Origin of the sequence: Methylobacterium sp. W2, assembly GCF_020662345.1 — a bacterium.
Lineage (GTDB): Bacteria > Pseudomonadota > Alphaproteobacteria > Rhizobiales > Beijerinckiaceae > Methylobacterium.
Genome location: NZ_VMOA01000014.1, coordinates 54,886 through 110,056, shown reverse-complemented (window position 1 = coordinate 110,056; position 55,171 = coordinate 54,886). Strand labels below are relative to the sequence as shown.

Here is a 55,171-nt window from a genome sequence, read left to right as displayed (position 1 = left end):
CCTGTCTCATCGGCCCCTCGGGCGCCGGCAAGACCACGACCCTGCGCATCCTGCTCGGGCTCGACGACGCCTATGACGGCGCGGTGACCCCGGATCCGCGCGAGGCCGGCATCGCCATGGTCTTCCAGGAGCCGCGCCTTCTCCCCTGGCGCAGCGTCGAACAGAATGTCCGCCTTGGCCTGCCCCGGCCCGAGCGGGGGCGCGATCTCGACGCCCTGTTCGAGTCCCTCGGGCTGACACCATGGCGTGGTCGCTATCCCGGGAAGCTCTCCCTCGGGATGGCACGCCGCGTCGCGCTCGCCCGTGCCCTGGCCCTCCGTCCCCGCATCCTGGTGCTCGACGAACCCTTCGTGTCCCTGGACGACCGGGCCGCGGCGTCCCTGCGGGAGATCGTGGTGGCGACCGTGGCGCGCGAGGGAATGAGCGTGCTTATGGTCACGCATAACGTGGCCGAGGCCATCGAGATCGCGGACCGGCTCCTGCTCGTCTCGGCGCGCCCGGCGAGCCTGCTCGCCGCAGTCGCCCTCGACCGGCCCCGAAGCGAGCGCGACCGGGCCTGGGCAGAGGCGATGCGGGAGGATCTCGCGAATCGCTTTCCGGGTGTCATCGCCGCCTGAAAGCTCGTTCCCGGTCGCGGGAGAGCGGCACGATATCGCCGACGCGGCATTATGCACATGTGCTCAGCGCTTAGGCCCGCCTCAAGGACGGCTACGCAGTCATGCGGCGAGACAACGCAGCGCTCGATCGAATGGTGCCCAACCGATCCCGCGGCGTGAACTGTCGATGCAAGATCCATTACGCGAAGCTGCATGATAATTCATCTCGGCGCAGTTTTGATTTGTTCGGGCATCGAACGAAGCGACCGTTTTATCGAACATTACCTGCCGGTCCGAGGGAGGACTGGCATACCAGGGCGCCTGCATGCGCGTGACGCATAAGAAGCGTATGGGTGTTCTAAATGCTTTTGTCTTGGAAGATATCGATTTTGCAATGCAACATTTTAGGGTGCGACCGCTCAGATTACGGTTAATGAAGACGTTCGTTCACCAGGTCTTGATGCAGCCTGAGCTCAAGCTTGCTCAATCGAGTTGACGCCGCCGCGATTTTTCTTAGAGTTCATTCAAGCTTCGGTTCGAAGGGGCGCCGCAAAGGGGTAGCGGCGACCGGGAGAGCAGGCGGTGGTTGAGGCGAAAATCTCGCGGAAACAGCCGCTTAGGAGACTCTATCGAAGTGAACTATCCCTGTCGCAAATAACAGGTCGCACAAATGGGGGCAGTTTTTGCTGATCTCCAGGCGTGTCAAAGACTTGTCGGAGGAATGCATGAGAGCGGTCCATCTTCTCGCACTCGGCGCTGGTCTGGTGGCTTCGGCCCCCGCCTTCGCCAATGACGACGTCCTGAAGCGCTCGGCCGATCCGGCCCAGCAGGTTCTGCAGACGGTCGATTACGCCAACACGCGCTATTCGAAGCTCGACCAGATCAACGCCAGCAACGTGAAGCAGCTGCAGGTGGCCTGGACGTTCTCGACGGGCGTCCTGCGCGGTCACGAGGGTTCGCCTCTCGTCATCGGCAACATGATGTACGTCCACACCCCCTTCCCGAACATCGTCTACGCCCTCGACCTCGACAAGGACGGCGTGATCGTTTGGAAGTACGAGCCCAAGCAGGACCCGTCGGTCATCCCGGTGATGTGCTGTGACACGGTCAACCGTGGTCTGGCCTATGCCGACGGCGCCATCATCCTGCACCAGGCCGACACCACCGTCGTCTCGCTCGACGCCAAGTCCGGCAAGGTGAACTGGTCCGTCGTCAACGGCGACCCCAAGAAGGGCGAGACCAACACCGCCACCGTTCTTCCCGTGAAGGACAAGATCATCGTCGGCATCTCCGGCGGCGAGTTCGGCGTGAACTGCCACGTCACCGCCTACGATTCCAAGTCGGGCAAGAAGGTGTGGCGCGGCTACTCCCAGGGCCCCGATGCCGACATGATCATGGACCCGGAGAAGACGACGTCTCTCGGCAAGCCGGTCGGCAAGGATTCCTCGCTGAAGACCTGGGAAGGCGATCAGTGGAAGACGGGCGGCGGCTGCACCTGGGGCTGGTTCTCCTACGATCCCAAGCTCGACCTGATGTATTACGGCTCGGGCAACCCCTCGACCTGGAACCCCAAGCAGCGTCCGGGCGACAACAAGTGGTCGATGACCATCTGGGCACGTAACCCCGACACGGGTGCGGCCAAGTGGGTCTACCAGATGACCCCGCACGACGAGTGGGACTACGACGGCATCAACGAGATGATCCTCACGGATCAGAAGGTTGACGGCAAGGATCGTCCGCTCCTCACCCACTTCGATCGTAACGGCTTCGGCTACACCCTCGATCGCGCCACTGGCGAGCTCCTGGTCGCCGAGAAGTTCGATCCGGTGGTGAACTGGGCCTCCAAGGTCGACATGGACAAGGGTTCGAAGACCTACGGTCGTCCGCTCGTCCAGGCCAAGTACTCCACCGAGCAGAACGGTGAAGATACCAACTCCAAGGGTATCTGCCCCGCGGCCCTCGGCACCAAGGATCAGCAGCCTGCTGCGTTCTCGCCGAAGACCAACTTGTTCTACGTGCCCACCAACCACGTCTGCATGGACTACGAGCCGTTCCGGGTGTCCTACACCCCCGGTCAACCCTATGTCGGTGCGACCCTGGCCATGTACCCGGCCCCCAACAGCCACGGCGGCATGGGTAACTTCATCGCCTGGGACGGCGTCGCTGGTAAGATCAAGTGGTCGAACCAGGAGCAGTTCTCGGTGTGGTCCGGTGCTCTCGCCACCGCCGGTGACGTGGTGTTCTACGGCACCCTCGAAGGCTACCTGAAGGCCGTCGACTCGAAGACCGGTAAGGAACTCTACAAGTTCAAGACCCCGTCGGGCATCATCGGCAACGTGATGACCTACCAGCACAAGGGCAAGCAGTTCGTCGGCATCCTGTCGGGTGTCGGTGGCTGGGCTGGCATCGGCCTCGCGGCCGGCCTGACCGACCCGAATGCCGGTCTCGGCGCGGTGGGTGGCTATGCCGCTCTCTCGAACTACACCAACCTCGGTGGTCAGCTGACCGTCTTCGCGCTCCCGAACTAATCGGTCGCACGAAGTCTGAGACGATAGGGTGCCGGCGCGGGTTTCCGCGCCGGCACCTTTATGATTAGATCGTTATTAAGAACACTTTGAACGTCGGCCGAACGGGTCGACGGTTGCTCCTGGGAGAAACGTCGTTGCAGTACCAAAGCAAAGCCGCCATCCGTCCGCTCGTGGCCGCCCTCGTTTTCGCATTCGCCTCCGCCGGCGCCGTTCAGGCCCAGGATGCCAAGCCCGCCGCCGATCCTGCCGTGGCCAATCAGCTCGATCCCAATTCGTCTGAGAAGGATGCAAAGCTGATCGACAAGTATCAGGCCGTAAAGGTCGAAGACGGCAAGTACACGGATGGTGACGGCGCCCCGACCTATCACATCACCAACGATGGCAAGAAGTTCGACTGGTATGCCTATTCCGGCTACCGCCGCTATCATGCCGAGTGCCACGTGTGTCACGGCCCCGACGCCATGGGCTCGACCTACGCGCCCGCCCTCAAGGATTCGCTCAAGCGCCTGTCCTACGAGGAGTTCGTCGGCATCATCGCTGGCGGCAAGCAGGACATCAGCTCGAGCGGCACCAACGTGATGCCTGCCTTCGGCGATAACAAGAACGTGATGTGCTACGCTGACGACCTCTACGTCTACCTGAAGGCCCGTGCCTCCGGCGCCATGCCGCGCGTGCGTCCAGGCGACAAGGAAGACAAGCCGGAATCGGCCAAGAAGGCCGAGAAGGAGTGCCTGGGCGGCTGATGGCTCGCTTTGGCTCCCTGACCACGACGGTTTGCGCGCTCCTGCTGATTTCGGCAGGGGCGTACCCCGCTTCGGCTCAGTCGCTTCCCGATCTCGTCACGACCGACGTCCTGCGCGTCTGCGGAGACCCCGGCAATATGCCGTTCTCCCAGCGTAAGGAGGACGGGTTCGAGAACAAGATCGCGGCGATCCTCGCCGACGAACTGAAGGTCAAGCTCCGCTATTACTGGCTGACGCAAGGGCCCGGATTCGTCCGCAATACGCTGGGGACCGGCCTGTGCGACCTGATCATCGGTTCGGCCGCCGGTGGAGAACTCGTCCAGCACACCAACCCTTATTATCGCTCGAGTTACGCCCTGGTCACCCGCAGCGGTGAGTTTGAGGGTGTGACCAAGCTCGACGACCCGAAGCTCAAGGGCAAGGCCATCGGCGTCATCGGCGGCACCCCGCCCGTGAACCGGATGGGCGAGGTCGGCCTCATCGCGTCGATGAAGGCTTACGCACCCTACCAGCTCGATCCCTCGCGCAAGTACCAGACGGTCTCCGCCGAGGTCATCGGCGATCTTGCCGAGAAGAGGATCGACGCGGCAATCCTGTGGGGGCCGGCCGCCGGCTGGCTCGCCAAGCAGAGCGGCGTCGCCATGAAGGTCGTGCCACTCCTCCAAGAGCCGGATCGTCCCGCTCTGACCTTCCGTATCGCCATGGGCGTGCGGATGGAGGAGAACGACTGGAAGCGTAGCCTCAATACGATCCTGCGCAAACGCCGCGCCGATATCGAGAAGGTCCTGCGCGAATACGACGTTCCGTTGCTGGAAGACGAAGGCAACAAGCTCCTCGAGCCGGCAGCGCCCTGAGACAGGGCCTTGCCGGTCGTCACGATCGGCGGGGTTTGGTATGAGCCTCCCGGATAAACGGGGGAGGGCGGCGATGGGACGAATGCGGATCGGTCTTGCGGTCGGGGCTCTCGTCGCCGTCGTCGCGGTGAGCATCGTCGCAGTCGATCGCGCGCAGATCGGCCGTGTCGCTCCGGATCTCGTCGCCGAGACCGAGCGCGCCGACCGCGTCCTCGTGGAGAAATCCGCCCGTCGACTGACCCTGTTTCGAGAAGGGCGTGTGCTCGCGACCTATCCCGTCTCCCTTGGCTTCTCCCCCATCGGCCACAAGCAGAGGGAAGGTGACGGGCGCACGCCGGAGGGGCTCTATTCCATCGCCTATCGCAACCCGCTCAGCGTCGCCCATCTCTCCCTGAAAGTGTCCTATCCGAACGAGGCCGATACGCGGGCTGCCCATGACGGCGGCTACGAGCCGGGTGGCGACATCATGATCCACGGGATCATGAACGGCTTCTCCTGGCTCGGCCGGCTGCACCGGCTCACGGACTGGACCAGCGGCTGCGTCGGCGTGGCCAATGACGAGATGGCAGCCATCTATGCACGGGTGGATGTGGGCACGCCGGTGGAGCTTCGACCCTAAGCGACGGGCTTTGGGTCCCGCACGATGCCGGCGGTGTCGAGTTTCGACAGGGCTTGGCTCACGGTTTCGGGGCCGATCACCAAGTCCGGCGCGATCTCGGCGAGGGGAACGAGGACGAAGGCGCGCTCGCGCACGAAACGATGCGGCAGGACAAGACGCTCGTCGGAGATCGCCGCCCCTTCATAGGACAGCACATCGATGTCGATGACGCGCGGCCCCCAGCGCCGCTCGCGCACCCGGCCCATGGCGGTCTCGATGGCGAGGCCCGTCTCCAGCAGGTCGTGCGGCGTCAGGTCGGTCTCGACGGCGACCGCGGCGTTGAGGAACCAGTCCTGGTCCGTATCGCCCCAGGGAGGCGTGCGGTAGTCGCTGGAACGGGCCATGACGCGGATGCCTGGGCTGGCTTCCAGCCGCCGGATCGCCTCGGCGATCGTCGCGGCCTTGTCGCCGATATTGCTGCCGAGACCGAGATAGGCGGCCGTCATCGCGCGAGTCCCGTGCGGCTGCGCAGGATCGAGATGGCGACGCCGTCAATCACCGCCGGGACCGGCGCGCTCGGCTTGTCGACGCGCACGATGATGCTGTCCACGCCCTCGAACCGGTCGAGGATCTCGTCGGCAATGGCCTCGGCCAGCGCCTCAATGAGGGCGAAGCGCCGGGTGGTGGCGATGCGCACGACGATCTCGGTGAGGTCGGCATAGCTCACTGTCTTCGCCATGTCGTCCGACAGGCCGGCCGGCCGGAGGTCCATCCGGCAGTCGAGGGAGATGTAGAAGCGCTGGCCGATCCGCGCTTCCTCTTCGAGGAGGCCGTGATAGGCGAAGACGGCGATGCGTTCGACGAGGATGCGGTCGGTCATGAGGCTGTCCGCATCACGGCGTCGACCACGCGAAGGGCGTCGACATGGGGCGCCACGTCGTGGACGCGGACGATGTCGGCTCCCAAGGTCGCGGCGAGGACATGGCTCGACAGCGAGCCGATTAGGCGGTCCACGGGCTTCGTCTCGGCATCGTGCAGGCGTCCGAGCATCGATTTGCGTGAGACGCCGACGAGGATCGGAAAGCCCAGCGCCTTGAGTTCGGGCAGGCGCCGCAGGGCTTCGAGATGTTGAGCCCAGCTCTTGCCGAAACCGATTCCCGGATCGAGCACGATGTCCCTGTCCGGGATTCCGGCGCGGCGGGCGATGTCGAGGGAGCGCTCGAAGAAGCGCAGCATGTCGGCGACGATGTCGATGGCGGGATCGATGCTCTCGCGATTGTGCATCACCATGACCGGCGCACCATGAGCGGCGGCCACGCGGGCGATGTCGGGCTCGCGCTGCAGGCCCCAGACATCGTTGACGATGCGCGCACCCGCGGCCAGTGCCACGTCGGCGGTGGAGGCCTTGTAGGTGTCCACCGAGATCGGGACGGGAAGACGCGGAGCGAGATCGCGGATGACGGGCAGGATGCGGGCCTGCTCCTCCTCGGCCGATACGGGCGTATGGCCCGGCCGCGTCGATTCCCCGCCGATATCGACGAGGGCCGCCCCCTCCGCCACGAGGGTATCGGCCTGTGAGCGCGCCGCCTCGACACCCTCGAAACGGCCCCCGTCCGAGAAGGAATCCGGGGTGACGTTGAGGATGCCCATTACGAGCACGCGCTCTCCGAGACCGGGCAGCAGGGCTTTCAGGGCAGAGGCGGGAGAGGACGTCACGGGAATCTCATCACGGGGTTTATGGCGCATCGATGTATGTGCATCCCCTCGCCCCGCTTGCGGGGAGAGGGACGTGCTCCCCCTCGTCGGGGAGCGCGTCGAGGCGACAGCCGAAGGTGAGGGGACGGTTCCAGAGGAGCCTCGTCCGAAATGGCCCCCTCACCGTTGCTTCGGCTTTGCCTACGCTCATCGCGGCCACGACAAAGTATCTACGATCCTCTCCCCGCAAGCGGGAAGAGGAGGAGCCCTCACCGGCGCTCGAACAAGGCGCCTTCTGTCATCGCCTTATCATAAGGGAGCAGGGAACGCGTCAGATCCGAGACGACGTCGATGTGAGAATTGCGCTGGCTCGCACATCAAGGCCGCCTCGGTCACACCCCACCGCGATAGCAGCGGATCTCGGCCTCGGCCTGGGCGCGGCGGAGATCGGCGACCTTGTCGTCGAACACCTTGGTCGAGCGGAACTCGTTCGAGCGGGCGCCGATGCCCTGGCGCATGGACAGGACGGTGCTCGCCTGGACGTACTTGTCATAGGTGAGGATCGACGCGAGGGCGTCAATGGAGCAGGAGCAGCGCGAGAGTGATTCCCGTGACTGCCCGTTGGCCGCCATGCAGCCGAACACGTAATCCGCCCGCGCCTCGGTGGGGTAGTCGTTCTCGCTGTCGTCCGCACGGGCGGGAGCGCCGGCAAGGCCGAGCATGAGGGCGAGAAGGCCGCCTTTAGCCAGCGTTCGGATCATAGGTCAGGTTCTCCTGGAGAAGTTCGCCGCCATCCGCCGTCTTCGACTGGGCCTCGATGGAGAGCAGCTCGCCGGGCACGGCGGGCGACGTCACGAAGGTGTATTTCAGGTTCTCGAGGCCGCGCATGCGGTCCTTCATCTTGTCGTCGAGGAAGGGTTGCACCTCCACGCGCCAGGCACCCACGGTCTGCCCCTTCACGGTGGCCGTCGTTGCGGTCACCGTCGCATTGTCGCGCAGGGCCTTGCGGATGCCGTTCTTGATGTAGCGAGGATTGGCCGAGAGCACCTTGGCGAGGTCGATGAGGTGATGTTCGAGGAAGAGCGTCATCACCGGGTTGCCGGGCATGTCGTTGAACGGGCCGGCGGGGAAGCGGTTCGCGCCCGAGAACATCTGCACGCGGATCGTCCGGTTCTCCGGCGCCCCACCCGGCTCGATATTCAGCTTGATCTGGTCGTCCATGGTCGGGCCGAACGGACCCTTGGAGATGCCGCTGCGCCGGAGATAGGAATAGGTCAGCGTCGAGCCCGGCGCCACGTTCTTCATCTGCGGCTCTTCGAACAGCAGGTCCGAGGCATTGGGCGGGGTGGCGGTGTTGGCCTTGGTCACGGCGGGGGCATCGGCCGGAGGCGTGCCCTGCGCCAGAGCGGGCAGGCTGGCAAACGACAGGGCGAACGCGACGAGAACGGGCTTCACAGGGGAGCATCCTCTTTCAGGGGCGGCGGCGCAACACGGTCCACGTTGCTGCCGATCGTCCGGTAGACATAGTCGGGCGGCGTCTCGGCCGCCTCTTCCTCGGCGAGTTCCCGCACCTTCGCATGGAGCGGGGAGAGCGAGCAGGCCGGGTCGGTGGCCGCGGCGTCGCCGGCCAGAGCCAGCGCCTGGCAGCGGCAGCCGCCCCAATCCTTCTCGCGCCGGTCGCAGGAGCGGCAGGGCTCCTTCATCCAGTCCGTGCCGCGATAGGCGGTGAAGGCCGGTGAGTTCGCCCAGATGTCGGCGAGCGAATGGTCGGAGACGTACCAGAATTCGAGGTGCTTGATGGTCTCGGCGGCGTGGCAGGGCAGCACCTTGCCGGCCGGCGTGACGTTCATCAGCTTGCGGCCCCAGCCGCCGGCGCAGGCCTTGGGGTATTTCGCGTAGTAATCGGGCACCACGAGATCGATGACGAGCTGGCCCTTCAGCCGCTCGCGCGCCGCCTCGACGATGCGGATCGACTGATCGACCTGAGCCTTGTCCGGCATCAAGGCGGCGCGGTTCACATAGGCCCAGCCGTAATATTGAGTGTGGGCGACTTCCAGCCGCTTGGCGCCGAGCTTCACCGCCAAGTCGATGAAGCCCTCGACCTCGTGGATGTTGCCCCGGTGGATCACGGAATTCAGGGTCAGCGGCAGGCCAAGTTGCGTCACCCGCTCGGCGAAAGCGAGTTTTTGCGGCTGAGCATTCTTTAGCCCGCCGATTTTTTCCGCGTTGGCCGCGTCGACGCCCTGCACCGAGAGCTGCACGTGATCGAGGCCCGCGTCGTAGAGGGCGTCAAGCTTGGCCAGGGCGCCGCCGACGCCCGAGGTGATGAGGTTGGAATACAGGCCCAGCCTGGCGCAGGTCTGGGTGATCTCGACGATGTCGTTGCGGGCGGTGGGCTCGCCGCCGGAGAGGTGGACATGCAGCACGCCGAGGCCCGCCGCCTCCGTCAGCACCCTCTGCCACGTGGCCGTGTCGAGCTCGCCCGAGCGCCGGTCGAGTTCGAGCGGGTTCGAGCAATAGGGACAGCGCAGGGGGCAGCGATGGGTCAGCTCCGCGAGGAGCCCGACCGGCGCCGGCAGGGAAGGGGTGTTCGGCGTGATGGCGTTCATCGCTCCAGAACCCGTTTGGTGGCGAGGTCGTTGAGCATCACCAAGACGTCGGCCTCGATCACGTCTGGGTCGGCCACGAAGGTCTCCGCGAGTTTCACCGCAATGTCGCGCACGCTGCGCTGGCCGTCGACCAGCGACAGGACCGCTACGGCGTTGGCGTCGAGGTCGAAAGTGCGCTCCGGCGCCAGCAGCACATGCTGGCCACGGACCTCGTCGTGGCGCAGGCGCACGCCGCGGGGCAGGCGTGGCACGTCAGACGACCGGACCGTGCCGGTGCCGGCCGCCTGCGCCACCTCAGCCACGAGGCCGGTTCCCGGAACCCAGGCATCCGGCGGGGTCATGCCGGGCGCCACATAGGAGAAATAGAGGGCGTCGAGCTGCGTCCAGAGCACCGTGCACTTGAAGGTCAGCGCGGCCATGGCCTGCCGCTGCAGCTCCGGCGTAGTGGCGTGCTGCTTGACATAGTCGATGGCGAATTCGGCGTCGCGTGGGGCCTGGGTCAGGCGCTTGTCGAAATAGGCGAGCGTGTCCTTGGTGATGAAATCGTAGTTCTTCAGCATCCCGGCCACACGCTCGGAGATGATCGTCGGCGAGAACATCTCGGTGAGCGAGGAGGCGATGGCCTCCAGCAGCGAGCGCTCCTTCACGAAATGCACGTAGGCATCCACCGAGAAGCGGGTCGCCGACAGGATTCCTTGCGTCGATTCCACGTAGTCGCGACGGAAACCGACACCCTCGGCGAGCTTCAGCCAGCGCTCGATGCCGCCGTCTCCGGGGGCGTCGCCGTCATGATCGACGATGCGCTGGCGCCAGACGCGGCGCAGGCTCGCATCCTCCATCCGGGCGAGTACGGCGGCGTCCTTCACTGGGATCATCGCCTGATAATAGTAGCGGTTGAGCGCCCAGGCTCGGACCTGATCCTTGTTCAGCTTGCCGTCGTGCAGCAGGCGGTGGAACGGATGCAGGTTGTGATAGCGCCGGGCGCCGATGTCGCGCAGCGCCGCCTCGAGTTCCTCGGGGCCGAGCAGGCGCTGGGACGCGTCGGTCTTAGGGGTAGGGAAGGGCGCGGTCATGGCGTGGCTCGGCGTTTCGGCGATGGGCAGCGGTCGGAACTTTTCTTACAGATGGCGCCGACAGCCGTGAAAACCACGGACGACAAGCGCGCAATCCCATTGGACGCAATATAAGTCGGCGGCACTAAAATGCCAGCCGGGCATCCGGCTAGAGTGACAGCGTCAACCCGTCATGGGCCACTGTCCAGCCCTCGGCTTCCACGGATATCCGTTCGGCCGAGCCCTCCACCAGCACCGGATTGGTGTTGTTGATATGGACGAAGACCCGACGGCCGATCTCCACGTCGGCCAGCGCCGCGATCGATCCCCCCTCGCCGGTCATCGGAACGTGGCCCATGCGCCATCCGGTCTTCACACCGACCCCGGCGCGAATCATGTCGTCGTCGAGAAGCACCGTTCCATCGAACAGAAGCGCGTCGACGTCCGAGATGCGCTGCTTCAGCCCATCGGTCACGCGGGCGCAGCCGGGGATGTAGGCGAGGCGGCGCCCGCCGGCCTCGATCATCGCTCCCACCGTGGTCTCTGTCTCTGCGCCGATCTCCATGGTCTCGTCCTCGAGCCAGAGCGGCACCTTGCCGGGCACCGCAAACAGCGTGACGGTGAGGCCGGGAACCGGTTCGAAAGCGTGGTCGAGGGCGATCTTCTCGCGCCGAACCACGTCGGCCGCCATCACGTCGAAGACGCGGTTGGCATTGACGGAATCGAGGATGCCGGAGGTGGCGTAGAGCGTGTAGGGCTGGCCCTCACGCAGGGTCAGCAGCCCCGCCACGTGGTCGACATCGCCATTGGTGAGAAGCACGGCATGGATCGGCGAGTGGCGCAGGCCTTCCTGCGGATGCATCGCCGGATTGTCGAAGAGTTGCTGACGGATATCCGGGGAGGCGTTCACCAGGAGCCAGCGCTCGCCATCGGGCGACACGGCGATGCTCGACTGGGTTCGTGGCCGCACCTTCGAGGAATCCTCGCGGGCGAGGGAGCAGATGGGGCAGCGGCAATTCCACTGGGGAAGGCCGCCGCCCGCGGCCGAGCCGAGGATCACGACATGCATGGCTGAACCGGCGCTGCCTCGATCCTCACGCGCGACGCGATATCTCAGTTGAAGGTGTCGATCTCAGCCGACTCGTAGCTGGTGACTTCCATGCCGACACAGATCTCGGAAACGACGGGGGCAGCCCAGGTCATGGTGTTTCTCCTCGGTATGTTTCTTGGACGTCAGCAGCATCCGGATCTCGTATTAAGGAGATCCTAAGACACTGACGGCGCAGTCATTTCTGTCGCGGGAGCTATATCGACAATTCCGCCGGACTCTTCAAGCGATAAATTGCCGGATCGTCCCAGGACGTGCCGAGAATGCGCATCGCACTCAATGGCGGAAATCTTGACCCCGTAGGTCGAGCATGAAGCCCCGGCCCCTCACGGTGACGATGACCGGGCCGCCGAAGCGGACGAAATCCGACAGCTTGGTGCGCAGGTAACCCACGTAGACATCGACGACATTCAGCGACAGGCCGCCCTGGCCGGCCCAGAGCTTGTCGAAGATGTCGCCGCGCGACACCGGCTGGTTGGCCTTGTCCATCAGCAGGGCGAGCAGTTCCGATTCGCGGGGCGTGAGGCGCGCCGTCGCATCCCCCAGGGAGACCTGCCGGATGTTGAGATCGAGGACGAGTTTGCCGGCGGTGACGATGGTGCGCGGCTGGTCGGATTCCTTGCGCCGCAGCAGATGGGTCTGCAGGCGGGCCAGCAGCTCGTCGAAGACGAAGGGCTTCACGATGTAGTCGTCGGCCCCAAGCGCCAGCCCTTCGGCCCGATCGCGGACTTCGTCGCGGGCGGAGAGGAATAGGATCGGGCCGGGATAGCCGCCCTCGCGCAGGGAGCGACAGACGTCGTGGCCGGACCCGTCGGGCAGGGTGATGTCGAGGACGACGGCACCGGGCGCGTCCTCGCGGGCGGAGGTCAGCGCGTCGTCGACGCAGCCGGCCACCCCCACCGAAAATCCTTCCGCTTCGAGGCCCCGGGCCAGCATGGCCTGGATGTCGCTGTCGTCCTCGACGATGAGCACTCGCGTCATGCGACGCCTTCCTTCCGCTTGGTCTCGTCCTGGTCCCCGGAAACGAGGTCGAGGACGGGCAGCACCAGGGTCACGCATGCCCCTTTGCCGTCCGCGCCCGTCCCGAGGCCGATCGTGCCATCATGGCGCTCCGTGACCCAGCGCGCCAGTGCCAGGCCGATGCCGAAGCCGGTTTCACCCGAACCGCCCTCGCGCCGGAACCGCTCGAACAGGTCCCCGGCGGTATCGGGAAAGCCCGGCCCGTCATCGGTGATGGTGATCGTGGCCGACCGCCCGTCGTCGAGGCGAAGGGCGACCACGACCCTGGTCAGCCCCGTGGCGTGCCGCAGGGCGTTGTCGATCAGGCTCTCCACCACCTGCCGCAGCCATTCCCGGTCGGCGAGAAGCGTCGCGTCGCGGGGGGCGGGGGCGAGGGTGAGGCTCACCCGCCGGCGCGCCGCCTCGGAAGCGGCGCTGTCCACGGCGTCGGTGAGGATGGCCACGGCGCTGGCAGCACGCCGGTCGAGCTCGATCTGGCCGGATTCGGAGCGGGCGACCCGCAGCAGATCCTCGACGCGGCGCTGCAGGCGCAGGGCCCGCTTGCGGATGGTGGCGAAGACCGGGGCGTAATCGATTCCCGGCCGCCCGGCCGAGCGGGCGGCGATGTCGCATTCGCCGAGGATCACGGTGAGCGGCGTGCGCAGCTCGTGGCTGACATCGGCGAAGAAGCGACGGCGCGAGCGGTCCACCGCCTCCAGGCGCTCGTTGGCAGCGCGCAGGTCGGTGGTCCTCGCCTCCACCGTGTCCTCGAGGGCGGCGCGGTCGGCGGCGAGCCGTCCTTCGCGCCGGGCGAGGCGGGCGGCCATGCGGTTGAAGTTCGCCACCAGCAGACCGAGCTCGTCCCGCGTCGCCACGGAGAGGCGCGTGTCGAGTTCACCGCGCCCGACGGCACCCGCTGCCCGGCGCACCGCCTCAATCCGCGCCAATGTCGGCCGGGTCACCGCCCGGTACAGGACGAAGACGAGGGCCAGCGCCAGGATAACGGCGGCGAGCGACGCGATCCGCAGGGTCGATGAGAGCTCGCGCGCCTCGTCCGAGCCCGCGATCATCGAGCGGCGCTCCACCTCGATGAGGAAGGAGAGCGGCTGGCCGGTCATGGCGCCGAACCCGTTCAGGGCGCCGCGGATGGTGTTGCGCCGCTGATCCTCTTCGGATTGACGCAGGACCTGGGAGACCTGCCGGTCGAGGATGGCGCGGGCCGAGCGGAGCTGCGCCAGCGGCCGCGTGCGCGCGGCGTAATGCATCCGGTCGAGAGGATTGTCGCTGACGGCGATGCTCTTGCCCAGCGCCTCGTCCACGGCGACGAGCGCCCGGTCGACATTGGTGCGGGCGATGGACAGCCCTTCGGGTTGGGCGTCCGGGTTGCTCACCGTCTCCAGCGCGGCGAGGCCGTACTGGGTCATGCGGCCGGACAGTTCCACCAGGAGTTCGAGCCGCGCCTGCGCCGCGAGCGTCCGGTCGATGGTGCGCTCGGCTGCGCCGATGGAGCCCAGCACCCCGAGCGCCGCCAGGATCACCAGCAACGCGGCGCCGCCGAGCAGCAGCGCGAACCGGACCTTCAGAGAGCGCATCGCGTATGGCCGCCCGTGTCTCGCCGTTCCCTCAACGGCGAGCGATAGCGCAATCCGCCCCGGCGTCCAGGGCCATGACGCTCAACGGTCCTTGTCCCGGCCGCTTGCAGAAGCCGCCGCGCTTGGAGCGCATCCTCTCTCCCCGCGTGCGGGGAGAGAGCCGCGACGACCCCGTCCTCGACGGGCCGACGGATCAGGCCTTCTTGCGTGCGGCCGTCTTTGCCGCCGGCTTCTTCGCCGTGGTGGTCTTGGGAGCGGTCGCCGTGCTCTTCGCCGCCGTCCCGGCTGCCGCCTTGGTCCCCGCCGGCTTCTTGGCGGGAGCCTTCGCCGCCCCCGCCTTGGCGGTCGTCTTCGTCGCGGTCTTGGTAGCCGTCTTGCGGGCCGGGGCCTTCTTCTTGCCGCCGCCCGCCGCCTCTCGCGCGGCGATCAGTTCGAGGGCCTGGGGCAGGGCGATGTCGTCGGCGGCCAGGGTCTTGGGCAACGTCGCGTTGGTGGTGCCGTCGGTGACGTAGGGGCCGTACTTGCCCGACTTCACCACGATGGCCTTGCCGGTCTCGGGATGGTTGCCGAGCGACCGTCCGGGATCGGAGGCCGGGCCGCGGCGCCCGCCCCCCTGCTCCTTGGCGACGATGAGGTCGATGGCGCGGTTGGCGCCGATCTCCAGTACGTCGTCGTCGCGGCCGAGATTGGCGTACATCTTCCCATGCTGCACGTAAGGACCGAACCGGCCGAGATTGGCCAAGATCGGCTCGCCGCTCTCAGGGTGCCTCGCCACCTCGCGGGGGAGGGCGAGGAGACGCAGCGCCTTCTCCAGATCGACGTCGGAGGGGCTCAATCCCTTCGGCAGGGACGAACGCTTGGGCTTGGGGGCCTCCTTGTCGGTGGAGGCCTCGCCGAGCTGGACGAAGGGACCGAAGCGCCCGTCGCGCAGGGTGACGGGCATGCCGGTGACCGGATCGTCGCCGAGCACCCGCGTGCCGGGCTGGCCGCCGCCGGAGGTGCCGTCGCCCTCGCCCTCAACGGCGTTGGCCGCGAGCTGGCGGGTGTACTTGCACTCGGGGTAGTTCGAGCAGCCGACGAAGGCACCGAACTTGCCGAGCTTCAGGGAGAGCTGACCGCTGCCGCAGGTCGGGCAGGTGCGCGGGTTCGAGCCGTCCGCCTTCTCGGGGAAGATGTGCGCCCCGAGGAGGTCGTTCAGGGCATCGAGCACCTCGGTGACGCGGAGCTCCTTGGTGCCGGAGATCGCGGCCGAGAAGTCCTTCCAGAAATCGCGCAACACCTCGCGCCAGTCGATCTCGGCGTTGGAGACCCGGTCGAGCTGGGTCTCGAGATCGGCGGTGAAATCATACTCGACGTAGCGCTTGAAGAAGCTCTCCAGGAATCCGGTGACGAGGCGGCCCTTGTCCTCGGCCACCAGGCGCTTCTTCTCGATCCGCACGTATTCGCGGTCGCGCAGGGTCTGCAACACGGCGGCGTAGGTCGAGGGCCGACCAATGCCGAGTTCCTCCATCCGCTTCACGAGACTGGCCTCGGAGAAGCGCGGCGGCGGCTCGGTGAAATGCTGGGTCGAGACGATGCGCTCGCGCTTGAGCGCGTCGCCCGCCTTCATCGGCGGCAGGCGCTTGCCGTCCTCGTCCTCCTCGTCATCCTTGCCCTCCTGGTAGAGGGTGAGGAAGCCGTCGAACTTCACTACCTGGCCGGTGGCACGCAGCTCGATCCTGCGAGGGCCGACGGAGGCGACGATGTCGACGGTGGTGCGCTCCAGCTCGGCCGATTCCATCTGGCTCGCCACCGTGCGGGTCCAGATCAGATCGTAGAGCTTGGCCTGCTCCGCATCCACATAGCGGGCTACGGATTTCGGTAGTCGGCTCATATCCGTGGGGCGCACCGCCTCGTGGGCCTCCTGCGCGTTCTTGGCCTTGACGCTGTAGCGGCGCGGGACGCTGGGGAGGTAGCGCTCGCCGTATTCATTCCCGATGACGCGGCGTGCATCGGCGATGGCCTCGGGGGCCATGTCGACGCCGTCGGTCCGCATGTAGGTGATCAGGCCCACGGTTTCGCCGCCGATCTCGACGCCCTCGTAGAGTTTCTGCGCCGCCCGCATGGTCTGGGCCGGCGCCATCCCGAGCTTGCGCGAGGCTTCCTGCTGCAGGGTCGAGGTGGTGAAGGGTGGGGCCGGATGACGCTTGGCGGGCTTGGCCTCGACGCTGCCGACCTGGAACGTGGCCAGTTCGAGATCGCGCTTGAACGCGGCGGCATCCTCGCCGTTGCCGACGTCGAGACGCTGGATGCGCTTGCCGTCAGCGCCCACGAGACGCGCCTCGAACACGGCGCCGTCCTGGGTCACCAGGGTCGCCACCAGCGACCAGTACTCGCGAGGCTTGAACGTCTCGATCTCGCGCTCGCGCTCGCAGACCAGACGGAGCGCCACGGACTGGACGCGGCCGGCCGAACGGGCGCCCGGCAGCTTGCGCCACAGGACCGGCGAGAGGTTGAAGCCAACGAGATAATCCAGGGCGCGACGCGCCAGATAGGCGTCCACCAGGGCCTGGTCGATCTGGCGCGGGTTGCGCATGGCGGTGTCCACCGCCGCCTTGGTGATGGCGTTGAAGGTCACGCGCTCGATCGGCATGCCCTTGATCGCCTTGCGGGCGTTGAGGGCCTCGACCACGTGCCAGGAGATGGCCTCGCCCTCGCGATCCGGATCGGTGGCGAGGATCAGGCCGTCGGCGCCCTTGAGCGCCCTGACGATCTCCGAGACGCGCTTCGAGCCGCGGTCGTCGAGCTCCCACAGCATGCGGAAATCCGCCTCCGGGTCGACGGAGCCGTCCTTGGCGGGAAGGTCGCGGATATGGCCGAACGAGGCGAGCACCTCGTAGTCGCGGCCGAGATACTTGTTGATCGTCTTGGCCTTGGCCGGCGACTCGACGACGACGACTTTCATGTGCGGATCAGCCTCTCGTCAGCGCCCGAGCTGCCGCCGGGACTCGCAGCCGGCGGGGATTCTCCCACCGGGACTCACAGATTGTGTGCAAGACTTCGAACGTGGCCTGGCACCATGGCCGGCCCGGCGCTTTGCGGGGGACAAGTGGGTCAAGGGCGCGGGGTTGTCAAATCGCGAGGGGGCCGGGCCTTTGCAAGATGCGGTACCTGTCAGATCCCCGCATACCATTCGTAGCCGCGATCTTCCCAATAGCCGCCCTGGCCGTCGCCGATCCCGGTCAGGCTGTCCACCACCTCGATCCGCATGACGTATTTGGCGTGCTTGTAGCCGAGCTGGCGCTCGACCCGCAGGCGCAAGGGGGCGCCGTTCGAGACGGGCAGGGCCTTGCCGTTCATGTCGTAGGCCAGGATCGTCTGCGGGTGGAAGGCGTCGGTGAGGTCGATGCTCTCGTAGTATCGGATCGGACGGCCGTTCGGACCGCCATCGCCGGCCTCTATCTCCGCCACGTCCCCGCCCTCGAGACCGCCACCCGCCATCTCCATCGTGTCCGCGCAGTGGAACACGACGTAGCGCGCATTCGGCTTCAGCCTCGCCCTGGTCAGGACTTCGCCGAGCGGGACGCCCGTCCATTTGCCGATGGCGCTCCACCCCTCGACGCAATCGTGCCGCGTGATCTGGGTCCGCGAGGGCAGGGCGCGCAGGTCCGCGAGGGACAGGTCCTGCGGCTGTTCGACGAGGCCGTCGATGGTCAGTCTGAAGTCCGCGAATCCGGCCTGGGCCAGGACCTTGTAGCCGTCGTCCGGAGGGTCGATCGTGCCGTTCGGCTTGAACCAGGGCGAGATGTCGCCCTCGTGGAACTCGTGGGCGAGGGAGGTCGGCGTCAGCAGCAGGCGCTGCACGAAGAGGTTGGCGTCCTCGCCGAGCTTCAGCGTGCGCCGGACCCAATCGCTGCCGGCGATGCGGTCGCAGCCGCCGAGGAGGGCGGAACCCAGCAGGCCGCCCGCGCCGGTGAGGATGCCGCGACGGTGGGGAACGCGCGTCATCGGCTCTTCCTCGGATCGGAGGTCTTGCCTGGATAAGATGTCTTGCCTGGATCGGAGGTCTTGCCTGGATCGGAGGTCTTGGTCGTCTCGATCACGAACCAGCCGGTGGCCATGCCGCGCAGGTTGTTCCAGGCGCCCGAGACCAGCACGAGCGCCACATGGACGAGGGTGAACAGCACGAGCAGGTTCGTGACGATGAAATGGACGGTCCGCGCCGATTGCCGCCCGCCGAACAGAGCGGGCAGGGGCAGCACGGCGTTGAAACCCGGCGACATGGCGAGGCCCGTGAGCAGCATCAGCGGCAGGAGAAGGACGATGACAACAAAATAGGTCAGCATCTGCAGCACGTTGTAGCGCCTGGCCTCCTCGCCCTTGGGGAAGGTCAGGGTGAGGTGCTCCCGGATCGAGGCGCCGAGATGCCGGATCTGGTCTCTCCGAGGCACGATCCGGCGGCGCAACTGGCCGCTCTCGATGCCGTAGATGAGATAGATCAGCCCGTTGATGACGAAGGCCCAGGCGAACAGGAAGTGCCAGCGGCGCCCGGTGGCGAGGTCCTGGTTCGCCGGCAGGGTGATCCAGGCGGGGAAGGCCCGGCCCGCGCTCTGGCCCTGCGCGGAGGAGAGGCCGAGCCAGCCGGTGGTGTCGATCGCGTGATCGCCGATCCTGACGATCCCCCGCGCCGTGCCCCCCACCGTCTCGTCGTTCGTAATGGCGAGGAGTGGCGCGTCGAAGGTCGAGGCCGAGCCCCAGTACAGGGCGGGATGGGCGTTGAAGATCTGCAGCCCGCTCATCAGCAATACCGCGAGGCAGACGAGATTGATCCAGTGCGCGGCCCGGATCACCGCGGGGTGACGGAAGATCCAGCGGCGGCGGATCGTCTCGATCCGTTCGTCGGACCGTCTCGTCGTGCTGGCTGCCAAGGGGCGGACTCCGGCCTCGATCACGAATCGCCCCCATCCGGATCCGCCGGAAAGGCGCATTCTATGAGGAGACTACGAGCCAGGCGGCGGAAAGGTTACACGCCCCTGTCGCGCGGCAGCATGCGACCGGTCCCCGGCCCCTGTCTCTCCTCGGCCCATGTCTCCCCCCGGACCATGACTCCTTGCCGCTCCCCGTCCGCCTCCCTATAGCCATGGTCTCAGAATGACCGTCGCACCCGCCTCCTTCCCCCACCGGCACCTTCTCGGCATCGAGGGGCTGTCGCGCCCCGATATCGAGGCCCTCCTCGACCGGGCGGAGGATGCCGTGGCGCTCTCCCGTCAGGTGGAGAAGAAGCGCACCACCCTGCGCGGCCGCACCCAGATCAACCTGTTCTTCGAGCCCTCGACCCGGACCCAGAGCTCGTTCGAGCTCGCGGGCAAGCGTCTGGGCGCCGACGTGATGAACATGTCGGTGGCCTCCTCTTCGGTGAAGAAGGGCGAGACCCTCATCGACACGGCCGCCACCCTCAACGCCATGCGGCCCGACATCATCGTCGTGCGCCACCACGCGGCCGGCGCCGTGCATCTCCTGGCCCGCAAGGTCGATTGTTCGGTGGTCAATGCCGGCGACGGCGCCCACGAGCACCCCACCCAGGCCCTCCTCGATGCGCTCACCATCCGCCGCAACAAGGGCCGGATCGAGGGCTTGAAGGTGGCGATCTGCGGCGACGTCCTGCACAGCCGCGTCGCCCGCTCCAACATCATCCTGCTCCAGGCACTCGGCGCCCGCGTGCGGGTCATCGGCCCGTCGACGCTGCTGCCCACCGGGATCGAGCGTTTCGGCGTCGAGGTCTTCACCGACATGCGCAAGGGGTTGGAGGGCTGCGACATCGTCATGATGCTGCGGCTCCAGCGCGAGCGCATGAACGGCTCCTTCGTGCCCTCCGTGAAGGAATATTTCCGCTATTTCGGCCTCGACGCCGAGAAGCTGGCCCTCGCCGGACCCGACGCCCTGGTGATGCATCCCGGCCCCATGAACCGCGGCGTCGAGATCTCGTCCGAGATCGCCGACGGGGCCCAATCCCTGATCCGCGAGCAGGTGGAGATGGGGGTCGCCGTCCGCATGGCGGTCCTCGAAGCCCTCGCGACGCATCTGCCGAACGCGTGATGGTCATGACCGGACACGTCCTCCTCGCCAACGCCAGCCTCCTCGATCCGGCCACGAGCCGCGAGGGGCCGGGCCATGTCCTCGTCCGCGACGGCCGCATCGCCGACATCGCCTGGGGCGCGTCACCCGCCGCTCCCGAGGGCGCCGAGATCGTCGATTGCGGCGGGCATGTCCTGAGCCCCGGCCTCATGGATCTCCGCGCCTTCGTCGGCGAGCCGGGCGCCGAGCATCGCGAGACCCTGGCCAGCGCCAGCGCGGCGGCGGCGGCCGGCGGGGTCACCACCCTCGTCTGCATGCCCGACACCAACCCGGTCATCGACGGGCCGGCCATCGTCGACTTCGTCCTGCGCCGCGCCCGCGACACGGCCTGCGTCACCGTCCTGCCCGCCGCCGCCATCACCAAGGGACTGGCGGGCCAGGAGATGACGGAGTTCGGCCTGCTGCAGGAGGCGGGTGCTGTCGCCTTCACCGACGGCCTCAAGGCCGTTCGCAACGCCCAGGTGATGCGCCGCGCCCTCACCTATGCCCGCGACTTCGGCGCCCTGCTGATGCAGCACGTGGAGGAGCCCGACCTCGTCGGCGAGGGCGTGATGAACGAGGGCGAGATGGCCTCGCGGCTGGGCCTCGTCGGCATCCCGCGGGAGGCCGAGACGGTGATGCTGGAGCGCGACATCCGCCTCGTGCGCCTCACCGGCGGCCGCTACCACGCCGCCATGATCTCCTGTGCCGATTCGGTGGAGATCGTGCGGCGGGCCAAGCACGACGGCCTGCCCGTCACCTGCGGCGCGTCCGTGAACAACCTCGTCCTCAACGAGGGCGATATCGGTCATTACCGCACCTTCTGCCGGCTCTCGCCGCCGCTGCGGCACGAAACCGACCGCCTCGCCCTGGTGGAAGCGCTCAACGAGGGCGTGATCGACGTCATCGTCTCCGACCACAACCCGCAGGATGTCGAGACCAAGCGCCTGCCCTTCGCCGAGGCCGCCGACGGGGCGCTCGGCATCGAGACCCTGCTCGGCGCGGCGCTCCGCCTCGTCCATACCGGCGACGTGGCGCTGCCGCGCCTGCTGGAGGCCCTCACCGTCACCCCGGCGGCGATCCTGCGACGCGAGGCCGGACGGCTCGCCGTCGGCGCGCCGGCCGATCTCGTGCTGATCGACCCCGACCTGCCCTATGTGCTCGACAAGCGCCGTCTGAAGTCGCGCTCCAAGAACTCGCCCTTCGACGAGGCGCGGCTGCAGGGGGCGGCGATCCTGACCCTGGTCGGCGGGCGCATCGTTTTCCGGGCCGCGCAGGATGCGGAGGCTGCGGCGTGACCTCTCTCCTCCATGACGGCTGGCCGCTCCTGCTCGCGAGTCTGGCCGGCGGCTATCTCGCCGGCTCGATCCCGTTCGGCCTGATCGTCACCCGCCTCGCCGGTCTCGGCGACGTGCGGGCCATCGGCTCGGGCAATATCGGCGCCACCAACGTGCTGCGCACCGGCCGGAAAAGCCTTGCCGCCGCGACCCTGCTCGGCGACGCGCTGAAGGGCACCCTCGCCGTGCTGGTGGCCGCCCGCTTCGGCGAGGGCGCGGCCCTGGCGGCCGGGCTCGGAGCCTTCCTCGGCCATCTCTTCCCGGTCTGGCTCGGGTTCAAGGGCGGCAAAGGGGTCGCCACCTTCCTCGGCGTGCTCCTCGCCTTCAGCCCCATCGGGCTTGCCGCCTTTGCGGCGATCTGGCTCGGCCTCGCCTTCACCCTGAAATACTCGTCCCTGGCGGCGCTTGCCGCTTCGGCCGCTACGCCCATCGTCCTGTGGGCGGCGGGACAGCCTGCGGTTGCACTGCTCTTCCTCGTGCTCGCGATCCTGCTATGGTGGAAGCACGCTCCCAACATCCGCCGACTCCTCGCCGGAACCGAGGGGCGGATCGGGCAGAAGGGCTGACCCGATCGTCCGTCGAGGGAGGTCCGGGGCATGGGCATGCAACTCAACCCCGCCCAGCGCCTTGACTGGCTCCGTCTGATCCGCACCGAGGGCGTCGGCCCACGCACCTTCCGGACCCTGATCAACCGCTTCGGCGGCGCCGGCGCGGCGTTGGACGCCCTTCCGGAACTCGCCAAACGCGGGGCCAAGCGCGTCGTGCCGGTGACGCGGGCTGAGGCGGAAGCCGAATTGGAGGCCGCGGCCAGGATCGGGGCCCGCCTCGTGGCCATGGGCGAGGACGATTACCCGAAGCTGCTGCAGGCCGCCGATGCGGCGCCGCCCCTGATCGCGATCCGGGGACAGGCGGCGATCCTCTCGCGGCCCGCCGTCGCCATCGTCGGCTCGCGCAACGCGTCCGCCGCCGGCCTCGGCTTCACCGAGCGCCTGGCACGGGGCCTCGGCGAGGCCGGCCTCGTCGTGGTCTCGGGGCTGGCGCGCGGCATCGATGCCCGCGCGCACAAGGCGTCCCTGGGCACGGGGACGGTGGCGGTGCTCGCCGGCGGCCAGGACCGGATCTACCCCTCCAACCACGAGGCCCTGGTGGAGGGCATTCTCGATTCCGGCGGCGCGGTGCTCGCCGAGATGCCCATGGGCTGGGAGCCGCGCGGCCGGGACTTTCCCCGCCGCAACCGCATCATCTCCGGCCTCGCCTACGGCACCGTTGTGGTGGAGGCCGCGCGCCGCTCGGGCTCGCTCATTACCGCGCGCTTCGCCCTCGAACAGGGCAGGGAGGTCTTCGCCGTGCCGGGCTCGCCCCTCGACCCGCGCGCCGAGGGGACCAACGACCTCATCCGCCAGGGCGCGACCCTGGTCTCGGACGTAGACCACATCATCTCCGCCATCGCGCCGCTGATCGGGCGGGGCGATTTCGAGCAGGGAACCGGCCAACTCGCCCTCGACCGGCCCGACCTCGCCGACGCGCCGATCTTCTGGGACGAACTCGACGGAATCGGCAGCCCGGCCCCCGAGCCGGAGGAGGAGGAGGAGGAGCCCGAGGAGGCGGAACCCGCCGACGACCGCGCCCGCCTCATCGCCTATCTCAGCCCGACCCCCATCGGCACCGACGATCTCGCCCGCGCGGCGGGTCTCAGCGTCCGCATCGTCCAGACGACGCTGCTGGAACTCGAACTCGACGGCCGGATCGAGCGGCATGGCAGCGGAGCGGTGTCGCTGGTGTCGTAGGGAGGACGAGTGTCCGTCCCTCTTGCCGCCAGCCTCTTGGATTCACATACCTCGCGGGCTGCGCCGCCCTACCCTTCTCACCAGCGGATCTCGGGCCTGCCCGAGATCCGTCGAGCTTGTGGGGAGGAGTTGGAAGGTGGGGGTGGTGGGGTGACCCTCCTGCTGCGGAGGCTGGCGGAGCCACCCCCACTCCTAACCTCTCCCCACAAGGGGGAGAGGGACGCGGTCTGCCTGCAAGAGCAGATGGGGGAATGCCCTAGCGCCGCCAGCGGGGTCGCGCCCTACCGCAAAAAGTCCCCGAACGAGCGCGGGCCGTCCGGCACCGGGATGTCCTTGATCACCTTGAGCGTCGTCGCGTCGATGACGCCCAGGGTGTTGGAGCCCCAGTTCGTCACGTAGAGAAGGCTGCCGTCGCGGGAGGCGGCGATGCCCTCCGGGTGGTCGCCCACATCGATGGCCGCCACGTTGGTGAGGGTCTTCAGGTTGAACACCGTCACGGTGTTCGAATACTGGTCGGTGACGAAGCCGCGCGTCGCGGTGAGCGCCACCACATAGGGCCGCTCGCCGGTGGTGACCCGGCCGAATTCCCGCCGCCCGGCGACGTCGATGACGGAGACGTCGTTCGACATGACGTTGGCGGTGTAGGCGCGGGTGCCGGTCTCATCGAGGGTGATGCCGAACGGGTGCTCGCCGACCGGGATCTTCACCGTCTCGGTGGCGGTGGCGGCATCGACCACGGAGACGGAATTGCCCTCGCGGTTGGCCACCAGGATCGTGGCGCCGTCGGGCGTCACCGCGATGCCCGAGGGCGAGGCGCCCACCTGGATCTCGGTCTCGATCTTCGAACCGTCGGCCGAGACCACGAAGATGCGGCTGCCGTACCAGTCGGCCACGTAGACCGCCCCGGATTTCGGATTGACGGCGACGCCGAGCGGGCCGCCCGGCAGGGCGAGCGTGCCCGTCACCGCGCGGGCGTCGAGATCGACGATGGCGAGGCCGTGGCCCTCGGGGCGGGTGACGTAGGCGGTCTTGCGGTCGGGCGACAGGGCGATGCCGGCCGGCGCGCCGTCCACCGGGATCTGCGCGGTGACGACCTGCGTGTCGAGATCGACCACCGCGAGGATGTTGGCGCCCTGCGCCGTGACCAGGGCCTCGTCGGCGAGGGCGGGGGATGCGAACAGTGCGAGGGCGAGAGCGCCCGCACGCGCCATCCCGGCAATCCCCTCTCCCCGCACGCGGGGAGAGGGCCGCGACGACCCCGTCGTCGGCGCGGCGAGGCGGCAGCCGAGGGTGAGGGGGCGGAGCCGGAACAGCCTCATTCGGATTCGCCCCGTTACCATCGCTTCGCTCACGCTCATCGCCGGCACGACGAGGTGCCAGCGATCCTCTCCCCACGCGCGGGGAGAGGCGATGCGCACCGCCGCCGTGCCTTGGGAAAGGCTCCGATCAGGAGCCCTTCTCGGCCTTGGCCTTCACGTTATCCAGGCCGGCCTTGTAGAGGCCGAGGACCGCCGCCTTGGAGGCGTCGTCGTTCAGGTCCGGCGGCGGATCGTTGTTCATGTAGCCGCGGTAGAACGCGCCGCGCCACGTCACCTTGGACTTGGCGCCGTCGCCCTCGACCTCGATGGTCGAGGAATAGTCGTTCACCGGCAGCGTCTTCACGTCCACCTTGGTGATCCGGTACATGTAGGTCTTCTTCTCGGCGTCGTATTTGGCGAGCTCTTCCTCGACCGTGGCGCCGCCCTTGAGGGTCAGGACGCGGCTGGCCTTGACCTCGTTGCCGCCCTTGCCCTCGGTCTTCTCGACCACGGGAATCCAGCTGGCATCCTGGAAATTGCCGAGCACGGCCCAGACCTTGTCGGCCGGGGCGTTGATCTCGATGGTCTGGGAGACCTTCTGGCGGGTCGGGCCATGGGCCTGCGCCGCGAAGGATACCGTGGCGAGCGCCGCCACGGCGGCCAGCGTCTTGAATCTCATCAACCCTGTCTCCTCGGGAACGCACCTTCTAGGGTGCTTGGGGGGCTCGTGCGAGAACCGGCTCGTCGCGCCCGAGGGCGGCGGCGACCTTGTCCTCGATCCAGTCCCAGGCCTCGCGCTCGGCGGGCCCGGCTGTCTTGGATATCGCGATGGCGTGGTAGCGCATCTCCGTCAGGATCTTGTCCGGCTCCAGCATGTGCAGGCGCGTCGACAGGATCGCCGCCTCCAGCACCGCCCCTTGAGCCCGGTTGTAGCCGAAGAACGGCATATGGCTGGCGCTGTGTACCATGCGGGCGCGGTAGCGCGGGCGCGTCGCATCGTCCTCCACAGCGATCACCTCGAACTCGGCATGGCCGAAGCTCTCGGCGAGGCGCCGGCCCGGGATGCGGTCGCAGGGCAGGGTCGCCCAGTCGCGCCGCCCGGTCACCGCGCCGGCGATCACCCGCACGTCGCTCGGGCTCGACGCGGCAAAGACCGGGTTGGCGTCGAGGTTGAGGATGGTGGGCGAGGGCCGGAACGGGGCGAGCACCCAGTCCTCGCCCTCGCGGATGAGGCCGAAGGGCACGAGATGCAGGTCGCCCGCCGGCGAGGTGGTGGTGACGATGGTCTCGAGGATCAGCGGCACGGGCTCACGCCTCCCCGGCGGGAACGAGCTTGCCGCAGACGATGCGCGCGCCGTTGTCGCCCGTAGCCGCGGTCTCGGTTTCGGTCTCGGGGGAACCGGCCTTGCCGGATTCCACCATCTCGGGCTTGCCGGCATCGGCTTCCACGGGCGTCGCGTCGCGGGTGGCGCGTTCCGTGCCGCCGGGGCCGGAATGCTTCGTGTGTCCGGCCTTCTTGAAGGCGGTGGTGTCCTCGACCTCCTCGTCGGCGGCGACGCCCCAGCGCAGGGGCTCGTCCTGGACGTAGCGCTTGCCGAGGCGCCAGGCGGTCTCGGCCTTGGTCAGCTCGCCGCCGAGATAGAAGGCGTGGGCCCCATCGGCGGCGACATCGAGATCGGGAAAGAACGCCATCGCATCGGTGCCGATCGTGTGGACGTCGCGGTTGAAGGCGTGGATGCCGTCCTCGGCCACCGCGATGCGGTAGTTCGGGTCGCGCACCTCCGCCGCCTGGGCCGCGATCTCCTCCGGGCTCTGCACGAAGGGGCGCTTGTCGTGCAAGGCCAGGAGCTGGCGTCCGTAGCCCTTGGGCAGGGCGGAATCGGCTTTTGCCGCGAACATCACCCGGCGGGCGGCATCGTGCTCCTCCACCGTGCGCCGGGTATGATTGGAGACCTGCACGATCAGGACGTTGCGGATCGACAGTTCCGAGCACATGCCGACGAGGAGGGCGGTGACGCCGAGGCTGTCGGCCTCAGTGAGTTCGGTGAGGTTGCCCGTGCCCATCATCATCTCGATGCCGGGCCAGCGCCTGCGCGTCTCGTGATAGCGCGTGATCGATTCGACGAAGCCGAAATGGATCGGCTCCAGGATCGGATCGGCCATGTAGGGCCGGCCGGCCTTCTCCATGCGCTCGATGGCGCGGTCGAGGGAGGGCAGGTCGTCGGGCCGGATCGGCACCAGGACCGGCACCGCATCGGTCTCGAAGGCGAGGTCCAGGGTCTCCTCGTTGAGGCTGAGGAGAAAGTCGGCCCCGGCCTTCGCCCCGCGGGTCAGTTCGTCGAGGGAGAAGGAATCGACGCTGACCTTCAGTCCCGCCCCCTTCAGCAGGCGCACGCAGTCTTCGAGATGCGGGAAGTCGGTGTCGGGCAGGCCGCCGAGGTCGATCACGTCGGCGCCGCGCCGGGCGAGGTCGAGGCCCTTCGCCAGGATCTGCTCAGGCGTCATCTTCGAGGCATCGACGATCTCGGAGAAGATGCGCAGATCATGCCGCGAGAGATCGACCTTGCGTCCGGCGAGGCCGAGATAAGCCGGCAGGTCCACCACCTCGTCGGGTCCACGCTCCACCGGCACCCCGAAATGTGCGGCGAGCGCCTCCGGATTGGCACGGCAGCGGCCCGGCAGGACGATGCGGGTGGCACCCTCGGGGATCGTCACCCGCCGGCGGATGATCTCCTCGGTCATGAGTGCCGCGACCTTCACCCCGGCATCGGCGATGCTCCAGGCGAAGCGCTCGGTGGGCAGGGTGGCCGCGACCTTCTCCAGGCGCGCCTTCGCCATCCGGCCGGTGATGAAGACGAGATGCTCGGGCGCGCTCACGCGGCAGCCCTTACGATGTCCGCGGCCGGCCCCCGGATCACGATCTCGCCAGCGTAGAACGCGGCGAAGCCAGGAAAGGCCGCATCGACCACGCCCATTCGGGCGAGGTCGGACAGGCTTGCCCCCGCCGGGCGATCGATGGATTTCACCAGGATGCAGCGGGGCGCCTCGAGTTCGGTGGCGAGCCAGAGGGCGAGGCTGTCGGAGGTGACGTCCCAGGATTCGGGGATGGAAGGGTGCCCGTCTTTCAGTGCGACAGGGTCCCAGATGACAGGCGCTTCAGCCGAGCGGGCTTCCATCACGCTGCGCACGATGGCGAGGCGCGGCTCGCACTCCGATAGCACCTCCGCCATCCGGCCCATGGCATCGAGGGCGAGGCGATGGGCGAGGGCGTCCGAGACGTCGAGCTGTTCCTGGGCCTGACGCACCGCGTCGGCGAACGGGCCGCCGCCCGGCACGATGACGCAGCGGCCCTCGCCGCCATCCGCCAGTGCGCCAAGGAGGCGTCCGAGCCGCGCCGCGTCCGAGACGAGGCTGCCGCCGAGCTTCACGATAGTGCGAGGCGCGCCCGTCACGCCGCGTTCCGCCGGTCGAGCCCGCGAAGGGTCTGCGCGGCCAGGGCCACGCGCTCTGGGTCGAGGCCGCGCGTGCGGTCGCTCCCGAAGCAGAGGCCGCCGCGAAAGCCGAGATAATCCGGCCGGTGCGCGGCCAGGACGGCGATGTCGGCGATCGTCAGCGATCCCGCGAGGCCGGAGAGCAGGCCATGGCTGCGGGCGTCGGCGGTGAAGGCCGAGAGGCGAGGGGCGGGCAGGAGGTCGGGGAGGCGCCGGCCGTCCTTGGTCGCGGTGTCGATCATCACCCCGGCAAAGCCCGCCCCTGCGAGGCGGCCGACGAGGTCGTCCGGCATCGGTGCTCCGGCGAAGAGAACCGCGATCAGGCGGCCGGGGGCGGCCTGCGCCGCGGCGGCGAGGGCGTCGTCGTCGAAGGCGGCCCGCACGGCGACCTTGACGTATCCGATGCCGGTCCCGGCCATCGCCGAGACCGATCCGGGCAGGGAAGCGGCATCCTGCGGCTCGCCGGCCACCGCGCTGCTGACGGCCTTATCCGCGATGGCCTCGACGATCGCCCGGATCGTCTCGACGGGGAGGGCCCCGAGCGCGCCCCGAACGGGGTCTTTGGCATCGACGAGGTCGGCGCCCGCCCGCGCCGCCATCACGGCCTCGTCCGCGTCGCGGACGCTGACGAGAAGGCGGGGACGCACGCGCAGATCGGATGACATCGGCTTCGACACGGAATGATGGGGCAAAACGAGACTCAGGATCGGGTGGGCAAGGGTTCGGCCAGGAGACGGTTCTTGACCACCCATCGCATGGCATGGGCCCATGTGTCGTCGGTATCGGCCCGGATCACCACCTGTCCAGCCCGCACGACCTTGCCGGAAGCGGCGTCCGAGATAAGGACGTAGAGATTGAAGATCTGATTGGAGCCCTTCTCCACGAAACCGTTCACGGCGAGATCGGCCCCGAGGCTCTTGGCGATGGTGGCGGCGCAGCCCTCGCATTTGAAGAGAGGCGCCTGCTTGGCGATCTCGGCGGCCTGGGGCGCCACGTCCACGACCTCCACCGCATTGCCGGCGGTGAGCGCCTTGCGGAGTTCCTCCGTGACCAGGGCGAGGCGTCGGGCCTCGTCCGGCCGGGCCTTGCGACCGCCGACCACGCCCGGATCGTTGAGCTCGATCCCGAAGATCGCGGCCTTGTCGGGGCCGGCGAGGGCCGGTCCTGCCAGGACCGATCCGGCCAGGATCCCGGCCAAAGCGAGTGCGGCGGGCCGCGTCACCGCGCGTCCGAGGCCGGTTGGCGGCAATGACTTCGTACGCTCGGACATCATGGGCTTGGCGCGACGAGACCTGACGAATGGGGACATGGCGAACCTGTGTCACGATCGATGCGGCCTGCGGCGGACACCGCGCCCGTGCCTTCAAAGTCGAGCAGTGGCCGGATTTGACAAGGCGTGCAAATCGGCTCGCCCGCGCCGATCGATCCCGCGTGTATTCGCGCGCTTCGGCAGGCAAGCGACGCTCCACCGCGCCTTAGGGTTTCCTTATGCTTCCGCGATTGAGCGTATCCGCGCAATGTTGTTAGCGTGCCGACCGTATGAACGCATCGCTCCTCTCCCGATCCGCCGCCCTCGTCCTCACGCTCGGCCTCGGCGGCACGGCGTCCCTCGCATTGGCGCAGGAACCGGCGGCCTCCGCGGACGCTGCGACGGGCGATACCCATATCGGCCTGATCTACCGGCCCGAGATCGCGCCGTCCTCCTACGATGCCGAGGCCGCGCCAGAGGATGAGGGCGTCGCCGGCGCCCGCATGGCGGTCAAGGACAACAACACGACCGGCCGCTTCACCAAGCACACCTACGCCCTCGACGAGGTCGCCCTCACGGAGGGCAAGAGCGCCGTCGATTCCGCCCGCGAGCTCGTGGGCAAGGGGATCCGCTATCTCGTCCTGGCCCTGCCGGCGGACGAGGTCCTGGCGGTGGCCGACGCGGTCAAGGGCGAGCAGGTGACGATCTTCAACACCGCCGCGCCCGACGACCGCCTGCGCGGCGCCGATTGCCGGAAAAACGTCTTCCACGTGATCCCGAGCCGGGCGATGCAGACCGATGCGCTGGCGCAGTTCTTCACCCTGATGCGCTGGCGCAAGATGTTCCTGATCGTCGGCCCCAACGAAAACGACAAGCTCTACGCCGACGCGTTCCGGACCTCGGCGAAGAAATTCTCCCTGAAGATCACCGCCGAGAAGCCCTGGACCTTCGGGCCGCTCGCCAAGGCGCGGGGCGACACGCCGACCCGCTCGGAGGCGATGGTCTTCACCCGCGGCGTCGATTACGACCTCGCCATCGTCGCCGACGAGGCCAATGATTGGGGCGACTACGTCCCCTTCCGCACCGTGGACCCCCGGCCGGTCGCAGGCACGCAGGGGCTCATCGCCGCCACTTGGCACCCGACCCTGGAGACCTGGGGGGCGGCGCAGGCGCAGAACCGCTTCCGGCGCCTCGCCGGCCGGCTGATGCGGCCCCTCGATTATCAGGTCTGGGCGGCGGTGCGCTCGGTGGGGGAGGCGGCGACGCAGAAGAAGACCGCCGATCCGGCCGTGCTCGCACCCTACTTCGCCGACCCGGCCTTCAGCCTGCCCGCCTACAAGGGCGTCTCGCTGACCTACCGCCCCTGGGATCACCAGCTGCGCCAGCCGATCATCGTGGTGCAGCCCAAAGCCATGGTGACCGTGGCGCCCGAGCAGGGTTTCACCCACCAGCGCACGCCGCTGGACACCCTCGGCACCGACCTTCCCGAGACGACCTGCAAATTTTCTTGAGCCGACCTGCGGCAACGCGCTTGCGTTCCGCAGGCACTCGTGCGCTCCCCGTGGGGACAAACTGCACTATAATCACGGACAATCGCGCACAGAAGCGATGCCCCAGGGAGACAACGGAATGAGCCGCGGCTTCAAGGCAGGCGTGAGCGTCGCCACCATCGTCGGTGCGACGATGGCCCTGGGCGTCTCCGCGCAGGCCTATACGGTCTACGTGACCAACGAGAAGGGCAACTCCGTCAGCGTCATCGACACGGCGACGATGGCCGTCACCGGCACCTGGAAGGTCGGCCGGCGCCCGCGCGGGGTGACGACGAGCAAGGACGGCAAGGAGCTGTTCGTCTGCGCCAGCGACGACGACCGCATCGACGTGCTCGACACCGCCACCGGCAAGGTGGTGCGGTCTCTCCGGTCCGGCCCCGATCCGGAGCAGTTCATCCTCGGCCCCGGCGGCAACCCGCTCTACGTCGCCAACGAGGATGACAGCCAGGTCACGGTCATCGACATCGAGAAGAACAAGGTGCTGGCCGAGGTGCCAGTCGGGGTGGAGCCGGAGGGGATGGGCCTGTCGCCGGACGGCAAGATCCTGGTGAACACCTCCGAGACCACCAACATGGCGCATTTCATCGACACCACCACGTTCCAGGTGATCGACAACGTGCTGGTGGATGCGCGCCCGCGCTTTGCCGAATTCACCTCGGACGGCAAGTTCCTCTGGGTCTCGGCCGAGGTCGGCGGGACGATCAGCATCATCGACGTCGCCGCGCGGCGGGTGATCAAGAAGATCACCTTCAAGATCCCCGGTGTGAACGACGAGGCGATCCAGCCCGTGGGCATCCGCATCACCAAGGATGGCACCAAAGCCTTCGCGGCGCTCGGTCCTGCCAACCGCATCGCGGTGATCGACGCCAAGACCTACGAGGTTCAGAAATATCTCCCCGTGGGCCAGCGGGTCTGGCAGCTCGCCTTCACCCCGGACCAGAAGTTCCTGTTCTCCACCAACGGCTCGTCCAACGACGTCTCGGTGGTGGATGTGGAGGCGGACAAGGTGATCAAGAGCATCCCGGTGGGATTGCTGCCGTGGGGCGTGGCGGTATCGCCGAATTGATTCTTGCGGGGTGTTCACCGTCCCACCCTGTTCCTCAGGATGAGGTTGGAGGGCGGGACGCGGGCGCGCCGCGGATTCGACGAAGCACCGACCGCCGAAGGCGGCGACACGGGAGGACGGAACCATGAAACGGACGATAGCCCTCGCCCTGGCGGCCCTGCTCGCCATCGGGCCAGCCTCGGCCCTCGATCTCACCAAGAAGCGCTCGAATCTCCCTGATCTCGTCCTCGGCAACGAGGAGGGCAACGATTTCGTGGTCGAGAACCGGGAGATCGAACTCGAATCCGGCAAGGCCTATCGCCTGCGCATCGTCGCCAAGGGCCGGCAGGAATATAAGTTCTATGCCACCGAGTTCTTCCGCAACATCTGGTTCAACCAGATCGTGATCCAGCATCTCGAGATCCACGGCAGCGGCCCGCCGGACCACCTCGAATTCGATGATCCGGGCGAGATCGCCATCGAGTTCGTCACGATCAAGCCGGGCGAATACCCCTGGTCGATCCATGGGCTCGAATCCAAGGGCATGACCGGCAAGTTCATCGTCAAGTAAGGCAGGGCCTCCGCATGCGTCTCCTCATCCCGACCTTCGTCCTCCTCCTCACCGCCGGCCCGGCGCTCGCCGACGACAAGGCCGCCTGTGCCGAGGGCATCGCCATGATCAAAGACGCCCTCGCCAAGGGGCCGTCCGAGGCGGCGGCGCCGAAGCTGAAGAAGGCCCTGCGCGTGGCCGAGCGCGAGCAGGGCGAGGGCGAGTTCGACGAATGCCTCGACGCGGTCGGCGACGCCAAGCGGGCGATGAAGCCGTGACCGACGGGGCAGGGGAGAGCGCGGCCCTCGACGTGGCCGGCGTGAGCCATCGCTTCGGCGCGCGCGCGGCCCTGTCCGACGTCTCGATCCGGGTGGAGCGGGGGCGCTTCATGGCCCTGCTCGGCCCCAACGGAGCCGGCAAGACCACCCTGTTCTCGGTGATCACCCGGCTCTATGCCAACCAGGACGGGCGGGTCTCGATCTTCGGCCACGGCCTCGACCGCGAGCCGTCCCGGGCGCTCGCCCGCCTCGGCGTGGTGTTCCAGGCCCGCACCCTCGACACCGACCTCACCGTCGAACAGAACCTCCTCTACCATGCCAGCCTGCACGGCATCGCGCGCCGGGCCGCGAAGGCCCGCATCGCGGCGTTGCTCGCCCGGGTGGGCTTGAGCGACCGGCGCGACGACAAGGTGCGGACCCTCTCCGGCGGACAGTCGCGGCGGATCGAGATCGCCCGCTCCCTGGTGCATGAGCCCAAGCTCCTGCTGCTCGACGAGCCCACCGTCGGCCTCGATCTCGAATCCCGCGCCGACATCGTCGCCATCGTCCGCGCCCTGGTGCGGGAGGAGGGGCTGTCGGTCCTGTGGGCGACCCACATCTTCGAGGAGATCGACGGGGCCGACGATGCGGTCGTCCTTCACAAGGGCCGCATCGTCGCGCGCGGGACGGCCGCGTCCATCGCGCATGCCGACGAGACGCTGGAGGCCGCCTTCCGGCGTTTGGTCGCCGAACCGCCGAGGCAGGCCGCATGATGCCTCGCATCGGTGTGACACCAGCTTCATCCGGTCATCGCGCCTCCTCCCTCCCCCCTCTACGGGGGAGGGTGGCCCACGAAGTGGGTCGGGAGAGGGGAGCGCCGCGTCCGGAGAGGTCGTTCCCCCTCCCGCCTGCTCCGCAGGCACCCTCCCCCGCAGAGGGGGGAGGGTTGTTCGCGATCAGGTCGAACGAGCGGTTACCGTCATGACGAAGACCGTCGCCACCGCCGCACCGGTCTTGGCCGAAAAACCCGTGCCCCATCTCGGCCGCCTCGACGCGGTCGGTTACCTCATCTGCCTCGGCGGCATCGTGCGCCGCGAATTGCTGCGGTTCTTCAACCAGAAGGAGCGGTTCTTCTCCGCCCTGGTGCGGCCGCTGGTCTGGCTGTTCATCTTCGCGGCGGGCTTTCGCAACACGCTCGGGGTCTCGATCGAGCCGCCCTACCAGACCTATGTCCTCTACGAGGTCTACGTGGTGCCGGGGCTGGCGGTGATGATCCAGCTGTTCAACGGCATGCAATCCTCGCTTTCCATGGTCTACGACCGCGAGGTCGGCTCGATGAAGGTGCTGCTCACGAGCCCGTATCCGCGCTGGCTGCTGCTGCTGGCCAAGCTGATCGCCGGCGTCACCGTCTCGGTGGTGCAGGCCTACGCGTTCCTCGCCATAGCCTGGTTCTGGGAGCTCGACATCCCGGCCATCGGCTATATCGCGGCGCTGCCGGCCTTCATCGCCTCGGGGCTGATGCTCGGCGCCATCGGCCTGCTCCTGTCCTCGATGGTCAAGCAGCTCGAGAATTTCGCCAGCGTGATGAACTTCGTGATCTTCCCGATGTTCTTTGCCTCGTCGGCCCTCTACCCGCTCTGGCGCATCCGCGAGTCGAGCGAGACGCTCTACATGATCTGCATGGCCAATCCGTTCAGCCATGCCGTCCAACTCGTGCGCTTCGCCCTCTACGGGCAGTTCGAACCGATCGCCTGCGCCGTCGTCGTGGGCACCACCATCGCCTTCTTCACCCTCGCCGTCATCGCCTACGATCCCGGTCGCGGCATCATGGCCCGGCGCGGCGGACCGGCCGGAGACAATGCATGATCTTTTCGCGGACACTCTTCCTGGCCATGGCGGCCGGCAGCCTCCTCTGCGGGCCGGCCCTCGCCCAGCCCAAGGCCGACCCGGACTGGCCCTGCGTCCAGCGCAAGGTCTCCACCTTGAGCCCGGGCACGGTCTGGACCGGGCCGGATCTGGAGGCCGCCGGCCCGTGGGGCGACGATTACGAGGCGGCCTCGCTCGCCCAGAAGATCGCCTCGCGCCGCACCGAGCTCAGTGAGGTCGACCCCCTTCTCGACGACTTCGTCGCCAAGGCCGGCGACGAGAAGGCCAAGCGCCTGACCCGCGTCTTCGCCGGCGTGTTCGAAGTGGTGAACAACGAGCGCAACCGGGTGATCGGGGGGATCACGCGCTACGCGCAGGGGCAGCGGCGGATGGCCGAGCGCATCCGCCAGGAGGCCGATCAGATCAGTTCGGTGAAGGACGGCCCCAGCGCCAACGACGCCCGTGAGATGCCCAAGGAGGCCTCCGAACTCGAGACGAAGTTCGCCTGGGACCGACGCATCTTCCAGGAGCGCAGCCAGTCCCTGACCTATGTCTGCGAAGTGCCCACCCTGCTGGAGCAGCGTCTCGGCGAAGTCGCCCGCAAGATCCAGGCTCGCCTCTGAGCCGACGTCTCCATCGGGCTTTCGCCAAGGAAGTATCTTCTACAGGCCCGCCGGACCCTCCGGCGGGCCTTTTACTTGCCTCGGACCCGCAGGATCGAACGCGTTCGATTCGCTCGACCTTCGTGAACGTCCACCACGTCCGAACCGGCTTTTCCCATCCCCGATCCGTGGAAAACATTCCGGTCGCCTCGATTGCCTAATCGTCCCGAATTCTGTTCCTATTAATCCCGAAGTCTTTGTATTCTCTGGCAAATCGTGTTGCCCGGAGATCACGCGCGGACGCCATCTCTGGGGTGTCCTTATTAGAATCGTCGAATCTCCCCGCGACCGCATTGTCCAAGCCCGATACGCCCCGCAACATTCGGCAACGAGCCGGGACAAACCGGCCACGCCATTTTGAATCGAAGGGTCTCGGGACATGAAGAAGCGGACGCTGCGGAGCAGCCTCCTCGTTTCGGTAGCGCTGCTGCCGGGCGTCGCTTACGCGCAGACGACGGTCGTCGGCGGCCAGCAGGCCGTGACGCTGCAGGAACTCGACGTGGTCGCCACCACGCCGACGCCCACCCTGCGCAACGCCCAGGGCGTCCTCCTCGGCCAGGACCGTGACAAGCTTCCCCAGAACACCAGCGTCCTGACCTCGGCGGATGTGAACCGGGTCGGCACCCCGAGCGTGCTACGCGCCCTCGACGAGCGGATCGGCTCGATCAGCATCAACAACGCGCAGGGCAACCCCTTCCAGCCGACCATCACCTATCGCGGCTTCGAAGCCTCGCCCCTGGGCGGAAGCCCCCAGGGTGTGGCCGTCTACGTCAACGGCAACCGCTTCAACACCTCCTTCGGCGACACGGTGCAGTGGGATCTCATCCCCGACATCGCCGTCGACCGCATCGAGCTCGAAGGCTCGAACCCGGCCTACGGCCTCAACGCCCTCGGCGGCGCGCTCAGCGTTCAGCTCAAGAACGGCTTCACCTATCAGGGCACCGAGCTGAACCTCTCGGGCGGCTCGTTCGGGCGCTTCGGCGGCTCGTTCCAGCATGGCCAGCGCTCGGACAATGTCGGCCTCTACGTCGCCGGCACGGCCCTCTCCGAGAACGGATGGCGCCAGCACTCGCCCTCGCGTCTGCGCCAGTTCTACGGCGATCTCGGCGTGCAGGCGGAGAAGGGTGAGTTCCACCTCAACTTCATGGGCGCGATCAACAGCCTGACCGGCAACGGGACCCTGCCCGTCGATCTGCTGGACTTCAAGCGCAACGAGGTCTTCACCTATCCCGACAAGACGCTGAACGCATTCGGCCGCATTGGGCTGTCGGGCACCTACGACATCACCCCCACCGTGACGATCCAGGGCAACGCCTATTACGGCCGGTTCGAGCAGAACACCGCCAACGGCGACGCCGCCGAAGTGGAGCGTTGCGAGGAGAACGAGCGGTTCCTCTGCTCGGAAGGCGCCAACGAAGAGCAGTTCTTCCTGCGCGACCGGATGAACCGGCGCGTCCAGGCCAACAGCGTCAGGACGGCGAACTTCGCCCGGCTTCCGGCCTTCGCGGAGCGGTTCGACGAGGGCGGCCCCTACGCCTTCCTCAACTCGACCCGGACCAACACCGAGAATTTCGGCGTCTCGGTCCAGACCAACGTGCGCGAGACGCTGTTCGGGCTGCCGAACCGCTTCGTCCTCGGCGGCTCCTACGACGGCGGCCGCACGGCCTTCACCGCCGACAACGCCGTGGGCGGCCTGACCTTCGACCGCGGCTTCTTCGGCCCCGGCATCGTGGTGCGCAGCGACGACAACTCGATCACGCCGGTGAGCGTGAAGTCGAGCAACGATTACGGCGGCATCTACCTGCAGAACAACACCGATCTGACCGACCGCCTGACCCTGACGCTGCAGGGCCGGTTCAACATGGCCAAGATCGTGCTGGAGGATCAGCTCGGCACGGCGTTGAACGGCAACCACTACTTCCAGCGGTTCAATCCGGGCGTCGGCGCGACCTACAAGATCGTGCCCGACCTCCTCACCGTCTATGGCGGCTATGTCGAGGCGAACCGTGCGCCCACCCCGGCCGAGCTCTCCTGCGCCGATCCCCTCGCCCCGTGCTCGCTCACCAACTTCTTCGTCGGCGATCCGCCGTTGAAGCAGGTCATTTCCCGCACGGTGGAGGCGGGTTTCCGCGGCAAGCTGCCTTCGCCGATCGAACTCGGGGTGCTCAGCTGGAAGGCCGGCGTGTTCCGGGCCCGCAACGAGGATGACATCACCTTCGTGCCCTCCGACATCACCATCGGCCGGGCCTATTTCCAGAATGTCGGCTCCACCCGCCGCCAGGGCGTCGAGGCGAGCCTCGCCATCACCACCCCGGTCTGGAACGCCTTCATCGACTACGCCTTCGTCGATGCCACCTTCCAGTCGCCGCTGACCCTGGCCTCCGGCGGCAACCCGTTCGCCACGCCGAACCCGGCCCAGCCGGACAACTCGGAAGCCAACCAGATCTTCGTGAGACGCGGCGACAAGCTCCCCGGCGTCGCGCCGCATCAGGTCAAGGTCGGCGTGCAGTACAACGTCACGCCGGAATGGCGGGTCGGCGTCCTCGGCCGTGTCGCCACCGGCAAGTTCCTCGTGGGCGACGAATCGAACCTCAACAAGACCACCGGCAACTACGCGGTCATCGGGTTCAACACGAGCTACCGGGTGAACGAGAATATCGAGGTCTACGGCTATGTGGAGAATGCGCTGAACGCGAAATACGCCACCTTCGGCACCTTCTCGCCGGTCGGCGAGGTTCCGATCCTGGCGCTGCCCAATGCCAGCTCCAACCGGAGCCTGGCCCCCGGCGCGCCGATCGCGGCCTATGGCGGAATGCGCATCTTCTGGTAGCCGCCCCTCGATAACCAGACCTCGATGAGCCCCTTCGAAAAGGCCACCGCTCCGGCAACGGGGCGGTGGCCTTTTCTCATTGGTCGCCGCGTGCGGCGGATGGCCTCGCCGGGGATGATCCACCTCAGGTTCGACGATGTCGCAGCAACATGCCGGGTGGGTCGAGCGTTGGCGTGCCATGTTCGACATCACCGGAAAGCATCGCATGACCAAGGCCCTCAGCGAGACCAGGACCTCCTCGACCAAGGCGCATGCGCCGACGACGGGCTCGCCCCTGATCCGCGTCCTCGTGCCCGCTCTCGTCTTCACCGCCATTGCCGGTCCGGCCTTCGCCTCGGCCTGCTCCGACCAGATCGCCACGATCGAGCGGCGCCTCAACAGCTCCGGCGCCGTGTCGGTCACCGGAACCGCCTCGGCCGACGGCAAGGTCGCGTCCAATCCGTCGATGGGGCTCGACGCGCCCCCCGGCGGCAAGCCCACCGATCCCTCGACCACCCCCAACGCCAAGAGTGTCGACCACGCTCGTCACTTGATCGAGCAGGCGCGCAAGCAGGAAGCGGCCGGGGATGCCAAGGGCTGCGAGGACACGATGACCGAGGCCAAGAAGGCGGCGGGCTCCCTGCCGTAACGGGACCTCCCCGTCGCGCCGGTTTTCGGCGCAGAAACGACAAAAGCCGCCCGTCGCATTGCGACGGGCGGCTTTTGTTTTGGCCGGGCGCATCCCGGCGGATGTCGGATCAGTAGGCGTTCTTGGTGGTGACGAGGGAGAGGGGGGTCGCCAGCATGATCTGCACGTCGAACAGGATCGACCAGTTCTCGATGTAGTAGAGGTCGTGGTCGACGCGGCGCTGGATCTTCTCGTCGGTGTCGGTCTCGCCGCGCCAGCCATTGATCTGAGCCCAGCCGGTGATGCCGGGCTTGACCTTGTGGCGGGCGAAATACCCGTCCACCACCTGATCGTAGAGGGTGGTGCTGGTCGTGGCCTGAACCGCATGGGGGCGCGGCCCGACCAGGGAGAGTTCCCCCTTCAGGACGTTGAACAGCTGCGGAAGCTCGTCCAGCGAGGTCCTGCGGATGAACCGGCCGAGGGGTGTGACGCGGGGGTCGCCGCGCGTCACCTGCTTCGCGGCCGTAAAATCGGACTGGTCCGCATACATCGACCGGAACTTGTAGACCTCGATCGTCTCGTTGTTGAAGCCGAGGCGCTTCTGCCGGAACAGGATCGGACCGGGCGAGGTCAGGCGGACTGCGATGGCCAGGCCGAGCATGACGGGGGCCAACACGATCAGCATGGCCGTGCCGACGACGCGATCGAAGATGGCTTTGGCGACGATGTCCCAATCGGCCATCGGCTTGTCGAACACGTCGAGGACGGGAACGGAGCCGAGATAGGAATAGGCCCTGGGGCGCAGCTTGAGTTTCGTCGCCTTGGCGGAGAGGCGGATGTCGATGGGCAGCACCCAAAGCTTGGCCAGCATCTGGAGCAGGCGATCCTCGGCCGCGATTGGCAGCGTGAAGACCACGAGGTCGAGGCGGGTGGAGCGTGCGTAATCGACGAGATCGCTCACCGTGCCGAGCTTCGGATAGCCGGCGATGACCGAGGACGACCGGTTGTCCCCACGATCGTCGAACACGCCGACGATGCGGATGCCCGAATCGGATTCGGCTTCCAGCGCGCGGATGAGCTCTTCCGCCAACGGCCCGCCTCCGACGATGGCCGTGCGGCGGTCGAACTGTCCGCGCAGCATGCGGGCGGTGACGAAACGGAGCAGGACGAGGCGTTCGGCGAGAAGCAGGGCCAGCCCCAGGGCGTAGAACAGCGCGAGCCAGATGCGGGAATAATGGTCGGCCACCTTGGCGAAGACCATGACCGTTGCAACGACGAGGAAGGTCAGCGACCAGGCGGCGGTGAGGCGCAGGGCGGGTTTGAAGAAGGTCCGAAAGGCGGCGATCCGGTAACTGCCGAAGATCTGGAACAACGCCACCGCGAGCCCGGCCACGGACAGGATTGCCGTGGGATAGCTCCACCCCAGTGCGACGACGCCGCGGAGCTGCACGAAGTGGGTGGCAAACCCGAGGATGACGATGAGCGCCAGATCTGCCAGCCGCACGCTGCCCGATAGCACGACGGGAGACAGGACACCGCCATGGTCGCGGGGCGCCCCGATCTCGGCGGGAGGAAGCGTGGATTCGGCAGGGCCGTACTCAGCCGCATCGACCGCTTTTGGCTGGCTGGGATGCCCCGCCGCCTTCAGAAGGTCGCGAACGTCGAAGGCGCTCATCGTCTGCTTTCGTTCGAACTTTTCGTCGGTGAGATAGGGGACGATGCCAAGCCGGCATCACGGAACGTTTAACGAAGGTCCACCCGCCGAAAGCATGGCAAAGAGTACGTTAGCGCGACTTCCGCAGTTCCTTCATCGGCGGCAGTAGTGTTGCCATGGTGGACGTCCCTCGAAGGTGCAGGGCGGCAGCGTAGCCGGATAGCACATCCGCCCCCATCCGTTTCATCGAGAACCGTGTCCGCACGGATTCGCTGAGCGCATGGGCTCGTGCGAGGCCCCGGGCGGGGTCTTCGTCGAGCTGGCGGACGATGGCATCCTTGAGGGCAACGGGATCGTTGGGGCCGACGAGATCCGCCGCCGCCGCCCCGAAGATCTCCGGGATGCCGCCCACATTGGTCGAGACGAGGGGCTGCCGTGCCGCTGCGGCTTCCAGCACCACGTAGGGCAGGGATTCGGCGAGCGACGGAACCACCATGATCCGTCCCTTCGCCAATGCGGTACGGATCGGCTGGGGCGGCTCGAACGCCACGGAATCGGATAGGCCGAGCCGCCGTGCCCGCTCCGCCAATGGGTCGGCGTCCGGGCCCGAGCCCACCATGAGCAGGCGGCTGGGGCGTCCCTCGGCCCGTAGCGCCGCCAGGGCGTCGAGCAGGATCGTGATTCCCTTCGCTTCGCGCAGCTCGCCCACATAGACGAGGTCGTAGGCGTCCGCCCGGTGCGGCACCGGTTCGAACTCCGCCTCGTCGATGCCGTTATGGACGATCCGCATGGTACGGGGCTTACCCCCCACGAAGCGCCGGTGCCGGCCGGCCACGTATTCGCTCTCGAACAGGAACACGTCGGTGCGCGCCGCGAGCAGGCGCTCGACCCCCATGTAGAGCCGGTGGCGCAGGGAACCGGGTTTGTAATTGTAGCTGCCGCCATGCGGAGTATAGACCCTGATCGGCGAAGGCGAACCCGGGGGCAGGCGGGCGATGCGGGCATAGGCCCCCCCCTTGGCGCCGTGACCGTGCAGGATCGTGGCGCGGACCTCCCGCGCCCGTTCGGCGATTGCGCGCACTGCGGCGAGGTCCGATCCGTGCGGGTTGCGCCGCATGGGAAGCCGGACGATGCCGAGTGCGAGATGGGGCAGGAGTTCGGCAAGCGCCCGCGCCGCGTGTTCGCCGCCGGTGGACGCATCGCAGACGAGGCCGATCTCGTGGCCGGCGGCGGCCTGGATCCTGATCAGGTCGCAGACGTGGCGGAACAGCCCTCCCACCGGCGCGCGGAAGACGTGAAGGATGCGGTAGACGCTCCCGCCCTCGCCGGGGGAGGGGCGAAGGGACGGGATGGAGGCGGACGCACTCACGACGGACAAGCTCCACGCGACGACCATTCGAACCGGGCGACGGTACGACCTTAGCGGAGACTGGTTTCCAGAGATGGTACCACCGTCAAGGACCGTACGCCGCAGGACCATTTCAGGCGGGCGGGAGGTCGAAAACCTTTCGCTCGGTCAGGCAGCCCCTAACGCAGAAGAGCGACGACAGCCTCTCCGGCGGCAAGGGAACGGACATTCCACCCGGTGGCGTCGGCCCGGATACTCGGACTACAGCGGCGGGCTGGAGAACGCCGAGATGAAGAACCTCTCCCGGTCCAAGGGGTCCGCGAAGACCGGAGACCTCCTTTCGGATCAGGAGGGTGACCACAGGTTCGATAGCGGGGCGACGGTTGCCAATGCCGGCAAGGCTTCCAGTCTGAGTCGCCTGGACATCGCCTGACCGGGCGAGGAACGACGAAGGCCCGGATCGGAGGGATCCGGGCCGATATCGATCGACGACGAGACGTCCTCAGAAGAAGCGTTCCTTGATGACGATCGTGTCGCCGGGCTTCACCAGGTAGGTCATCGGGACGATGCCCGAGACGAGGCCGTTCGGTCCCTCGCGGGTGAGGACGGCGTAGTCGCGGGCCGCCCGCGGCCCGAAGCCCGCCGCGATCGCCACCGCCGTCTCGACGGCCATGCCGTTCACGTAAGGGTACTGTCCCGAGGTCGTGACCTCGCCCAGGATGTAGAACGGCCGGTAGGCGTCCACCTCCACCGTGACATGCGGCTCGCGCACGAAGCCCGCCGCGAGCTTGGCCTCGATGGTCCGGGCGGCCTGGGCCGTCGATTGCCCTCCCACCTTCACGAGCCCGATGAGCGGCATGGCGATGCCGCCCGCCCCGTCGATGGCGTAGATGTTGGAGAGGTTGTCCTGGCCGAACACGATGACGCGCAGCCGGTCGCCGGTGGCGAGCGTATAGCGTCCGCCGATCGATCCGGTGGTGGTGGCATCGAGCTGCGCGGTCCGGAAGTCGGGACGCAGGCATCCGCCCAGTGCCAGAGTGGAGGAGAGAGCGAGGAGAAGGGAGCGCCGGTTCATCATCCAAGCCGCTAAGAGCAAGTTTCTGCCTCTATTGGTAGGTTCATATGGTTAACAAAAGCTGATGCTCCGCCGGGAATGCGCTGCGTTGCAGTCGATCTTAACCGACGATCAATCTTAACGAGTTCTACTCTTCCGGGAGGCGTGCGATGCGCCGTCCTGCCTTGCGTAAAGATCGTCTCATGCCCCGCTCGCAGCAGACCGTTTCCTCGATCGAACCGATCCCGCAGCGGGACGAGGGGCTTGGCTTGTCCCAACTGTTCGGGGTGCTGGCGCGGTCGTGGCGCTGGATCGTCCTTCCCACCGTCGCGGCGGGGATCGGGGCCATCGTCTTCGTACAGGTGGTTCCGCCCCGCTACACCGGCGAGGCCAAGATCCTGCTGGAGAGCCGCGACGCGAGCTTCGCCCGCACCGCCCAGGAGCGCGGCGAACAGCCCCTGGCCATCGACGAACAGGCGGTGGCGAGCCAGGTTCAGGTGGTGATGTCCCGGGATATCGCGCGGGAGGCGATCCGCCGCCTGAAGCTCGTGGGCAATGCCGAATTCGATCCCGAGGTCGACGGCATCGGTCCGGTCCAGCGCGTCCTGATGATGATCGGCCTTAGCAGGAACCCGATGGAGCGAGCGCCCGAGGACCGGGTGCTGGAGGCCTATTTCGACCGGCTCCTGGTCTACCCGGCCGGCAAGTCCCGCATCCTGACGGTCGAGTTCCGCTCGCGCGATCCTGACCTCGCGGCCAAGGCCGCCAACACCATCGCGGAACTCTACATCGCCTCCCTGGAATCGGCGAAGGTGGACACTGCCCGCTACGCCTCGACCTGGCTCGGCGGCAACATCGACACCCTGCGCACCCGCGTGTCCGAGGCCGAGGCGAAGGTCGAGACCTTCCGCGCCCGCAACGGCCTGATCAGCGGCGGTGGCGGCACCACCAGCCAACCTCTGGGCACCCAGCAGCTCAGTGAATTGTCGACCCAGCTGTCCCAGGCCCGCACGGTCAAGGCCGATCTCACGAGCCGGGCCAAGCTCATCCGCGAGATGATCAAGGACGGCCGCGCCTTCGAGATCCCGGACGTGGCTAACAACGAGGTCATCCGGCGCACGGTGGAGCAGCGCATCACCCTGCGTGGGCAGCTCGCCCTCGAATCGCGGACGCTGATGCCGGCCCATCCCCGCATCAAGGAGTTGACCGCGCAGATCGGCGACCTCGACGCGCAGATCAAGGCCACCGCCGACCGGGTGGTGCGGACGATGGAGAACGACGCGCGTATCGCCGAGGCCCGGGTCGAGAGCCTGAACGCCGCCGTCGACGCGCAGCGCGAGGTCGTCTCGAAGGGCAATTCCAGCGAGGTCCAGCTCCGCGCCCTCGAGCGCGAGGCCAAGGCCCAGCGCGACCAGCTCGAATCCTACCTGTCGCGCTATCGCGAGGCCTCGGCCCGCGATGCCGAGAGCGCGGCCCCCGCCGATGCCCGCGTGGTCTCCCGCGCCGTGGTGCCCCAGATCCCGTCCTTCCCGAAGAAGCTGCCCATCGTGGCCCTCGCCCTCGTGATGGCGATGCTGCTGTCCAGCGGCGGGGTGGCGGCGCGCCATCTCCTCCGCGATCCCGACGAGACCCGCCGCCGCCGGACCGAATCGGACGATCGGGCTCCCGAGCCCGCCCCCTTCGCCTTCCCGGAAGCGTCCGCGGCCCTGTCGCGCACCGGCACCGCCGCCGCCCTCTACGAGGCGCCGTTGATCGCCCGCGTCGTCGTCCCCCTCGTCGCCGCCGCTCCCGTCTCCGTCCCGGAAGTCACGCCGCCTCCGGTGCGGGAGGAGACGGACGAGGCCGCCGGGGAAGCGGGCCGGACGGCCGTCCCCAGCTACGATCTCCAGGCCCTCACCCGCCGCCTGCGCGAGCGCATCGGCCGCAATGGCGGAAGCCTCCTGGTGGCGGAGACCGATACGGACGCCGACCGGCAGCTCGCCGGAATCCTGGCGGAGGCATTGGCCGCGAGCGGGCGTGTCCTCCTCGTGGACGTCAACGGCCCGGCCTCACCCTCGGACGATGCCGGCCTCACCGACCTCGTGGCGGGCGAGGCGGCCTTCCTCGACGTGATCCGATCGGTGCCCTCGGTGCGCAGGCTCCACGCCATCCCGCGCGGCTTCGTCGATTGCGACATCCTCACGGACGAGCCGGAGGCCCTGGCCATCGCCCTCGATGCCCTGGCCCAGAGCTACGACTGGGTCGTCTATCGCTTGGGCGAAGCCCAGTCCGAGGGGGCTCGCGACCTGCTGACGGCCATGGCGGGCCGGATGAACGCCATCGTCATCGCCTCCGACAAGTCGCCCGAGGATCCCGAACTCGTCGCACTCTACGGCCTGGCCGACCGGGAGGGATCCGGCTCGGTCCTCGTCGCCGGAGAGCAGACCGCGAACGAGCGCGTCGATGCGGGAAAGCCGGGGACCGGCGCAAGACTTTCGGCGGCCTGAAGACTTTCGGCGGCTTGAAGACGTTCGGTGGCCTGAGCGAGGGGGTCGGCTCGACCCGTTGCCTCAGGTCTGTGCCTCGCCGGCGGTCCGGCCATGGCGGGCCGAGCGTCGGATCGCCCTCTGAACCGTCTTCGCCCAGCGCGCCAGTCGCTCGCTCCGCTTGATCCGGCGCTTGAGCCGGGTGGCGGCCATGGCCGGAACGGCGAAGAGATGGCCGCGCAGGGTGACGGCGATGGTGACCTCACCGAGCTGAATCGTCTCGTCGCAGATATTGGCCTTGTAGCGGGCCTCCCCGACGCCGAGATCGAAGCTGCGGCGGCCGCGCTCGGTCTGATCGCGGATGAGGTGCTGCAACAGGATGTCGCCCGGGCTCGACCGTCCGACGACGGGATCCTGGTCGAAGGAGGTCATCATGCCGCTGTAGCGCGCATCGCTGACCGCACCGGCGAAGGTCGCGAAGACCCGCCCATCGTTGCACGCCACCAGGGCGGAGACCTCGATCGCGGCGCCCCGGACCTCGTTCGGATCGTCCTGCCGGCAGGCACCGGTGGCGATGAAGCGGCGGATACCCTCGTCGGCATAGGGATTGGCGATGTCCATGGCAGCAAAGCGCGAGGCCTTCTGCGTGAAGAAGGCGGAGAGGTAGGCCCTCACCTCCTCGGCATTCGCGGCAACCCGATACTCCACGGGGCCGAAGGCCTCGATCAGCTTCCTCTCCTTCGAGCGCATCTTCTTGCGCGCGTCCGCGCTGAAGACGCGCTTGGCGGTGGTCTCGGGGTCGGGGCCGAGGATCAGGCCGTAGGCGTCGCTCACCGCCGGCGCGGCGTGGAGGCTCAACGGATTGGCGGCGCCGTCCCAGAAACGCGGCTGATGCCCGAGCAGATAGACGTCGATCCCGGCCTCGTGCCCGACGCGGCGCAGCAGTCCGACGAGATCCTCGGCGCGCATGGCCGCCGCCTCGCGGGAGGCGAACATCGGCATGTGGTAGTTCGCGTGCTTGCAGCCGATCACCCGCGCCACGCGGACGCCGCGTTCGCGCGCGACCTGAAGCGGCAGGATCACGCGGGGTCGTCCGCCGGGATCGCGCAGGACGATGACCCGCAGGGAGGCGTCCTGCTCCGCCGGGGTGCAGCCGAGCTTGGCCGAGACGAAGGCCGAGACCCAGTCGAAGCGCTGATACGGGGTCGACAACGCGGCGGGGTCGCTCTCTACGCTCCGCCACAGAGCCTCGACGCTGGCCAGGTCGCGAAACACCTCCGGAACCAGTTGCCCACGGACGCGCTCCTGAATCATGCCTGCTCCAGTGAGATCGTGAACAAGAACCGCCATCACCGCTCCCTGGCACGGCTCCGCGAGCGCGGCGCACGAGCCTCCATCGGCGAGTACTAGCCCTCCGGCTCCTTAAGCGCCGGTGACGATGGGAAACGGCAGGGCATCATCTCGCGATGTGGGTAACGAAACCTTGCGGGTTGGTGGCCGAATGTCCGCCTGCTCCGCTCCTCTCCGGTGACGCCCATGCCCTCGCCCGAGTTCCGTCACCGCCTGTTCGATGCGGGCTTTCGCGCCATCGCCGCCTCGGGGGCCGACCGTTGGCTGAAGCGCGTCGCGCAAGGGCGCGGCCTGATCCTGACCTTCCACCATGTCGATCCGGCCCCCGCCAGGGCCTTCGCCCCCAACGGTATTCTCTCGATCACGCCGGACTTCCTCGACGCGGTGCTGGTCACGCTGGCCGCGAAGGGGTTCGACGTGATCGGCCTCGATTCCGTGCCCGAGCGGCTCGTCCGGCCCAGCGGAGGCAGGCCCTTCGCCGTCCTGACCTTCGATGACGGCTATCGCGACAACGCCCGCCACGCCGTTCCCATTCTAAGCCGGCACCGCGTCCCGTGGACGCTGTTCGTCACGAGCGAGTTCGCCGAGGGGCGGGGCCGCCTGTGGTGGATCGAACTCGAACGCGCGATCGGTCGCCTCGACCGGGTGAGGGTGCGTCGGGACGAGGCCCCGCCCCTCGATCTGCCCGCCGCCACGGCGGGGGAGAAGATGGCGGCCTTCGCCGCGATCTACCGGCACCTGCGCGCCGGATCGGAGGAGTTCCTGCTCGCCACCATCGCCGACCTCTGCGGCGAGGCCGGCATCGGAATCGGACGGGTGGCGGGGGAGCTCTGCCTGTCCTGGGGGGAGTTGCGCGGTCTGGCGGCCGATCCCGCATTGTCGATCGGAGCCCATACCATCGACCATCCCATGCTGGCGAAACACGGGGAGGAGCGGGTCCGCCATGAGATCGGGGAGGGCAGGGCGCGGATCGCGCGGGAGATTGGACGGCCGGTCCGGCATCTGTCCTATCCGGTGGGCGATCCGACTTCGGCCGGGGGGCGGGAATTCGACATCGCCCGCGAGGCCGGTTTCGTCACGGCCGTGACGACCCGTCCCGGCCATCTCTTCCCCGGCCATGCCGGCCATCTCCATGCCCTGCCGCGGGTCTCGGTGAATGGGCTGCATCAATCGAAGGTGGCGCTCTCCGCGCTGCTGTCGGGCGTTCCGTTCCTCGCCTGGAATCGCGGGCGGCGGCTCAATGTCGCGTGAGCCCGGCTAATGCCGTCGGCGACGGCGGTAGGACGAGCGGCTCTCGCTTCCACCGACGGTGAAGCTGGCGCTCTGGCGGCCGTGACGGGTGTAGCGTCCACGCCTGCCGCGCTGGCCCCTGCCGGCCTCCTGCGCGGGCTCGTCGGCCATGGGCAGGGATTCGGTGCTGACCGGCGGCACGGCGGCGAGCGCCGTCGCCACGGAGGAGGCCGATCCCCCGTCGCTGCCCCCGCCTCCGACATTCCTGGCGGCCGGCCCGAACATCGCGAGGCACTGGTTGTAGGCGAGATCGTTCTTGAGGCGCTCGCATTCCGCCATCGAGCGGGGCGCATTCTGCGCCGAGGCCTGGGTGGCGAGAACCGGGAGAGCGGCGCAGCCGACGCCTACGAGCAGGAAGGACGCGAGGAATCGGTTCATGAGGATCGGTTCATGGAGCGGCGGATCTCGGCCTGGGTCTGACGGAACATCGAAGCGTGCCCAAGCCTGTGACGGCCGAGTGCGGCGAAATCCCGGCGTCGGGCGAAACCCTACGCAGGCTCGCGTGGGCAAGCCACCGCTTCACATCGCTTAAGCTATTAAAATATCACGGGTATTAGGCCGCAAAACCGGTGACCACTTTTGCTGAACCTGCTTAGGGTTCAACTCCCGCCGTCGACGTCCTTTCGCTCCATCCAGCGGATCAGCGGCATCAGCGGGAAGATCCAGGCGATGCCGAGGAAGGCGTAGAGGATCGCCTGCACGGCCGGCGGCGTCTGCGAGATGCGGCTGTCGGCCAAGGCCATGGCGAGGGGCGCGTAGAGCGCCACGAAGGCGAGCATGCCGATCGTGCCGAGCAGCGTGCGGGTGCGGCGGCGCATGGGCGCTCTCCTGTACGTGGGCCTTTGGCATGGGCCTTCTCCCCGGCGGGAGGTCCGGCAGGGGTGTCCGTCGACTTGCCGCGCAGCCGGTCCGCCGGGGTTAGGCCGCCCGCCGCGGCAAGGCAATTGCCGCTCGCGCCGCATCCGGCGCCTCTGCGGCCCTGGGCGACGTTGCCCCGGCGGCCCCGCATGCGTAACGCAGGGCGCGAGGCACGGGAAACCCGCGCCGATCCCGACACCACGCGAGCCCGCCACCGCGATGCCTTCACGCGAAACCACCCCGACCGCACCGGTCCGTTCCAGGAACCCGGTGCGCATCTGGCTCTACACGCTGGCGATCCTCGTCGTGGCCATGGTCGCCGTCGGCGGTGCCACCCGCCTGACGGGATCGGGATTGTCGATCACCGAATGGCGGCCGGTGACGGGCGTGGTCCCCCCGGTCTCCGAACAGGCCTGGGCCGCCGAGTTCGACAAGTACAAGGGCACGCCGCAATACCGCATCCTCAACCAGGGCATGGGGTTGTCGGACTTCAAGGTCATTTATGCCTGGGAATGGGGCCACCGCCTGCTCGGGCGCATCCTCGGGCTCGCCTTCTTCCTGCCGCTCCTCGTGTTCTGGTGGCGCGGCCTCGTCGACCGGCGCCTCGGATACGGGCTCCTTGCCCTCGGCGCCCTCGGCGGTCTTCAGGGCGCCATCGGCTGGATCATGGTCGCCTCCGGTCTCCAGCCGGGAATGACGGCGGTGGCGCCCCTCAAGCTCGCCCTGCACCTGACCACGGCGAGCCTGATCCTGGCCGGTCTCGTCTGGCTGGCGGCCGGGTTGCGGTCCGGCCCGTCCGAGCCCGCACCAGGGCGCCTGCGGATCACGGCCGGACTGCTGCCGATCCTCGTCCTGCTCCAGATCGGTCTCGGCGGACTCGTCGCCGGCTCGAAGGCCGGGCTCGTGCACAATACCTGGCCCGACATGGACGGCGTCTTCGTGCCGGGGGCGTCCGAACTGTTCGCGGTCAGCCCGTGGATCGAGAACTTCATCGACAACGTCACCCTGGTGCAGTTCAACCACCGTCTGATGGCCTATCTCCTTCTGGCGGTGGCGCTGTTCCACGCCATCGACGCGAGCAGGCGGCTTCCCGCGAGCGGCACGGCCCGCCGTGCCGTGGGCATCGCGGGCCTGACCCTGGCGCAGGCCGGGTTGGGCATCGTGACCCTGTTGCTGGCGGTGCCCCTCTGGGCGGGCCTCGCCCATCAGGTCTTCGCCATGGCAGTCCTGATGATGGCGACCGTTCATGCCCGGCTCAGCCGGGGGGCGGCCCAGCGCATCCCGGCATCTTCCGCCGGTGCCACCGCCGCCTTCGGCTTCGAGGGCATGACGAGCCGAGGCGCTTAAGCCCCTTCCCGGGGACAAATCGTAGCGGGGCCCCGGGGGGCAGGGAGACGGTCTTTCGCCCGCGAGCGAGGGGGTAATTCCCGCCCTGGTTCCGGATCTCGTCGGCGCGCCGGCTGTTGCATCGCACAGACCGCGTCGCCGCGATGCCCGATAGCGGGTGCGGATTGGCCGGATGCTTGCACCGTGTCGGTCGACATCGGCGAGCGTCACCTCGGCCATGTTTTGTTGCGTCGCAGCGAAACCAAGCTTGGGTTTGTACCGTTAGCCGATGTGTCGATGGCGCTGCGAGAGCGGCGCCGGGCAGTGTCACGCCACAACCGAAAGGCCGTCCAGCATGCACGACCAACGCCTCGTGTCGGAAGAGCAGGTACTCGTTGAGCGCGACCAGACGGCACGCGAAGGCGCCGACATGGAGGGGACGCGCCATGCGCGGACCCGGAAGGTCGTCGTCGGTCTTACGGGACTTCTCGGAGCGGCCTGGGCCGTCGTCCTCGCGAGCCGCTTCACGACCTTCTCCTTCTGAGGGTCGCCCCACCGAGACAATACGCAGGAATCCTGTAGGCGGCGGTTCACGATGCTCGCCGCCTACGCAGTTCGAACAGGGAACGAGTCCGGTCCTTTGGCGCTTAAGCTTGGGTTAGGATAGCTCGGAGTCAGCGATGTTTCTGGCTGAGGACGGTAGACCCATCGGACTGAGCTGGAACTACACGCGCAAGGAATTGATGGCGGATGCCGCCATCCATATCGCCGGTATCGTCTTCGGCGTCGCGGGTGCCATCGCCATCGTCATCCTCGCGGCGATGGCGCCGCTGGATTGGACAGAGCGTGCGGGGGTGGTGGTCTATGCCGCCGCCCTGGTGTCGATGCTCGGTGTCTCGGCCACGTACAACATGTGGCCGGTCGGTCGGCGGAAGTGGATCCTGCGCCGGGCCGACCACGCCATCATCTACCTCATGATCGCCGGCACCTATACGCCCCTCGTCGCCCTGGTCGGACGCGGATCGACGGCCTGGATCCTGCTGGCCTTCATCTGGGTCCTGGCGGGAATCGGCATCGCCCTGAAGCTTCTCCTGCCCGGCCGTTTCGACCGGGCGGCCATCGGCCTCTACCTGCTCCTCGGATGGAGCGGCGTCGCCACCTACGACTCGGTGATCGGAGCGCTCAAGCCCGAAGCTCTCTGGCTCCTGGCCATCGGCGGTATGCTGTACTCGCTGGGGATCATCTTCCACGTCTGGCGCAGCCTGCCGTACCAGAACGCCATCTGGCACGCCTTCGTTCTCGCCGCGACGGCCTGCCACTACGGCACCGTCCTCACCAGCGTCATCGATACGGGTCTGTAGCGCCCGGCCTCCGCATCCCGTTCACTTCCCGCTGCAGAGCCCCTGTCCGGCGAGCCGGCTATGGTCGCGGGGGTCGCAATCCGTCGACAGGAACGAGGCCCATTCCGCCGTAGAGCCGTAGAACGCGTTGCGGTCGACATCGCCGCGCACGCCCGGAACCCGGCCGGTGGAGGTGAACTGCCACAGCATCCACTTGCGCTTGGCGTAGCGCTGCTCGGGCTCGGCCGCCGTGGAGCGGACCCAGTGCGGGTAGTCGGGCAGCTCGTCCTCGAGCACGTCCTTGTGGAAGGTGATGTCGGTATAGATGATCGGACGCTTGCCGGTGTAGCGCTCCATCTCGTCGAGCATGTAGCGCATCATCGCCAGCGCCTGGGCTTTCGGCAGCTTCTTGGGGCAGAGCTGCGAATGGCCGTTCCACTCCACGTCGAGAACGGGGGGCAGGGCGGTCGGATCGTTGGGCACGTTCTTCTTGAACCACTCCATCTGGTCCTGGGCCGAGCGGCACCAGAACACGAAATGGTAGGCCCCACGGGGCACGCCCGCCTTGGCGGCGCCATCCCAATTGGCGCGGAACCGCTCGTCCACGTGGTCGCCGCCTTCCGTCGCCTTGATGAAGGCGAACTGGGTGCCGGCACCGCGCACCGAGGCCCAATCGATCGGGCCCTGCCACTTCGAGATGTCGATGCCTTGGATCGGATGCTGCTTGGCGCGCGCCACCCCCGGATGGGGCTTCACGTCGCCCTTGGTCGGGTAGAAGTCGCTGTGGTTTCCGGCGCAGGCCGCGAGGCTCGCGAGCAGGGCGGCCGTCAGTGAGCGTTTGGCCCAGCGCATGGCGACGCCGCGTGGCATCCCGGCCAGGATTGTCGGGGCGATCCCGTTCTTAAGCGACATCGATGCCCGGCCCACCGTTCTCACGCGCTAAACTCATCGCTAAGGGATGGACCCCGCGCGGTTAACAGAGCTTTGACGGCAATGCGGCGGAATTCCGGAAGTCGTTGCCTGCGAGCCACATAGGGTGCATTCCGGCGCTTTGGCCGCAGTCCGGCACCCGAGGCTAAGTCCCGAGCCGGTCTGACGTTTCGAGGGGAGGGGAGACTGCACAAGGTTTTGTTCACCATCGGCTACGAAGGGCTCGATTCCGAGCGATTCGTGGCGACCCTGAAGGATGCCGGTGTCGCGACCCTGGCCGACGTTCGCGCGGTGGCGAACTCGCGCAAGCGAGGCTTCTCGAAGAACGCCCTGAAGACGAGCCTGGAGGAGGCGGGTCTCGCCTATGCGCATGCGCGGGAACTCGGCACGCCCAAGGCCGGGCGGGAAGCCGCCCGGGCCCATGACGCGGCGCTGATGCGCCGGATCTACTGCGAGGAGGTCCTCGATACCGCCGATGGCGGCCTCGCCCTCGATGCCCTGTGCGAGCTCGCCGCGCGGGCGCCCACCTGTCTCCTCTGTTTCGAGCGCGATCCGGAACGGTGCCATCGCCGCGTCCTGGCCGAGCGGCTGGAAGCGGCCGGTTTCAGGACCGTCGACCTGTTCGGCTGATACCCCCTCGGATACTCGCTCGCGCAAAATCGATCCTACCCTTGGGAATGCGTTGACAACCTAGAGTCAGGTCGCTCACATGCTCTCGATCATGCAAACGTGATCGGGCTCTCCTGGCAGTACGCGTGTGACGCGCAAATCCCTCGATCAGACCCTCGGCTTCCTCCGCTCTCTCGACCGGACGGCGAGCGGCGAGGACGTCGCCCGGCTTCTGATGGCGGAACTGGCGGATCTCGGCGTCGCCCACATCATGGCGGCCACCGTGCCGGCCCGTGGTGCGCCCGTCCGACAGCAGCGCGGCCACGTCCTCCTCAACACCTTCCCGATGGAATGGGGCCGACGCTACCTGACGCGCGGCTATGCCTTCCACGATCCCACGGTGCAGCGCCTCGGCCACTCCACCGCGCCCTTCGCCTGGAGCGACGCCACCGATGAGCATGCCGACGATCCGCTGGCGCGCAGGGTGATGGACGAGGCGACGGATTTCGGCCTGCGCGACGGCCTGACCATTCCGTTGATGACCCTCGACGGCGAGACCGCCGGGTTCAGTGTTTCGGGCGAGCGTCTCGCCATCGATCCGGCGGACAGGGGCATGCTCCAGCTGGCCGCCACCTACGCGTTCGGCCACCTGCTGCTGCTGAACGGCCAGAGCCCGGCGGCCACCGCGCGCCTCGCCCCGCGCGAGCGCGAGGCGCTGCAATGGGCGGCCGAAGGCAAGACCGATTGGGAGATCGGCGAGGTCATGGGAATCTCGGCCCACGGCGTCGATTTCCACCTGCGTTCCGCTCGCGCCAAGCTCGGCACCGCCAACCGCACCCAGGCCGTCGCCATCGCCCTGCGGCGGGGGCTCATCATCTGATGGGATCGGGGCCTGATCGTTGATATCGTCACGCGAGCCTGGTCTCGCGGGAGGAATCGACGATGCCGAAGGTCAGCACCTGCCTGTGGTTCGGCAAGGACATCGAGGCGGCCGTCGGCCTCTACGTCTCCCTCGTCCCCGATTCGCGTATCGACCATGTCCAGCGCTCGCCGGGGCCCTGGCCGGGCGGGGAGGCGGGCGATGCGCTCCTGGTGGCCTTCACCCTCGGCGGACAGGGCTTTCAGGCACTGAACGGGGGCGGCGAGGCCGATTACGGAATGGCCGCTTCCATCTCGGTGGCCTGCGCCGACCAGGACGAGGTCGACCGGTTGTGGGCGGCGCTCATCGCGGACGGTGGCTCCGAGATCATGTGCGGCTGGCTCCGGGACAGGTGGGGCGTGCCCTGGCAGATCGTGCCCACGATCCTCCCCCGGCTGCTGGCCGATCCCGACCCGGCCGTGGCGCGCCGCGTCTTCTCCGCCATGCAGGACATGATCAAGCTCGACATCGCCGCCCTCGAGCGCGCGGCCGCCGGCTGAACCGGACGTCCCGTCTCATCCGCCGCCGGGACTTTCGCGGCGGCCGAAGCGCTCGGCGATGACGATGCCGCCGAGCACGAGGGCCAAAGCCGCGGCCTGGTACCATTGAAAGGGCTCGCCGACGACGAGGATGGCGAGGCCCGAGCCGAAGATCGGCACGAGGTTCACGAACACCCCCGCCCGGTTCGGGCCGATCAGTTCGACGCCCCGCATGAACGAGAGCTGGGCGATGAGGGACGGCCCGAGGGCCACGAAGGCGACGATGGCCCAGCCCTGCGGCGTCGGCCAGATCAGGCGTCCGGCGGCCTGCTCCAGCGCAAGCGCGGGCAGGGAGGTCACGAGGGCCGCCAGCGCCATCGCCGAGAAGAAGGTCAGGCCGGATATCTTGGGCCGGTCGGCGAGGGCGACGGTGTAGCCGGCATAGAGCAGGCAGGCCCCGAGCATCAGCATGTCGCCGATGTTGAAGGACAGCGTCGACAGGATGCGCCAGTCGCCGTGGGTGGCCGCGACGCCGGCGCCGCCGAGGGTGATG

56 protein-coding genes (2 of these 56 running past the window's edge) are annotated in these 55,171 nt (G+C 67.8%); 27 read left to right on the top strand and 29 right to left on the bottom strand.

Annotation, left to right across the window (positions count from 1 at the left end; genetic code table 11):
- The 5 genes from FPV16_RS10325 to FPV16_RS10305 all read left to right on the top strand — a co-directional run.
- A protein-coding gene (locus tag FPV16_RS10325) for an ABC transporter ATP-binding protein (RefSeq protein ID WP_227438112.1) crosses the window boundary here: on the top strand, positions 1-617 show its 3' portion. Its footprint begins 133 nt before the window's first position; 617 of the gene's 750 nt are visible here — the last part of the coding sequence; its start codon lies off the left edge, out of view; the stop codon is at positions 615-617.
- 704 nt (positions 618-1,321) lie between these two features.
- On the top strand, positions 1,322-3,124 hold the full coding sequence (xoxF1, locus tag FPV16_RS10320) for a lanthanide-dependent methanol dehydrogenase XoxF1 (RefSeq protein ID WP_227438111.1): 1,803 nt from the start codon (positions 1,322-1,324) through the stop codon (positions 3,122-3,124).
- 134 nt (positions 3,125-3,258) lie between these two features.
- On the top strand, positions 3,259-3,867 hold the full coding sequence (locus FPV16_RS10315; RefSeq protein ID WP_264483782.1) for a c-type cytochrome, methanol metabolism-related: 609 nt from the start codon (positions 3,259-3,261) through the stop codon (positions 3,865-3,867).
- A complete protein-coding gene (xoxJ, locus tag FPV16_RS10310; protein WP_227438110.1) occupies positions 3,867-4,721 on the top strand; it encodes a rare earth element methanol dehydrogenase accessory protein XoxJ in 855 nt (284 codons plus the stop codon). Before FPV16_RS10315 ends, xoxJ begins: the two co-directional genes overlap by 1 nt.
- A gap of 73 nt (positions 4,722-4,794) precedes the next feature.
- Positions 4,795-5,340: a L,D-transpeptidase family protein gene (locus FPV16_RS10305; RefSeq protein WP_227438109.1), complete on the top strand. Its 546-nt coding sequence runs from the start codon at positions 4,795-4,797 to the stop codon at positions 5,338-5,340.
- Here FPV16_RS10305 and folK read toward each other — a convergent pair.
- The 14 genes from folK to FPV16_RS10235 all read right to left on the bottom strand — a co-directional run bounded on the left by folK (position 5,337) and on the right by FPV16_RS10235 (position 19,281).
- A complete protein-coding gene (gene folK, locus FPV16_RS10300; protein WP_227438108.1) occupies positions 5,337-5,825 on the bottom strand; it encodes a 2-amino-4-hydroxy-6-hydroxymethyldihydropteridine diphosphokinase in 489 nt (162 codons plus the stop codon). The genes FPV16_RS10305 and folK overlap by 4 nt on opposite strands.
- Complete coding sequence (folB, locus tag FPV16_RS10295; RefSeq protein ID WP_227438107.1) at positions 5,822-6,199, bottom strand: dihydroneopterin aldolase; 378 nt, start codon at positions 6,197-6,199, stop codon at positions 5,822-5,824. The genes folK and folB overlap by 4 nt, the downstream gene beginning before the upstream one ends.
- Entirely contained in the window at positions 6,196-7,065 is an 870-nt protein-coding gene (gene folP / locus FPV16_RS10290) for a dihydropteroate synthase (RefSeq protein ID WP_227438106.1), read from the bottom strand. The genes folB and folP overlap by 4 nt, the downstream gene beginning before the upstream one ends.
- 341 nt (positions 7,066-7,406) lie before the next feature.
- The gene (locus FPV16_RS10285) at positions 7,407-7,775 is read right to left on the bottom strand and encodes a hypothetical protein (protein WP_413629250.1); all 369 of its coding nucleotides are present in this window, start codon (positions 7,773-7,775) and stop codon (positions 7,407-7,409) included.
- Entirely contained in the window at positions 7,756-8,469 is a 714-nt protein-coding gene (locus tag FPV16_RS10280; protein ID WP_227438105.1) for a hypothetical protein, read from the bottom strand. Before FPV16_RS10280 ends, FPV16_RS10285 begins: the two co-directional genes overlap by 20 nt.
- Positions 8,466-9,623, bottom strand: a complete 1,158-nt coding sequence (gene pqqE, locus FPV16_RS10275; RefSeq protein ID WP_227438104.1) for a pyrroloquinoline quinone biosynthesis protein PqqE — start codon at positions 9,621-9,623, stop codon at positions 8,466-8,468. Before pqqE ends, FPV16_RS10280 begins: the two co-directional genes overlap by 4 nt.
- A complete protein-coding gene (pqqC, locus tag FPV16_RS10270; RefSeq protein WP_227438103.1) occupies positions 9,620-10,696 on the bottom strand; it encodes a pyrroloquinoline-quinone synthase PqqC in 1,077 nt (358 codons plus the stop codon). The genes pqqE and pqqC overlap by 4 nt, the downstream gene beginning before the upstream one ends.
- A gap of 148 nt (positions 10,697-10,844) precedes the next feature.
- Positions 10,845-11,744: a pyrroloquinoline quinone biosynthesis protein PqqB gene (gene pqqB, locus FPV16_RS10265; protein ID WP_227438102.1), complete on the bottom strand. Its 900-nt coding sequence runs from the start codon at positions 11,742-11,744 to the stop codon at positions 10,845-10,847.
- Between the two features lie 44 nt (positions 11,745-11,788).
- Complete coding sequence (pqqA, locus tag FPV16_RS10260) at positions 11,789-11,878, bottom strand: pyrroloquinoline quinone precursor peptide PqqA (RefSeq protein WP_018043604.1); 90 nt, start codon at positions 11,876-11,878, stop codon at positions 11,789-11,791.
- Between the two features lie 181 nt (positions 11,879-12,059).
- Positions 12,060-12,764: a response regulator transcription factor gene (locus FPV16_RS10255; protein ID WP_227438101.1), complete on the bottom strand. Its 705-nt coding sequence runs from the start codon at positions 12,762-12,764 to the stop codon at positions 12,060-12,062.
- Complete coding sequence (locus FPV16_RS10250; RefSeq protein WP_227438100.1) at positions 12,761-14,374, bottom strand: sensor histidine kinase; 1,614 nt, start codon at positions 14,372-14,374, stop codon at positions 12,761-12,763. The genes FPV16_RS10255 and FPV16_RS10250 overlap by 4 nt, the downstream gene beginning before the upstream one ends.
- Positions 14,375-14,567: 193 nt before the next feature.
- Positions 14,568-17,318 carry a type I DNA topoisomerase gene (gene topA, locus FPV16_RS10245; RefSeq protein WP_227438099.1) on the bottom strand — a complete coding sequence of 917 codons (2,751 nt, stop codon included), beginning with the start codon at positions 17,316-17,318 and terminating at the stop codon, positions 14,568-14,570.
- A gap of 209 nt (positions 17,319-17,527) precedes the next feature.
- Entirely contained in the window at positions 17,528-18,361 is an 834-nt protein-coding gene (locus tag FPV16_RS10240; protein ID WP_227438098.1) for a molybdopterin-binding protein, read from the bottom strand.
- Positions 18,358-19,281 carry a cytochrome b/b6 domain-containing protein gene (locus FPV16_RS10235; RefSeq protein WP_227438097.1) on the bottom strand — a complete coding sequence of 308 codons (924 nt, stop codon included), beginning with the start codon at positions 19,279-19,281 and terminating at the stop codon, positions 18,358-18,360. The genes FPV16_RS10240 and FPV16_RS10235 overlap by 4 nt, the downstream gene beginning before the upstream one ends.
- A 223-nt stretch (positions 19,282-19,504) precedes the next feature.
- On the opposite strand from FPV16_RS10235, the gene FPV16_RS10230 reads away from it, so the two are divergent.
- Genes FPV16_RS10230 through dprA form a run of 4 tightly spaced genes read left to right on the top strand, consistent with a single transcriptional unit; the run spans position 19,505 to position 23,591 of the window.
- Complete coding sequence (locus tag FPV16_RS10230; protein WP_227438096.1) at positions 19,505-20,449, top strand: aspartate carbamoyltransferase catalytic subunit; 945 nt, start codon at positions 19,505-19,507, stop codon at positions 20,447-20,449.
- On the top strand, positions 20,449-21,765 hold the full coding sequence (locus FPV16_RS10225; protein ID WP_413629249.1) for a dihydroorotase: 1,317 nt from the start codon (positions 20,449-20,451) through the stop codon (positions 21,763-21,765). Before FPV16_RS10230 ends, FPV16_RS10225 begins: the two co-directional genes overlap by 1 nt.
- Positions 21,762-22,370, top strand: coding sequence for a glycerol-3-phosphate 1-O-acyltransferase PlsY (gene plsY / locus FPV16_RS10220; protein WP_227438094.1), 609 nt, complete (start codon positions 21,762-21,764; stop codon positions 22,368-22,370). The genes FPV16_RS10225 and plsY overlap by 4 nt, the downstream gene beginning before the upstream one ends.
- 36 nt (positions 22,371-22,406) lie before the next feature.
- Positions 22,407-23,591, top strand: coding sequence for a DNA-processing protein DprA (gene dprA, locus FPV16_RS10215; RefSeq protein ID WP_227438130.1), 1,185 nt, complete (start codon positions 22,407-22,409; stop codon positions 23,589-23,591).
- Between the two features lie 281 nt (positions 23,592-23,872).
- On the opposite strand, the gene FPV16_RS10210 is transcribed toward dprA, so the two are convergent.
- The 7 genes from FPV16_RS10210 to FPV16_RS10180 all read right to left on the bottom strand — a co-directional run bounded on the left by FPV16_RS10210 (position 23,873) and on the right by FPV16_RS10180 (position 29,650).
- Positions 23,873-24,802 carry a beta-propeller fold lactonase family protein gene (locus FPV16_RS10210; RefSeq protein WP_227438129.1) on the bottom strand — a complete coding sequence of 310 codons (930 nt, stop codon included), beginning with the start codon at positions 24,800-24,802 and terminating at the stop codon, positions 23,873-23,875.
- Between the two features lie 235 nt (positions 24,803-25,037).
- On the bottom strand, positions 25,038-25,568 hold the full coding sequence (locus FPV16_RS10205; RefSeq protein ID WP_056256348.1) for an SRPBCC family protein: 531 nt from the start codon (positions 25,566-25,568) through the stop codon (positions 25,038-25,040).
- A 28-nt stretch (positions 25,569-25,596) separates the two neighbouring features.
- Positions 25,597-26,193: a DUF447 domain-containing protein gene (locus tag FPV16_RS10200; protein WP_227438093.1), complete on the bottom strand. Its 597-nt coding sequence runs from the start codon at positions 26,191-26,193 to the stop codon at positions 25,597-25,599.
- A 4-nt stretch (positions 26,194-26,197) separates the two neighbouring features.
- The gene (locus FPV16_RS10195; protein ID WP_227438092.1) at positions 26,198-27,766 is read right to left on the bottom strand and encodes a DUF6513 domain-containing protein; all 1,569 of its coding nucleotides are present in this window, start codon (positions 27,764-27,766) and stop codon (positions 26,198-26,200) included.
- On the bottom strand, positions 27,763-28,341 hold the full coding sequence (locus tag FPV16_RS10190) for a uridylate kinase (protein WP_227438091.1): 579 nt from the start codon (positions 28,339-28,341) through the stop codon (positions 27,763-27,765). The genes FPV16_RS10195 and FPV16_RS10190 overlap by 4 nt, the downstream gene beginning before the upstream one ends.
- Positions 28,338-29,045, bottom strand: a complete 708-nt coding sequence (locus FPV16_RS10185) for a (5-formylfuran-3-yl)methyl phosphate synthase (protein WP_227438090.1) — start codon at positions 29,043-29,045, stop codon at positions 28,338-28,340. The genes FPV16_RS10190 and FPV16_RS10185 overlap by 4 nt, the downstream gene beginning before the upstream one ends.
- A 35-nt stretch (positions 29,046-29,080) precedes the next feature.
- Positions 29,081-29,650, bottom strand: a complete 570-nt coding sequence (locus FPV16_RS10180; protein WP_413629252.1) for a DUF3280 domain-containing protein — start codon at positions 29,648-29,650, stop codon at positions 29,081-29,083.
- Positions 29,651-29,919: 269 nt separating this feature from the next.
- Between FPV16_RS10180 and FPV16_RS10175 the strand changes: the two genes are divergently transcribed.
- From FPV16_RS10175 to FPV16_RS10135, 9 genes are all read left to right on the top strand, one after another.
- Positions 29,920-31,140, top strand: coding sequence for an ABC transporter substrate-binding protein (locus FPV16_RS10175; protein WP_227438089.1), 1,221 nt, complete (start codon positions 29,920-29,922; stop codon positions 31,138-31,140).
- A 118-nt stretch (positions 31,141-31,258) separates the two neighbouring features.
- Positions 31,259-32,245: a YVTN family beta-propeller repeat protein gene (locus FPV16_RS10170; RefSeq protein WP_227438088.1), complete on the top strand. Its 987-nt coding sequence runs from the start codon at positions 31,259-31,261 to the stop codon at positions 32,243-32,245.
- A 124-nt stretch (positions 32,246-32,369) separates the two neighbouring features.
- Complete coding sequence (locus FPV16_RS10165; protein WP_227438087.1) at positions 32,370-32,795, top strand: hypothetical protein; 426 nt, start codon at positions 32,370-32,372, stop codon at positions 32,793-32,795.
- 14 nt (positions 32,796-32,809) lie between these two features.
- Positions 32,810-33,052: a hypothetical protein gene (locus FPV16_RS10160; RefSeq protein ID WP_227438086.1), complete on the top strand. Its 243-nt coding sequence runs from the start codon at positions 32,810-32,812 to the stop codon at positions 33,050-33,052.
- Positions 33,049-33,804, top strand: a complete 756-nt coding sequence (locus tag FPV16_RS10155; RefSeq protein ID WP_227438085.1) for an ABC transporter ATP-binding protein — start codon at positions 33,049-33,051, stop codon at positions 33,802-33,804. Before FPV16_RS10160 ends, FPV16_RS10155 begins: the two co-directional genes overlap by 4 nt.
- A 208-nt stretch (positions 33,805-34,012) precedes the next feature.
- On the top strand, positions 34,013-34,897 hold the full coding sequence (locus tag FPV16_RS10150) for an ABC transporter permease (protein WP_227438084.1): 885 nt from the start codon (positions 34,013-34,015) through the stop codon (positions 34,895-34,897).
- A complete protein-coding gene (locus FPV16_RS10145; protein WP_227438083.1) occupies positions 34,894-35,520 on the top strand; it encodes a hypothetical protein in 627 nt (208 codons plus the stop codon). Before FPV16_RS10150 ends, FPV16_RS10145 begins: the two co-directional genes overlap by 4 nt.
- Before the next feature lie 418 nt (positions 35,521-35,938).
- Entirely contained in the window at positions 35,939-38,389 is a 2,451-nt protein-coding gene (locus FPV16_RS10140) for a TonB-dependent receptor (RefSeq protein WP_227438082.1), read from the top strand.
- 205 nt (positions 38,390-38,594) lie between these two features.
- The gene (locus FPV16_RS10135; RefSeq protein WP_227438081.1) at positions 38,595-39,017 is read left to right on the top strand and encodes a hypothetical protein; all 423 of its coding nucleotides are present in this window, start codon (positions 38,595-38,597) and stop codon (positions 39,015-39,017) included.
- Between the two features lie 109 nt (positions 39,018-39,126).
- Here FPV16_RS10135 and FPV16_RS10130 read toward each other — a convergent pair whose 3' ends face one another.
- Both FPV16_RS10130 and FPV16_RS10125 read right to left on the bottom strand, forming a co-directional pair.
- The gene (locus tag FPV16_RS10130) at positions 39,127-40,671 is read right to left on the bottom strand and encodes an undecaprenyl-phosphate glucose phosphotransferase (RefSeq protein ID WP_227438080.1); all 1,545 of its coding nucleotides are present in this window, start codon (positions 40,669-40,671) and stop codon (positions 39,127-39,129) included.
- A 109-nt stretch (positions 40,672-40,780) separates the two neighbouring features.
- Complete coding sequence (locus tag FPV16_RS10125) at positions 40,781-42,046, bottom strand: glycosyltransferase family 4 protein (RefSeq protein WP_264483781.1); 1,266 nt, start codon at positions 42,044-42,046, stop codon at positions 40,781-40,783.
- Between the two features lie 241 nt (positions 42,047-42,287).
- On the opposite strand from FPV16_RS10125, the gene FPV16_RS10120 reads away from it, so the two are divergent.
- Positions 42,288-42,431, top strand: a complete 144-nt coding sequence (locus FPV16_RS10120) for a hypothetical protein (RefSeq protein ID WP_227438078.1) — start codon at positions 42,288-42,290, stop codon at positions 42,429-42,431.
- A gap of 69 nt (positions 42,432-42,500) precedes the next feature.
- Here FPV16_RS10120 and FPV16_RS10115 read toward each other — a convergent pair whose 3' ends face one another.
- Positions 42,501-43,073, bottom strand: a complete 573-nt coding sequence (locus tag FPV16_RS10115) for a polysaccharide biosynthesis/export family protein (protein ID WP_227438127.1) — start codon at positions 43,071-43,073, stop codon at positions 42,501-42,503.
- Positions 43,074-43,255: 182 nt separating this feature from the next.
- On the opposite strand from FPV16_RS10115, the gene FPV16_RS10110 reads away from it, so the two are divergent.
- Positions 43,256-45,538, top strand: a complete 2,283-nt coding sequence (locus FPV16_RS10110; protein ID WP_227438077.1) for a GumC family protein — start codon at positions 43,256-43,258, stop codon at positions 45,536-45,538.
- A gap of 63 nt (positions 45,539-45,601) precedes the next feature.
- Here FPV16_RS10110 and FPV16_RS10105 read toward each other — a convergent pair whose 3' ends face one another.
- Positions 45,602-46,831 carry a GNAT family N-acetyltransferase gene (locus FPV16_RS10105; protein ID WP_227438076.1) on the bottom strand — a complete coding sequence of 410 codons (1,230 nt, stop codon included), beginning with the start codon at positions 46,829-46,831 and terminating at the stop codon, positions 45,602-45,604.
- A gap of 222 nt (positions 46,832-47,053) precedes the next feature.
- Here FPV16_RS10105 and FPV16_RS10100 point away from each other — a divergent pair, with 222 nt between their 5' ends.
- The gene (locus FPV16_RS10100) at positions 47,054-48,118 is read left to right on the top strand and encodes a polysaccharide deacetylase family protein (protein ID WP_227438075.1); all 1,065 of its coding nucleotides are present in this window, start codon (positions 47,054-47,056) and stop codon (positions 48,116-48,118) included.
- A 6-nt stretch (positions 48,119-48,124) separates the two neighbouring features.
- Here the strand turns inward: FPV16_RS10100 and FPV16_RS10095 are convergent, their stop codons facing one another.
- Both FPV16_RS10095 and FPV16_RS10090 read right to left on the bottom strand, forming a co-directional pair.
- The gene (locus FPV16_RS10095; RefSeq protein WP_227438074.1) at positions 48,125-48,535 is read right to left on the bottom strand and encodes a hypothetical protein; all 411 of its coding nucleotides are present in this window, start codon (positions 48,533-48,535) and stop codon (positions 48,125-48,127) included.
- 221 nt (positions 48,536-48,756) lie between these two features.
- Positions 48,757-48,975 (bottom strand): DUF2842 domain-containing protein, encoded by a 219-nt coding sequence (locus FPV16_RS10090; RefSeq protein WP_018043571.1) that lies wholly within the window; start codon positions 48,973-48,975, stop codon positions 48,757-48,759.
- A gap of 259 nt (positions 48,976-49,234) precedes the next feature.
- On the opposite strand from FPV16_RS10090, the gene FPV16_RS10085 reads away from it, so the two are divergent.
- The 3 genes from FPV16_RS10085 (at position 49,235) to trhA (ending at position 51,702) form a co-directional block, all read left to right on the top strand.
- Positions 49,235-50,362 carry a COX15/CtaA family protein gene (locus tag FPV16_RS10085; RefSeq protein ID WP_227438073.1) on the top strand — a complete coding sequence of 376 codons (1,128 nt, stop codon included), beginning with the start codon at positions 49,235-49,237 and terminating at the stop codon, positions 50,360-50,362.
- A gap of 334 nt (positions 50,363-50,696) precedes the next feature.
- The gene (locus FPV16_RS10080; RefSeq protein WP_227438072.1) at positions 50,697-50,885 is read left to right on the top strand and encodes a hypothetical protein; all 189 of its coding nucleotides are present in this window, start codon (positions 50,697-50,699) and stop codon (positions 50,883-50,885) included.
- 136 nt (positions 50,886-51,021) lie between these two features.
- Positions 51,022-51,702: a PAQR family membrane homeostasis protein TrhA gene (gene trhA, locus FPV16_RS10075; RefSeq protein ID WP_227438071.1), complete on the top strand. Its 681-nt coding sequence runs from the start codon at positions 51,022-51,024 to the stop codon at positions 51,700-51,702.
- A gap of 21 nt (positions 51,703-51,723) precedes the next feature.
- Here trhA and FPV16_RS10070 read toward each other — a convergent pair whose 3' ends face one another.
- Positions 51,724-52,551: a GH25 family lysozyme gene (locus tag FPV16_RS10070; RefSeq protein WP_413629251.1), complete on the bottom strand. Its 828-nt coding sequence runs from the start codon at positions 52,549-52,551 to the stop codon at positions 51,724-51,726.
- A gap of 246 nt (positions 52,552-52,797) precedes the next feature.
- Here FPV16_RS10070 and FPV16_RS10065 point away from each other — a divergent pair, with 246 nt between their 5' ends.
- The 3 genes from FPV16_RS10065 (at position 52,798) to FPV16_RS10055 (ending at position 54,639) form a co-directional block, all read left to right on the top strand.
- The gene (locus FPV16_RS10065) at positions 52,798-53,241 is read left to right on the top strand and encodes a DUF488 family protein (RefSeq protein ID WP_227438126.1); all 444 of its coding nucleotides are present in this window, start codon (positions 52,798-52,800) and stop codon (positions 53,239-53,241) included.
- A 127-nt stretch (positions 53,242-53,368) separates the two neighbouring features.
- Positions 53,369-54,100, top strand: coding sequence for an autoinducer binding domain-containing protein (locus tag FPV16_RS10060; protein ID WP_227438069.1), 732 nt, complete (start codon positions 53,369-53,371; stop codon positions 54,098-54,100).
- A 62-nt stretch (positions 54,101-54,162) separates the two neighbouring features.
- The gene (locus tag FPV16_RS10055) at positions 54,163-54,639 is read left to right on the top strand and encodes a VOC family protein (protein ID WP_227438068.1); all 477 of its coding nucleotides are present in this window, start codon (positions 54,163-54,165) and stop codon (positions 54,637-54,639) included.
- A 15-nt stretch (positions 54,640-54,654) separates the two neighbouring features.
- Here the strand turns inward: FPV16_RS10055 and FPV16_RS10050 are convergent, their stop codons facing one another.
- Positions 54,655-55,171: the 3' portion of a DMT family transporter gene (locus FPV16_RS10050; RefSeq protein WP_227438067.1), read on the bottom strand. 428 nt of this gene lie beyond the right edge of the window; only the last 517 of its 945 coding nucleotides appear in the window; the start codon falls outside the window, past its right edge; the stop codon is at positions 54,655-54,657.

Bases quoted from the DNA above. Each gene is read 5' to 3' on its own strand.
- trhA (WP_227438071.1), top strand. From the start codon at position 51,022: ATGTTTCTGGCTGAGGACGGTAGACCCATCGGACTGAGCTGGAACTAC.
- FPV16_RS10140 (WP_227438082.1), top strand. From the start codon at position 35,939: ATGAAGAAGCGGACGCTGCGGAGCAGCCTCCTCGTTTCGGTAGCGCTG.
- pqqB (WP_227438102.1), bottom strand. From the start codon at position 11,744: ATGCATGTCGTGATCCTCGGCTCGGCCGCGGGCGGCGGCCTTCCCCAG.
- FPV16_RS10145 (WP_227438083.1), top strand. From the start codon at position 34,894: ATGATCTTTTCGCGGACACTCTTCCTGGCCATGGCGGCCGGCAGCCTC.
- FPV16_RS10175 (WP_227438089.1), top strand. From the start codon at position 29,920: ATGAACGCATCGCTCCTCTCCCGATCCGCCGCCCTCGTCCTCACGCTC.
- FPV16_RS10170 (WP_227438088.1), top strand. From the start codon at position 31,259: ATGAGCCGCGGCTTCAAGGCAGGCGTGAGCGTCGCCACCATCGTCGGT.
- FPV16_RS10085 (WP_227438073.1), top strand. From the start codon at position 49,235: ATGCCTTCACGCGAAACCACCCCGACCGCACCGGTCCGTTCCAGGAAC.
- FPV16_RS10230 (WP_227438096.1), top strand. From the start codon at position 19,505: ATGACCGTCGCACCCGCCTCCTTCCCCCACCGGCACCTTCTCGGCATC.
- FPV16_RS10305 (WP_227438109.1), top strand. From the start codon at position 4,795: ATGGGACGAATGCGGATCGGTCTTGCGGTCGGGGCTCTCGTCGCCGTC.
- FPV16_RS10135 (WP_227438081.1), top strand. From the start codon at position 38,595: ATGACCAAGGCCCTCAGCGAGACCAGGACCTCCTCGACCAAGGCGCAT.
- pqqE (WP_227438104.1), bottom strand. From the start codon at position 9,623: ATGAACGCCATCACGCCGAACACCCCTTCCCTGCCGGCGCCGGTCGGG.
- FPV16_RS10100 (WP_227438075.1), top strand. From the start codon at position 47,054: ATGCCCTCGCCCGAGTTCCGTCACCGCCTGTTCGATGCGGGCTTTCGC.
- FPV16_RS10285 (WP_413629250.1), bottom strand. From the start codon at position 7,775: ATGATCCGAACGCTGGCTAAAGGCGGCCTTCTCGCCCTCATGCTCGGC.
- FPV16_RS10150 (WP_227438084.1), top strand. From the start codon at position 34,013: ATGACGAAGACCGTCGCCACCGCCGCACCGGTCTTGGCCGAAAAACCC.
- xoxJ (WP_227438110.1), top strand. From the start codon at position 3,867: ATGGCTCGCTTTGGCTCCCTGACCACGACGGTTTGCGCGCTCCTGCTG.
- FPV16_RS10160 (WP_227438086.1), top strand. From the start codon at position 32,810: ATGCGTCTCCTCATCCCGACCTTCGTCCTCCTCCTCACCGCCGGCCCG.
- FPV16_RS10255 (WP_227438101.1), bottom strand. From the start codon at position 12,764: ATGACGCGAGTGCTCATCGTCGAGGACGACAGCGACATCCAGGCCATG.
- FPV16_RS10185 (WP_227438090.1), bottom strand. From the start codon at position 29,045: ATGTCATCCGATCTGCGCGTGCGTCCCCGCCTTCTCGTCAGCGTCCGC.
- folP (WP_227438106.1), bottom strand. From the start codon at position 7,065: ATGCGCCATAAACCCCGTGATGAGATTCCCGTGACGTCCTCTCCCGCC.
- FPV16_RS10055 (WP_227438068.1), top strand. From the start codon at position 54,163: ATGCCGAAGGTCAGCACCTGCCTGTGGTTCGGCAAGGACATCGAGGCG.
- FPV16_RS10105 (WP_227438076.1), bottom strand. From the start codon at position 46,831: ATGATTCAGGAGCGCGTCCGTGGGCAACTGGTTCCGGAGGTGTTTCGC.
- FPV16_RS10165 (WP_227438087.1), top strand. From the start codon at position 32,370: ATGAAACGGACGATAGCCCTCGCCCTGGCGGCCCTGCTCGCCATCGGG.
- dprA (WP_227438130.1), top strand. From the start codon at position 22,407: ATGCAACTCAACCCCGCCCAGCGCCTTGACTGGCTCCGTCTGATCCGC.
- FPV16_RS10130 (WP_227438080.1), bottom strand. From the start codon at position 40,671: ATGAGCGCCTTCGACGTTCGCGACCTTCTGAAGGCGGCGGGGCATCCC.
- FPV16_RS10225 (WP_413629249.1), top strand. From the start codon at position 20,449: ATGGTCATGACCGGACACGTCCTCCTCGCCAACGCCAGCCTCCTCGAT.
- FPV16_RS10115 (WP_227438127.1), bottom strand. From the start codon at position 43,073: ATGAACCGGCGCTCCCTTCTCCTCGCTCTCTCCTCCACTCTGGCACTG.
- FPV16_RS10125 (WP_264483781.1), bottom strand. From the start codon at position 42,046: ATGGTCGTCGCGTGGAGCTTGTCCGTCGTGAGTGCGTCCGCCTCCATC.
- FPV16_RS10180 (WP_413629252.1), bottom strand. From the start codon at position 29,650: ATGTCCGAGCGTACGAAGTCATTGCCGCCAACCGGCCTCGGACGCGCG.
- FPV16_RS10205 (WP_056256348.1), bottom strand. From the start codon at position 25,568: ATGAGATTCAAGACGCTGGCCGCCGTGGCGGCGCTCGCCACGGTATCC.
- folB (WP_227438107.1), bottom strand. From the start codon at position 6,199: ATGACCGACCGCATCCTCGTCGAACGCATCGCCGTCTTCGCCTATCAC.
- xoxF1 (WP_227438111.1), top strand. From the start codon at position 1,322: ATGAGAGCGGTCCATCTTCTCGCACTCGGCGCTGGTCTGGTGGCTTCG.
- FPV16_RS10095 (WP_227438074.1), bottom strand. From the start codon at position 48,535: ATGAACCGATTCCTCGCGTCCTTCCTGCTCGTAGGCGTCGGCTGCGCC.
- FPV16_RS10210 (WP_227438129.1), bottom strand. From the start codon at position 24,802: ATGGCGCGTGCGGGCGCTCTCGCCCTCGCACTGTTCGCATCCCCCGCC.
- FPV16_RS10120 (WP_227438078.1), top strand. From the start codon at position 42,288: ATGAAGAACCTCTCCCGGTCCAAGGGGTCCGCGAAGACCGGAGACCTC.
- FPV16_RS10090 (WP_018043571.1), bottom strand. From the start codon at position 48,975: ATGCGCCGCCGCACCCGCACGCTGCTCGGCACGATCGGCATGCTCGCC.
- pqqC (WP_227438103.1), bottom strand. From the start codon at position 10,696: ATGACCGCGCCCTTCCCTACCCCTAAGACCGACGCGTCCCAGCGCCTG.
- topA (WP_227438099.1), bottom strand. From the start codon at position 17,318: ATGAAAGTCGTCGTCGTCGAGTCGCCGGCCAAGGCCAAGACGATCAAC.
- FPV16_RS10250 (WP_227438100.1), bottom strand. From the start codon at position 14,374: ATGCGCTCTCTGAAGGTCCGGTTCGCGCTGCTGCTCGGCGGCGCCGCG.
- folK (WP_227438108.1), bottom strand. From the start codon at position 5,825: ATGACGGCCGCCTATCTCGGTCTCGGCAGCAATATCGGCGACAAGGCC.
- FPV16_RS10110 (WP_227438077.1), top strand. From the start codon at position 43,256: ATGCCCCGCTCGCAGCAGACCGTTTCCTCGATCGAACCGATCCCGCAG.
- FPV16_RS10240 (WP_227438098.1), bottom strand. From the start codon at position 18,361: ATGACGCGCGTTCCCCACCGTCGCGGCATCCTCACCGGCGCGGGCGGC.
- FPV16_RS10080 (WP_227438072.1), top strand. From the start codon at position 50,697: ATGCACGACCAACGCCTCGTGTCGGAAGAGCAGGTACTCGTTGAGCGC.
- FPV16_RS10070 (WP_413629251.1), bottom strand. From the start codon at position 52,551: ATGCCACGCGGCGTCGCCATGCGCTGGGCCAAACGCTCACTGACGGCC.
- pqqA (WP_018043604.1), bottom strand. From the start codon at position 11,878: ATGACCTGGGCTGCCCCCGTCGTTTCCGAGATCTGTGTCGGCATGGAA.